Annotated in this window: 44 protein-coding genes (1 of these 44 running past the window's edge); 26 read left to right on the top strand and 18 right to left on the bottom strand. The window is 44.7% G+C overall.

Translation table 11 applies throughout. From position 1 onward, the window contains the following. Together EZE20_RS13650 and EZE20_RS13645 are read right to left on the bottom strand one after the other, a co-directional pair. A protein-coding gene (locus EZE20_RS13650; RefSeq protein ID WP_132118544.1) for a S41 family peptidase crosses the window boundary here: on the bottom strand, positions 1 to 1,011 show its 5' portion. It extends 453 nt beyond the left edge of the window; 1,011 of the gene's 1,464 nt are visible here — the first part of the coding sequence; its start codon is at positions 1,009 to 1,011; its stop codon lies off the left edge, out of view. A 31-nt stretch (positions 1,012 to 1,042) separates the two neighbouring features. Then, positions 1,043 to 1,498 carry a DoxX family protein gene (locus EZE20_RS13645; RefSeq protein ID WP_228713746.1) on the bottom strand — a complete coding sequence of 152 codons (456 nt, stop codon included), beginning with the start codon at positions 1,496 to 1,498 and terminating at the stop codon, positions 1,043 to 1,045. A 125-nt stretch (positions 1,499 to 1,623) separates the two neighbouring features. Here EZE20_RS13645 and EZE20_RS13640 point away from each other — a divergent pair, with 125 nt between their 5' ends. The 4 genes from EZE20_RS13640 (at position 1,624) to eutC (ending at position 6,706) form a co-directional block, all read left to right on the top strand. Next, entirely contained in the window at positions 1,624 to 3,891 is a 2,268-nt protein-coding gene (locus tag EZE20_RS13640) for a TonB-dependent receptor (RefSeq protein WP_132118542.1), read from the top strand. A gap of 135 nt (positions 3,892 to 4,026) precedes the next feature. Further along, positions 4,027 to 4,338: an isoamylase early set domain-containing protein gene (locus EZE20_RS13635; RefSeq protein WP_132118540.1), complete on the top strand. Its 312-nt coding sequence runs from the start codon at positions 4,027 to 4,029 to the stop codon at positions 4,336 to 4,338. Positions 4,339 to 4,540: 202 nt separating this feature from the next. Beyond that, the gene (locus tag EZE20_RS13630) at positions 4,541 to 5,923 is read left to right on the top strand and encodes an ethanolamine ammonia-lyase subunit EutB (protein ID WP_132118538.1); all 1,383 of its coding nucleotides are present in this window, start codon (positions 4,541 to 4,543) and stop codon (positions 5,921 to 5,923) included. A gap of 27 nt (positions 5,924 to 5,950) precedes the next feature. Beyond that, positions 5,951 to 6,706, top strand: coding sequence for an ethanolamine ammonia-lyase subunit EutC (gene eutC / locus EZE20_RS13625; RefSeq protein WP_132118536.1), 756 nt, complete (start codon positions 5,951 to 5,953; stop codon positions 6,704 to 6,706). 1 nt (position 6,707) lies between these two features. Here the strand turns inward: eutC and EZE20_RS13620 are convergent, their stop codons facing one another. Both EZE20_RS13620 and EZE20_RS13615 read right to left on the bottom strand, forming a co-directional pair. Beyond that, on the bottom strand, positions 6,708 to 7,331 hold the full coding sequence (locus EZE20_RS13620) for a DUF4230 domain-containing protein (protein WP_132118534.1): 624 nt from the start codon (positions 7,329 to 7,331) through the stop codon (positions 6,708 to 6,710). Between the two features lie 84 nt (positions 7,332 to 7,415). Continuing rightward, positions 7,416 to 8,429 (bottom strand): bile acid:sodium symporter family protein, encoded by a 1,014-nt coding sequence (locus EZE20_RS13615; protein WP_132118532.1) that lies wholly within the window; start codon positions 8,427 to 8,429, stop codon positions 7,416 to 7,418. 221 nt (positions 8,430 to 8,650) lie between these two features. On the opposite strand from EZE20_RS13615, the gene ileS reads away from it, so the two are divergent. Continuing rightward, entirely contained in the window at positions 8,651 to 12,148 is a 3,498-nt protein-coding gene (ileS, locus tag EZE20_RS13610; RefSeq protein WP_132118530.1) for an isoleucine--tRNA ligase, read from the top strand. Positions 12,149 to 12,210: 62 nt separating this feature from the next. On the opposite strand, the gene EZE20_RS13605 is transcribed toward ileS, so the two are convergent. Next, positions 12,211 to 12,981, bottom strand: coding sequence for a M23 family metallopeptidase (locus EZE20_RS13605; RefSeq protein WP_132118528.1), 771 nt, complete (start codon positions 12,979 to 12,981; stop codon positions 12,211 to 12,213). Positions 12,982 to 13,267: 286 nt separating this feature from the next. Between EZE20_RS13605 and EZE20_RS13600 the strand changes: the two genes are divergently transcribed. Further along, positions 13,268 to 14,239, top strand: a complete 972-nt coding sequence (locus EZE20_RS13600) for an aldo/keto reductase (RefSeq protein WP_132118526.1) — start codon at positions 13,268 to 13,270, stop codon at positions 14,237 to 14,239. A gap of 112 nt (positions 14,240 to 14,351) precedes the next feature. Beyond that, positions 14,352 to 14,771, top strand: coding sequence for a hypothetical protein (locus tag EZE20_RS13595; protein ID WP_132118524.1), 420 nt, complete (start codon positions 14,352 to 14,354; stop codon positions 14,769 to 14,771). A gap of 235 nt (positions 14,772 to 15,006) precedes the next feature. On the opposite strand, the gene EZE20_RS13590 is transcribed toward EZE20_RS13595, so the two are convergent. From EZE20_RS13590 to EZE20_RS13580, 3 genes are all read right to left on the bottom strand, one after another. After that, positions 15,007 to 15,537, bottom strand: coding sequence for a gluconate 2-dehydrogenase subunit 3 family protein (locus tag EZE20_RS13590; RefSeq protein ID WP_132118522.1), 531 nt, complete (start codon positions 15,535 to 15,537; stop codon positions 15,007 to 15,009). Between the two features lie 80 nt (positions 15,538 to 15,617). Further along, positions 15,618 to 16,355, bottom strand: a complete 738-nt coding sequence (locus tag EZE20_RS13585; RefSeq protein WP_132118520.1) for a LytR/AlgR family response regulator transcription factor — start codon at positions 16,353 to 16,355, stop codon at positions 15,618 to 15,620. Beyond that, positions 16,352 to 17,395 carry a sensor histidine kinase gene (locus EZE20_RS13580; RefSeq protein WP_132118518.1) on the bottom strand — a complete coding sequence of 348 codons (1,044 nt, stop codon included), beginning with the start codon at positions 17,393 to 17,395 and terminating at the stop codon, positions 16,352 to 16,354. Before EZE20_RS13580 ends, EZE20_RS13585 begins: the two co-directional genes overlap by 4 nt. A gap of 426 nt (positions 17,396 to 17,821) precedes the next feature. Between EZE20_RS13580 and EZE20_RS13575 the strand changes: the two genes are divergently transcribed. The 3 genes from EZE20_RS13575 to EZE20_RS13565 all read left to right on the top strand — a co-directional run bounded on the left by EZE20_RS13575 (position 17,822) and on the right by EZE20_RS13565 (position 24,353). Then, positions 17,822 to 20,350: a TonB-dependent receptor domain-containing protein gene (locus EZE20_RS13575; RefSeq protein ID WP_132118516.1), complete on the top strand. Its 2,529-nt coding sequence runs from the start codon at positions 17,822 to 17,824 to the stop codon at positions 20,348 to 20,350. Positions 20,351 to 20,456: 106 nt separating this feature from the next. Further along, entirely contained in the window at positions 20,457 to 21,152 is a 696-nt protein-coding gene (locus EZE20_RS13570; protein ID WP_132118514.1) for an NrtR DNA-binding winged helix domain-containing protein, read from the top strand. A gap of 255 nt (positions 21,153 to 21,407) precedes the next feature. After that, positions 21,408 to 24,353 carry a DEAD/DEAH box helicase gene (locus EZE20_RS13565; protein ID WP_132118512.1) on the top strand — a complete coding sequence of 982 codons (2,946 nt, stop codon included), beginning with the start codon at positions 21,408 to 21,410 and terminating at the stop codon, positions 24,351 to 24,353. Positions 24,354 to 24,399: 46 nt separating this feature from the next. On the opposite strand, the gene EZE20_RS13560 is transcribed toward EZE20_RS13565, so the two are convergent. The 4 genes from EZE20_RS13560 to EZE20_RS13545 form a co-directional block, all read right to left on the bottom strand. After that, a complete protein-coding gene (locus EZE20_RS13560) occupies positions 24,400 to 24,921 on the bottom strand; it encodes a phosphoribosyltransferase family protein (protein ID WP_132118510.1) in 522 nt (173 codons plus the stop codon). A 111-nt stretch (positions 24,922 to 25,032) separates the two neighbouring features. Continuing rightward, the gene (locus tag EZE20_RS13555; RefSeq protein ID WP_132118508.1) at positions 25,033 to 25,950 is read right to left on the bottom strand and encodes a hydroxypyruvate isomerase family protein; all 918 of its coding nucleotides are present in this window, start codon (positions 25,948 to 25,950) and stop codon (positions 25,033 to 25,035) included. A gap of 76 nt (positions 25,951 to 26,026) precedes the next feature. Then, entirely contained in the window at positions 26,027 to 28,783 is a 2,757-nt protein-coding gene (locus tag EZE20_RS13550) for a PVC-type heme-binding CxxCH protein (protein ID WP_228713744.1), read from the bottom strand. 130 nt (positions 28,784 to 28,913) lie between these two features. Then, entirely contained in the window at positions 28,914 to 31,997 is a 3,084-nt protein-coding gene (locus tag EZE20_RS13545) for a PVC-type heme-binding CxxCH protein (RefSeq protein WP_132118506.1), read from the bottom strand. 185 nt (positions 31,998 to 32,182) lie between these two features. Here EZE20_RS13545 and EZE20_RS13540 point away from each other — a divergent pair, with 185 nt between their 5' ends. Both EZE20_RS13540 and EZE20_RS13535 read left to right on the top strand, forming a co-directional pair. Then, a complete protein-coding gene (locus EZE20_RS13540) occupies positions 32,183 to 32,944 on the top strand; it encodes an SDR family oxidoreductase (protein WP_132118504.1) in 762 nt (253 codons plus the stop codon). 104 nt (positions 32,945 to 33,048) lie between these two features. Further along, the gene (locus EZE20_RS13535; RefSeq protein WP_132118502.1) at positions 33,049 to 33,642 is read left to right on the top strand and encodes a hypothetical protein; all 594 of its coding nucleotides are present in this window, start codon (positions 33,049 to 33,051) and stop codon (positions 33,640 to 33,642) included. A gap of 37 nt (positions 33,643 to 33,679) precedes the next feature. Here EZE20_RS13535 and EZE20_RS13530 read toward each other — a convergent pair whose 3' ends face one another. Then, the gene (locus tag EZE20_RS13530) at positions 33,680 to 35,227 is read right to left on the bottom strand and encodes a glycosyltransferase family 39 protein (RefSeq protein ID WP_132118500.1); all 1,548 of its coding nucleotides are present in this window, start codon (positions 35,225 to 35,227) and stop codon (positions 33,680 to 33,682) included. 71 nt (positions 35,228 to 35,298) lie between these two features. Then, positions 35,299 to 35,595 carry a putative quinol monooxygenase gene (locus EZE20_RS13525; protein ID WP_394345648.1) on the bottom strand — a complete coding sequence of 99 codons (297 nt, stop codon included), beginning with the start codon at positions 35,593 to 35,595 and terminating at the stop codon, positions 35,299 to 35,301. Between the two features lie 222 nt (positions 35,596 to 35,817). Here EZE20_RS13525 and EZE20_RS13520 point away from each other — a divergent pair, with 222 nt between their 5' ends. From EZE20_RS13520 to EZE20_RS24540, 10 genes are all read left to right on the top strand, one after another. Then, positions 35,818 to 36,438 carry a 2OG-Fe(II) oxygenase gene (locus EZE20_RS13520; protein ID WP_228713742.1) on the top strand — a complete coding sequence of 207 codons (621 nt, stop codon included), beginning with the start codon at positions 35,818 to 35,820 and terminating at the stop codon, positions 36,436 to 36,438. A 60-nt stretch (positions 36,439 to 36,498) separates the two neighbouring features. Beyond that, positions 36,499 to 37,413, top strand: a complete 915-nt coding sequence (locus EZE20_RS13515) for an alpha/beta hydrolase (RefSeq protein WP_132118498.1) — start codon at positions 36,499 to 36,501, stop codon at positions 37,411 to 37,413. Positions 37,414 to 37,476: 63 nt separating this feature from the next. Then, on the top strand, positions 37,477 to 39,192 hold the full coding sequence (locus EZE20_RS13510; protein ID WP_132118496.1) for a GMC oxidoreductase: 1,716 nt from the start codon (positions 37,477 to 37,479) through the stop codon (positions 39,190 to 39,192). 258 nt (positions 39,193 to 39,450) lie between these two features. Next, positions 39,451 to 40,650 carry a hypothetical protein gene (locus EZE20_RS13505; RefSeq protein ID WP_228713740.1) on the top strand — a complete coding sequence of 400 codons (1,200 nt, stop codon included), beginning with the start codon at positions 39,451 to 39,453 and terminating at the stop codon, positions 40,648 to 40,650. Positions 40,651 to 40,840: 190 nt separating this feature from the next. Then, positions 40,841 to 42,298, top strand: coding sequence for a Fic family protein (locus tag EZE20_RS13500; RefSeq protein WP_132118494.1), 1,458 nt, complete (start codon positions 40,841 to 40,843; stop codon positions 42,296 to 42,298). 154 nt (positions 42,299 to 42,452) lie between these two features. After that, positions 42,453 to 43,253: an AbiJ-NTD4 domain-containing protein gene (locus EZE20_RS13495; RefSeq protein ID WP_132118492.1), complete on the top strand. Its 801-nt coding sequence runs from the start codon at positions 42,453 to 42,455 to the stop codon at positions 43,251 to 43,253. Positions 43,254 to 43,260: 7 nt separating this feature from the next. After that, positions 43,261 to 43,437: a hypothetical protein gene (locus EZE20_RS24045; protein WP_165933473.1), complete on the top strand. Its 177-nt coding sequence runs from the start codon at positions 43,261 to 43,263 to the stop codon at positions 43,435 to 43,437. Then, a complete protein-coding gene (locus EZE20_RS13490; protein WP_132118491.1) occupies positions 43,431 to 44,063 on the top strand; it encodes a hypothetical protein in 633 nt (210 codons plus the stop codon). The genes EZE20_RS24045 and EZE20_RS13490 overlap by 7 nt, the downstream gene beginning before the upstream one ends. A 407-nt stretch (positions 44,064 to 44,470) precedes the next feature. Further along, the gene (locus EZE20_RS13485; protein WP_132118489.1) at positions 44,471 to 48,808 is read left to right on the top strand and encodes an NACHT domain-containing protein; all 4,338 of its coding nucleotides are present in this window, start codon (positions 44,471 to 44,473) and stop codon (positions 48,806 to 48,808) included. A gap of 306 nt (positions 48,809 to 49,114) precedes the next feature. Next, positions 49,115 to 49,249, top strand: a complete 135-nt coding sequence (locus tag EZE20_RS24540; protein WP_262709652.1) for a hypothetical protein — start codon at positions 49,115 to 49,117, stop codon at positions 49,247 to 49,249. 62 nt (positions 49,250 to 49,311) lie between these two features. On the opposite strand, the gene EZE20_RS13480 is transcribed toward EZE20_RS24540, so the two are convergent. Continuing rightward, positions 49,312 to 50,187 (bottom strand): SMP-30/gluconolactonase/LRE family protein, encoded by an 876-nt coding sequence (locus EZE20_RS13480; protein WP_228713737.1) that lies wholly within the window; start codon positions 50,185 to 50,187, stop codon positions 49,312 to 49,314. Positions 50,188 to 50,381: 194 nt separating this feature from the next. Beyond that, the gene (locus EZE20_RS13475; protein ID WP_132118487.1) at positions 50,382 to 51,602 is read right to left on the bottom strand and encodes a PQQ-dependent sugar dehydrogenase; all 1,221 of its coding nucleotides are present in this window, start codon (positions 51,600 to 51,602) and stop codon (positions 50,382 to 50,384) included. 380 nt (positions 51,603 to 51,982) lie between these two features. On the opposite strand from EZE20_RS13475, the gene EZE20_RS13470 reads away from it, so the two are divergent. The 3 genes from EZE20_RS13470 to EZE20_RS13460 are packed head-to-tail and all read left to right on the top strand — an operon-like array spanning position 51,983 to position 54,571. Continuing rightward, positions 51,983 to 53,200 (top strand): nucleoside permease, encoded by a 1,218-nt coding sequence (locus EZE20_RS13470; RefSeq protein ID WP_132118485.1) that lies wholly within the window; start codon positions 51,983 to 51,985, stop codon positions 53,198 to 53,200. Between the two features lie 13 nt (positions 53,201 to 53,213). Beyond that, positions 53,214 to 53,978: an exodeoxyribonuclease III gene (locus EZE20_RS13465; RefSeq protein WP_132118483.1), complete on the top strand. Its 765-nt coding sequence runs from the start codon at positions 53,214 to 53,216 to the stop codon at positions 53,976 to 53,978. A 5-nt stretch (positions 53,979 to 53,983) separates the two neighbouring features. Beyond that, the gene (locus EZE20_RS13460; protein WP_132118481.1) at positions 53,984 to 54,571 is read left to right on the top strand and encodes a pseudouridine synthase; all 588 of its coding nucleotides are present in this window, start codon (positions 53,984 to 53,986) and stop codon (positions 54,569 to 54,571) included. Between the two features lie 117 nt (positions 54,572 to 54,688). Here the strand turns inward: EZE20_RS13460 and EZE20_RS13455 are convergent, their stop codons facing one another. Beyond that, positions 54,689 to 55,195, bottom strand: a complete 507-nt coding sequence (locus EZE20_RS13455; protein WP_132118479.1) for a PAS domain-containing protein — start codon at positions 55,193 to 55,195, stop codon at positions 54,689 to 54,691. Between the two features lie 135 nt (positions 55,196 to 55,330). Next, on the bottom strand, positions 55,331 to 57,112 hold the full coding sequence (locus tag EZE20_RS24390) for an OmpA family protein (RefSeq protein WP_228713735.1): 1,782 nt from the start codon (positions 57,110 to 57,112) through the stop codon (positions 55,331 to 55,333). Positions 57,113 to 57,215: 103 nt separating this feature from the next. Here EZE20_RS24390 and EZE20_RS13445 point away from each other — a divergent pair, with 103 nt between their 5' ends. Then, positions 57,216 to 57,551, top strand: a complete 336-nt coding sequence (locus EZE20_RS13445) for a cupin domain-containing protein (RefSeq protein ID WP_132118477.1) — start codon at positions 57,216 to 57,218, stop codon at positions 57,549 to 57,551. Positions 57,552 to 57,671: the final 120 nt, after the last annotated feature.

Below are 57,671 nucleotides of genomic sequence, written 5' to 3'. Positions count from 1 at the left end.
AATGGGACTAATAGGGTTAATTGGCGAGGTAACGTAAGGAAAAACCGCCTTTGGTTTGAGGCTCGACGAGCGCATAACTGTAAAGGGTTCCGGCAAAATATAGCTCAACAATCGGCTGGAATTGGCCACCGCGCCACCGCCGTTGCTGCGTACGTCAAGCACGAGATGCTCGTATCCTTTTTCTTCGATCGTCTTAAAAGCCCGGCGAAGTTTTTTGTTAAATCGGTTACCCAATAGATTCCCTTTTTTAAAAGAAGAGAAAGTAGTAATATTCAGAATAGCCGCATTTTTTATACTATCAATTTCGGTCAATTGCAGGTTTTGGGTAGAGCGTAAATCCTTGGCGTACTTCTTTTTGAGGCGTGCATTGATCGTATCGAACGTCTCGCAGGCTACATACCGACTAAGCGTATCCTGACTGCCGGGCAAGATAAATTGAACATTCAGCGAATCTTTAACCCCAAACCAATTGGCATAGCTACCCGAAAAATTGACGAGTGTCCGAAAAAACCGCCCCGTCGGAATATCGCCATCTGCACCGGCCCGGTATTTATCCGCCAAAAGAGTATGAATTTCTTTAATGCCTTGATTTTCAATGCATAAAATTTCTGTTCCCTGGCAAATCGTCGTATCAGAAGCAGTTGTAAACGCCGTAAAATATTTTCCGTCTACGTCCCGAATCAGGAATGGAAATACCTTCGTGTGTTTGTCGGTGTACTTTTTCCGGTGAATCAAATTCAGGTGCCCATCTTTCTGAGCGCTGATGAGCGGGTTTATCGCCCGGTAAAAATTCAGGTAAGGTAAAGTTTCCGGTACATTCCTATATATGGAATCATACAGCGCCTGAAAATCTTTCTCCGGCAGGTAATAGCCAATTCCCGGATACCAGTTATCCAGCTTCTTTTTCAGGAATATCAAATCCTTCTGCATTTCCGCGCGTGTCAGTTCCTGCGCAGAGCCGCCAAGTGCCGGGAGAAAAAATAGAATAGCTAACCAGATTCTGAGGTTCATTTTGATAGAAGAGAATGTTTGAAATAATGCTTTAAAACAAACGCTGATCCAGCGAATATCGTCCGGGACCGGTGGCCAAAAGTGTAAGGTAGGTGATAAAAAAAATCAGGGCATGTTCCCGGTCGCCAAAAGGATCGTCGCCATGGACAATAAGAAAAACAACGGCCATTGTGAAGAGCAGCGGAATGAGAGCCAGTCGGGTGCCTAACCCTATAACTAACAATATTGAGCAAAAAAACTCAGAAAAAATCGTCAAATAGAGCGATACTTCTTCTCCCAGACCAATCGGATCAGCAAATCCCAAATCACCACTCAGCGCTCGTTGAAGTTTGGCGTAGCCGTGCAGCAGCATCAAAACTCCTACGCCGACTCTCAGCAGCAGGATTCCGGCAGCGGCAGAGGCTGGCAACGGAATCGGTTTCAAAAACTTTCGTAACATCACTTGTGCGTTTAGTTTCAGTGTAATCTGCCCAAGGCAGGATTTCAAACATACTTATTTTTCTTAGTATTTGTTAAATTTAGATTAATCTAAAAATTATATTTGAGTAATAACGTTTTATTTTTAATTTTGATAAAAAATTATTTGTGATAATTAAAAATAAAATAATAGATATGTCAAATAAAATACTCGTGGCGTGGATGCTGATGCTGTTGGGGAGTATTTCCGTACATGCACAGGCTACGCTGGAAGGCACCGTCCGGGCAAACGGCGAAGGGGTTAGTTTTGCCGCTATTGCCCTAAAAGATAATTCCTTAGGTACCATAGCCGACTCCGTTGGCAGTTTCAAAATGAGCGGCATACCCGTCGGAAAATACACGGTACTTATCTCAGCTGTTGGGTATCGGAGTCATCGGGAAGTTGTGCAGCTGGAAAACGGGAAGACATTTTCGATGAATGTTTCGCTGGAAGAAGAAGCCGGGCAACTTGACGAGGTAGTCGTTACGGGCACAATGAAAGAAGTTTCCAAGCTCGACAGCTCGGTTCCGGTGGATGTAATTACCCAAAAATTTCTTTACAAAAACCCCGTACCCAGCATTTTTGAATCACTTACGTACGTCAACGGCGTGCGTCCACAGCTCAACTGCAACGTATGCAATACGGGCGATATTCACATCAACGGGCTCGAAGGCCCCTACACAATGGTGCTGTTGGACGGCACGCCAATCGTCAGCGGTTTGTCAACGGTGTATGGTTTAGTGGGCATTCCAAATAGCCTCATCGAACGCGTAGAGATCGTGAAAGGCCCGGCATCGACGCTCTACGGTTCCGAAGCGGTAGGCGGTTTGATCAATATTATTACCAAAAGTGTTTCCCGTGCGCCAGCTTTTTCTGCGGATGTTTTTAGCAGCAATTGGCTTGATACTAATATCGATATAGGTGTAAAGCTATCTGCCGGCAACAAAACGTCTTCTCTGTTAGGCATTAACTATTTCAGTTACCAAAATCCAATGGATACCAATCAGGATGGATTTACGGACCTGACGCTGCAACACCGGATTTCGATCTTTAATAAATGGAGCGTACAGCGCCCTCAAAACAAACAGGCAACGCTGGCAGTGAGGTATTTTTATGAAGATCGCTGGGGCGGACAAATGCAGTGGACGCCCGCCAATCGGGGAGGAGATGAGGTGTATGGTGAAAGTATTTATACAAGCAGAGTGGAGGCTTTTGGCCGGTACGACTTGCCGGGAAACGAAAAATTGAGTGTTCAGTACTCCTTCAATTTACACGATCAGGATTCCTTTTATGGCAATGTACCCTATCAGGCGCGTCAGGCAATTGCTTTTGGACAATTGCTATGGGACAAGCAGCTTGGCAAGCATACCTTGCTGGCAGGCGCACCTTTGCGTTTTACCTATTATGATGACAATACGCCGGCTACGGCTACGGAACAGGGTCAAAATAAGCCCGATCGGATTACACTGCCGGGTTTGTTTTTGCAGGATGAAATTACGTTGGGCGCACACACCGTGTTGCTCGGCATGCGCTACGATTACAACTCGCGGCATGGCAGTATCCTAACGCCTCGTGCGGCCTACAAAATAAAATTAAACACGACCGACGCCATTCGTCTCAACATTGGCCGGGGCTACCGGGTTGTGAATTTATTCACCGAAGACCACGCCGCCCTTACCGGTGCGCGACAAGTGGTGGTAAAAGAAGCGCTCAAACCCGAACAAAGCTGGAATGCGAACCTGAATTTTGTCAAAAAAATTGTGGCTGGAAATTCCTTTATAGGCATCGACGCCTCACTTTTTTATACGCGGTTTAGCAACCGAATTTTGCCCGACTATGACACCAATCCCAATCAGATTATTTATGATAATTTGCGAGGCTATGCCGAGAGTAAAGGCCTGAGCCTGAATCTGGATGTGAACCTGTACGCACCCCTGAAACTCGTGGCGGGTGTTACAATTATGGACAATTTTCAGGTAACTGACGGACAACGTGTGCGGCCCGTTCTGACCGAACGATTTATGGGTACCTGGGCAGTGACATACACTTCACAACGGGCAGGCCTGACACTGGATTATACCGGGAATGTATATGGCCCAATGCGGCTGCCAATATTGAGTGAGTTTGATCCCCGAGCTGAATTTTCACCCGTTTGGTCGTTGCAAAACATTCAGCTTACCAAAAATATTGGGGAAAAACTGGAACTGTATGGAGGAATAAAAAACCTTTTGAACTTCCGTCCGCCGTCAAATTCCATCGCCCGGGCGCATGATCCGTTTGACAGGCACGTTATTTTTAATGAAAATGGAGAGGTAATCAGAACGCTTGAAAATCCGAATCAACTGACTTTTGACCCGAGCTATGTGTATGCGCCCAATCAGGGACTTCGCGGGTTTTTGGGGCTGAGATACACCTTGCGTTGAGCGGTAAAGCAACGTAGGAAAAAGTACTTTATAGGACTATTTCAAGTTAAAATATATACATCTTATTGATATTCATGGAATTAAAAAAAATATTATATACCTTTGTAAGGTCAACTTATTAACACCAACAACACTATGGCTTTGACAAAACAATATCTGAAAAGCAAACCTGTTTGCAAAGTAACGTTCTCTGTACCGGCTGAAGCCGCGACCGATTCAAAAGAAGTAGCTCTTGTGGGTGATTTCAACGAATGGAATACGAACGAAGCAACTTACTTAAAGAAGCAAAAAGATGGTTCATACAAGGCAATTCTTGAACTCGAACTCGGTAAGGAGTATCAGTTCCGGTATTTGCTGGATGGACAAAAATGGGAAAATGACTGGGCCGCTGATAAGTATGTATCAGCAGGTGTAGCCTCTGAGGAAAATTCAGTGGTTGTAGTATAACTTTTTCCAGAAAAGCGTTGTGAGCGGCGGGATTTTTCCTGCCGCTTTTTTTGTGCCTGAATGTTTTCAGAAAATGATTGAGTATAGAATTGCCCAAAAATTGGATCAAAATTCCTAGCTTTATACACGAGGCAAGGGGCCTACCGTGACCGCCGTGCAGTACTATATATCGTGATCACTTTCTTTTAACAGCGAATCTGCTATGCCTTTCAGCCACAGTGTTCGAGGAATTTCCTACACATTTGCCGACCTAAAAACCGTACTTGCAAAGGCTTCTCCGCTTCGCTCCGGTGATCAACTTGCCGGTGTGGCTGCCCAAAGTGCCGAAGAACGGGTTGCGGCTCAACTATGTCTGGCAGATTTGCCACTAACCATTTTTCTGCAAGAACCACTCATTCCTTACGAAAAAGACGAAGTTACCCGGCTGATTCTCGATACGCACAAGGCAGAGGCCTTTGCTCCGATTCGGTCCCTGACGGTGGGCGAATTCCGCGATTTCCTGCTCTCAGATCTGACCACAAGCAGTACGCTTACCCAACTGAGCCCCGGCCTGACGCCCGAAATGGTGGCAGCTGTAAGTAAGCTTATGCGTATTCAGGATCTGATTTCGGTCTCTTCCAAATGTCAGGTTACGACCCGATTTAGAAATACAATTGGCCTGCCCGGGCGGCTTTCTACGCGGCTGCAGCCCAATCACCCGTCCGACGACTACCGGGGCATTGCCGCATCGTTGATTGACGGACTATTGTACGGTAGCGGCGATGCCGTTATTGGCATCAATCCCGCCACCGATCATGTGCAAACCGTTGGCAAGCTCCTGGAAATGATTGATACCGTGCGGCAGCGCTTCGAGATTCCAACCCAAAGCTGCGTGCTTAGCCACGTTACCACCACCCTGCGGCTGATCGAACTGGGCGCACCGGTCGACCTTGTTTTTCAATCCATTGGTGGTACCGAAGCGCTCAATTCTTCTTTTGGAATAAATCTTTCCCTTCTTCAAGAGGCAAAAGAAGCAGCACTAAGCCTGAATCGGGGTACCGTTGGCAATCAACTCATGTATTTTGAAACCGGGCAGGGAGCGGCACTGTCGGCCAACGCACATCACGGACTTGACCTGCAAACCTGCGAAGCCCGGGCCTATGCCGTGGCACGGGCGTTTGATCCGTTGCTGGTCAATACCGTTGTTGGATTTATTGGTCCCGAATACCTTTACGATGGCAAACAAATTATCCGAGCGGGTCTTGAAGATATTTGTTGTGGAAAATTGCTGGGTTTGCCGATGGGAATTGACATTTGCTATACCAACCATGCCGAAGCCGATCAGGACGATATGGACAATATGCTGACGCTGATGGGTGTGGCCGGAGCCACGTTTATCATGGGCGTACCGGGCGCTGACGACATCATGCTGCATTACCAAAGTACCTCTTTTCACGATGCGCTGTATCTCCGAAAGGTGTTGGGAATGAGGCCGTCACCGGAGTTTGAAAGCTGGCTTTTGAACATGGGAATTATGGATGAGCAATTCCGCAGCCTGGCGTCCGAGTCAAGACAGCGACTTTTACAGTTGATTCCCAGGTCCTGACTTTTTTAGATACTAAAAATAGAACGTATGACTCAGCTCACGCAACCTGACGATTGGGAATATCTCCGGCAATTTACGCCCGCCCGGCTGGCTTTGGGCCGCAGCGGGCACAGCATTCCTACCCGTCAGCTTCTCGAATTTAATCTTGATCACGCCCGGGCACGCGATGCAGTGTACTCGATATTTGATCAGGAATGGATTAAATATCAAGTAAGTACTTTGGGGCTTTCAGCGCTTTTTCTGCAAAGTCAAGCAAGGGATAGGCGGGAGTTTTTACTTCGTCCCGACTTGGGCCGCCGCCTTAACGAGCCGTCCCGACAACATCTGAAAGAGCAAGTCATGCCACCAAATGAGCTTAGCATTGTGGTGGCCGATGGTCTGTCGGCAAGTGCCGTCAATGCGCATGCCCCGCAAATTATTGGTTTGCTGGTGCCACAAATGAAAGCCCTCGGCTGGCAGATGGCTCCCGTAGGCGTGGTGTCGCAGGCGCGGGTAGCGGTAGCGGATGAAATTGGGTTTTACCAACAATCCGAAATGGTGCTGATACTTATTGGCGAGCGTCCCGGCCTTACATCGCCTGATAGTATGGGTGCTTACCTGACATATCGCCCCAAACCGGGGCTGACCGACGAGAGCCGTAATTGTATTTCCAACATCCGGCCGGATGGCCTTTCGTACGAACGGGCAACGGAGAAAATTGTCTATTTATTAACCGAAATGAAGAAAAATCAACTGAGTGGCGTGGGATTAAAAGACGATTTCAACAGTCAGTTGAATGCCTGAATCAGCGTAGTTTTTCAAGTCGTGCCTGCATCGAAAAGCGGATGACAACCTTCCGACCTGAGGCTCGTTCGAGCATTGGGGTAAGGAGTTTGACAGCATTTTCTTTGGTCTGATCCAATATTCCCATATCCAGCGCCGATTGTTTGATTTGCTGCTCAGCTTTTTGGTAGCCTTCCTGTACCAGCTGCGCTTCTTCCATAAAAGCATATTCTGTGTTATAAACTTTGGAACGCTGATGGTCAATTTTGAATACACATAGCTCAGGCTCAGGCAAATGTACCACAAGTGTATCCTTCCCGGCTTCTATATCGGCAATGTCCATTTTGGTAAGATCCACGCAACCAACAGCTTCTCCCTGTACAATCAAGACGGCCTTTGCATTGGGCAGCCAATCTTTCACAATTTGCTGCTCCACTACATCCTTGAAATTGTACCGTACCAGTTCGAGCTTGCCCAGCGAAGTAATTTCCTGCAAAACCACAGTTTGGGTAGTTTCCGTTTTATTTTCCCTTGAAAACCAATCCGGTAGCCAACTTCCGGCCCGGTAATTTTCCCATAAAGAAATAATACCGACAATGAGAATAAAGAAGAGAGCTAACCTGAAAATGGTTTGTATGAAGCGCATAGGCTGGAAAATATTTTTATAGATATTGAGGACTAGGTAGTTCACCTTCACTTCATTAAACAAAGAATACTCCTGCTTACGTTCCTAAGGAGAATTACGGCTATATCGCTGAGCCAACGAGCTCACAATCAGTAGCTGAAAGGCATGATAAATCATGATGGGCAACAGGATCAGCCCGCTGCTGGCAAGTCCGGCAAACAAAATTTTGGACATAACCGCTCCCTGCACCAGCGATTTTTTTGACCCGCAAAACAACGCAGTGATGGTGTCTTCCCGTGAAAAAGATAGCGCACGACAGATAAAGAGAATGAGGCCATAAACCAAAAAGAACAGGGCGACGGTGCCGATACTAAGTAAAAAAAGGTCTTTCCATTCAATAGCGTCAAACATATTGGCTGCAAAAGATTCGCAAAAGGCCGTGTAGACAATCAGGATGATGATGCTTTGATCAAAATAGCGTAACTGAGTGCGGTATTTTTCAGCCCACGCACCCAACTTGCGGTGTAATAGCAAACCCAGAACCACAGGTAAAACCACCTGAATGATAAGCTTTATAATGACACCGGAAAGTTCAAAGTCAATGGCGGTTGTATCCATAACCAACCCAAACCAAAGGGGCGTGATGAAAACGCCGATGAGACTGGAAATACTGGCGTTGAAGATGGCCGCGGGCAAATTTCCTTTGGCCAGAGAAACCATCACCACCGACGAAGAAACGGTGGAAGGCAAGGCGGCCAGAAAGAAAAGTCCAAGCCAGAGCGTTTGATTGTCAGGACTTTGAAAAAAAGGTTTAATTCCCAAAATGAGAATTGGGAATAGAATAAATGTAGAAACGTGAATCAGCAGATGGAGACGAATGTTGCTCAGGCCGGTTCGGAGCTGTGCCGGATTTAATTTTAACCCATAGAAAAAAAAGATAATGGAGACGCCGTAATTCGCTAGTTTAGCCAACTGAAAAGGAGCCTCTGAGGAGCCGGGATAAGGCCATAAATACGCCAGAAACAAGGCACCGAACAAAGCCAAAAGAAAGCCATCAAGCCCGGCCCGACGAGCCCGGGCCCCGAACGAACCGAAAGAAAAATTGGATAAGGGTGTCACGTAAATGAAAATAATTTTAACAAAAAAAAGGAATTCAGCTCGTAAATGAAACCATGAAACTGCTAGTTTATTAAATCATTTAGATTAAAGCATTGAGAAAAATAGTGTGTTGTAATAGAAATCTGCTTAATTACCTGGGATGAAAGCCCATCATTCCTTCAAAACCACCTTCCGGAAAGTCAGAAAGTGAAAGAGCAGCGAATTTCCTCGCGGGACAAAAAATGCCTAAATTTGCATTTCAAAAATTTGCCAATATTTCCGTGAAATACAAAGAGTATAAAAATCTAAGCTATCCGAAGCTTGCCGATGAGGTGCTGGACTTCTGGAAAGAAAATACCATTTTTGAACAATCGGTACATGTTCGGGAAGGAAATCCTTCCTTTACTTTTTTTGAGGGGCCGCCTTCGGCCAATGGCGCGCCGGGGATTCACCACGTGATGGCCCGGACGATTAAAGATATTTTTTGCCGTTACAAAACGCTCCGCGGCTTTCAGGTGAAGCGCAAAGGCGGCTGGGATACCCACGGGCTGCCCATCGAATTACAGGTAGAAAAAGAGCTGGGAATTACAAAAGAAGATATTGGTACAAAAATCAGTATCGAAGAATACAACGCCAAATGCCGCCAAACGGTCATGAAATTTACGGATCAGTGGAATGATCTGACCGAAAAGATGGGCTATTGGGTAGACCTGGAAGATCCTTACATTACCTACGAAAACAACTACATCGAAAGTCTGTGGAGCTTACTCAAAAAGCTTTACGATAAAAATCTGCTTTACAAAGGATATACAATTCAGCCGTATTCCCCTGCCGCTGGTACCGGCCTTTCGTCGCACGAGCTCAACATGCCCGGCACCTATAAAGAGGTGAAGGACACGACGATTGTGGCGATGTTTAAGGTGAAAACGCCGGAAAATTATACGGTTTTTAAAGCTCTCGCTCAGGAAGATATTCGGATTCTGGCCTGGACCACCACGCCCTGGACCCTTCCGGCCAACTCTGCTTTGACCGTTGGCGCATCGATTGATTATGTAGTTGTCAAAACCTTCAATCCGTATACCTATGCACCCGTTCATGTGGTTTTGGCAAAGGTGCTTCTGGGTAAATATTTTTCTGAGAAAGGAAAAGACGGAGATTTTGAAGGATTTGCTGATAGTGATAAGAAAGTATTGCCGTGGCAAGTTGTAGCCGAGTGCAAAGGCCGTGACCTGGAAGGTGTTGAATATGAACAACTCATGCCTTACGTTCAGCCCAAAACTCCCGCTTTTCGGGTTATTCTGGGCGACTTTGTTACGACCGAAGACGGCACCGGCGTGGTGCATACATCGCCGACCTTTGGCGCGGACGACTTCCGGGTGGCGCAGGCCAACGGCATTCCGCCCATTATGGTGCAGGATGAAAACGGAAAAGATGTGCCAATTGTGGATCGTCAGGGTAGGTTTGTTGCCGAAATCGGTGAGTTTGGTGGACGGTACGTAAAACCGGAATACTACTCCGTCGAAGAACAGGCCGATCCGGCATTCAGGCCGACGGACGTGCTGATCGCCATTAAGCTCAAAGAAGAAGGGAAGGCGTTTAAAGTTGAAAAATACGAACACCCGTACCCGCATTGCTGGCGTACCGACAAACCCGTGCTGTACTATCCGCTCGACAGCTGGTTTATCCGGACCACTGCGATGAAGGAACGGCTCGTGGCGCTTAACAAAACCATTAACTGGCAACCCGAAAGTACCGGAACCGGACGTTTTGGAAACTGGCTCGAAAATCTGGTGGACTGGAACCTCAGCCGAAGCCGCTATTGGGGCACTCCGCTGCCGATTTGGCGCAGCGAATCGGGCGAGGAAGTTTGCATTGGCTCGGTCGCAGAATTGCAGGAAGCGTGCCGGACGGCAAATGAACAGTTTCAGGCAAAGATAGAAGCCGGAGAAATCGAGTGGCAGGAATATCTGTCCAAAAATGAGGTATTTCTACAAGCCTCGCAATCCGAAAAAATGGATTTGCACCGACCATTTGTGGATGAGATTTTCCTCATGTCGGCCAACGGAAATTTGCTGAAACGTGAAACCGACCTGATTGACGTGTGGTTTGACTCGGGCGCAATGCCCTACGCCCAATGGCACTATCCGTTTGAAAATCACGATATATTTAATCATAGCTACCCCGCCGATTTTATCAGCGAAGGCGTAGACCAAACCCGAGGATGGTTCTTTACGCTGCACGCCATTGCCGGTATGCTGTTTGACTCCGTGGCTTTCAAAAATGTAGTTTCTACCGGCCTGGTGCTGGACAAAAACGGCAACAAAATGTCCAAACGCCTGGGCAATGCCGTTGATCCTTTTCAAACCCTCGGTACTTACGGCCCCGATGCGACTCGCTGGTACATGATTACGAATGCCGAGCCCTGGGACAACCTTAAATTTAATCTCGAAGGAATTGGCGAAGTGCAGCGCAAATTTTTCGGAACGCTGTTTAATACCTACAATTTTTATGCCCTGTACGCCAACCTCGACGGGTTTACGCCCGACGCTACGGCCCGCATTCCGCACGACCAATTGTCGGAACTGGATCGGTGGATTTTGTCCAAGCTGAATACGTTGATTAAAGAAACGGGCGAACAGTACGAAAACTATAATCCCACAAAAGCCGGACGATTGATTCAGGATTTTGTGTGCGATCAGCTTTCCAACTGGCACGTGCGTTTGTCGCGTCGGCGCTTTTGGACAGGTAGTTCGGGAAGCGGCACATTGACTCCCGACAAGCAGGCTGCTTACGAAACGCTGCAACAGTGCTTGCTGGTAGTGAGTCAGTTAATGTCGCCAATTGCACCGTTCTTTGGCGAATGGCTCTATAAAAATCTGACCGATCATTCGCGTCAAATCCCGGTAGACGGAAGCCAGGCATACCCGCACGTGTCGGTGCATTTGACAGACTGGCATCAGGTAGAATACGAGCAGATTGATACTGACCTGGAAGAGTCCATGCAACTGGCGCAGGACATCAGTTCGTTGGTTCATTCGCTCCGCAAGGGCCACAAAATCAAGGTTCGGCAACCGTTATCCAAGATTTTGATTCCGGTTTTGAATCCAAAAACCCGCCGGCAGATTGAGCGCGTAGTTCCTATTGTTTTGTCCGAAGTCAATATTAAAACTGTTGAGTTTGTGCAGGATGACAGCGGAATTTTGAAAAAGAAAATTAAACCAAACTTCAAAGCGCTGGGGCCTAAGTTTGGCTCAAAAATGAAGCAGGTTGCGGCCGCTATTTCGGCTATGAATGAAGCCGATATTCAGGTACTGGAAACGACCAATGAGTTTGCTTTATCGCTGGCAGATTCTGAAAATCCGGCCTACATCACGCTGCACGAGGTAGAAATTCTGGCGGAGGATGTGCCCGGATGGCTCGTGGCAAGCGAAGGTGGTCTGACCGTTGCGCTCGACATGACTATTACGGACGAGTTGCGTCAGGAAGGTATTGCGCGGGATTTTGTTAACCGGATTCAAAATCTGCGAAAAGAAAGCGGATTTGACGTGACGGATAAAATTCAGATAAGTTTACAGGACGACGACGCCACGCTAACCGACGCAATCAACAGTCAGCTTGCCTATATTTGTCAGGAAGTGCAGGCCGTAGGTTTGGACCTTGTACCCGACATGAATGGCACCGCGGTGCAGATAGAAATGGATGAATTTTTACTTAAAGTGAAGGTAGAAGTAGTTGCCTGAATTTTTTGAAAAATACCCAAAAAAGCCACGGAAAGAACATCAAAACGTTCTATTTGTGGCTTTTACCATTCTCTGGTTTCAGCATTTCGGAGCCAGTCAATTGTATTTTCGGGTTCGGGTAAAAAATCAGCATCAAGGCGTAAAAACATCAGATGCAGGTGCGTAGGCGAACGCTCTTTGTAGGCATTGAAACCTGTGCGACCCACTTCGCCGATTTTCTCACCGGCTTTCACCCATTGTCCAGGCTCAACCACCACACGGCTGTTGTGGGCATAGTAAAACAGTCCGTTCAGACAAGGGTCATACACCCAAATAAAATTACCACCCCGCAGTTCGCTTTCGGGTTGCCAGTTGGTTTCGGTAGCAAGTACAATTCCGGAACTGATAGCAAGCAGGTCAACGGGCAGGCACATGCGGTCGTCGAGATTATCCTGATTGCCATCACGTATAAACAAATCATGGGCAGGGTGACCGCTCTTGACTTCCATATCGAAAAGGTTGAAGCCCTTGTTGTAGTAGCCGCGGCCTCCGCCACCAATAGAATATTTGGGTTGATAGCCGCGTAGCGGATACACAAATGCAGTCGATTGTTGTTCACTGCGGCACGAGTCCGGGTGAGTAAGTTGCTGCTGAATTTTCCGCATCACTTCCTGAAAAGCCCGTGCGGCCGAATCTGGCGAAACAGTTTGTTCGCGAACATCTACCTGAATTTTTTGGAACAACTGGCAGTAATTCAGCATTTGCTCCGAAGGCGTCTCCACTTTTTTCCAGCCCATCAGGGACATGATCAAAAAGAGGGAAGTCAAACGATAAAGCAAGCTTTTTACATCCATAAATTAAGGCAACTAAACAGGCCACAGCCTACGATTCAAAACGAATATACAAAATTTTTCTTACCACGTTAAGACCAATTCTGATACGGTAGTAACGATTTTTTGAGATTTTTGGGTATAGATTTTAAGCAATTGTACGTATCCACATGACTTTCAGTAATACTAGATAGTGCAGCACAAAGGGTAATCACGGAATGATTTTTGTTTCCTTGATTTTTTCGACAACTTGCCTTTCTTCAAATAGATCCTATTTTCAATTAACCTTTTACTTAATTTAAAAACTACGATGCAATACCGAAAATTTGGCCGTACGGGCTGGCAAGTTAGTGAAATTGGCTACGGCATGTGGGGCCTTGCCGGGTGGACGGGCTCTGATATTAAGGAAGTAGAGGCCTCTTTGGATTTGGCCGTTGAGCTGGGGTGTAATTTTTTTGATACGGCCTGGGGCTATGCAGAAGGCAAAAGCGAGCAGATTTTGGGTGAACTGATTCGCCGGAATCCTGATAAGAAACTCTATGCTGCTACCAAAATTCCTCCAAAAAACCGTACATGGCCCTCGCGCCCTGAATTCACTATCGACGAAGTTTTTCCGGCGGATTATATTGTAGAATACACAGAAAAAAGCCTTGCCAATCTGGGCATTGACTGTATTGATCTCATGCAGTTTCATGTGTGGGAAGATCAGTGGGCGGCGCGGGATGAATGGAAAGAAGCGATTCAAAAACTCACCGCTGCCGGGAAAGTGCAGGCCTGGGGAATTAGTGTCAATCGCTGGGAACCAGATAATTCTCTGGAAACCATAAAGACGGGCCTCGTGGATGCCGTGCAGGTAATCTACAATATTTTTGATCAAGCGCCGATTGATAATCTGTTTCCGCTCTGTCGTGAAAAAGACGTGGCCGTAATTGCCCGTGTGCCGTTTGATGAAGGTACGCTGACAGGTACTTTTACCAAAGAAACGGCCTTTCCGGCTGACGACTGGCGCTCAACCTACTTCGTTCCTCAAAACCTGAACAGCAGCGTGGAACATGCCGATGCGCTGAAACCGCTGATTCCTGAAGGGATGACGATGGCCGAAATGGCGCTGCGGTTCATTTTGGCCAATGACGACGTAGCCACTACGATTCCCGGCATGCGCAAGCTGCCACACGTGCGCACCAATGTCGCCACAAGTGACGGTGCGTTATTGCCAAAGGCTTTACTTGAAGAATTGAAAAAACACCGCTGGGATCGTACGCCCACAGAGTGGTCGCAGTAGGTAACGCCGTTCATCCTTTTTTTTGGCCGTTTAGGCACAGGCTCGTAACGCATGGGTTGGGACGGGTGTCTTTGGAGTGAAAGTTTACCTTAAACTCAAAACTTCAAAAGCCATGAAAAACCTAAAAAAAATGTGGGCTGTTGCCCTGTGCGGCGTGTTGATGAATGGAAGCGTGTGGGCCGAAACAACCCTAAAGCCGACCGTTCAGGAATGCAAAAATAATTCTTGTGAGTCATTTCAGGTCGGTATGTATCGCGTGAAGGATAGCCTGAGCATGAAGTTACTCCTCGAAAAACAGGCGGGTGAAAGGGTAGTAGTGCGCCTTCTGAATCAGAGTGGAGAGACGCTGCACGAAGAGTTTTTAGGTAAAAAAATGAAAAAGTACGCGCGCAGTTTTGACTTTTCGCAAATTAAGGATGGACGCTATACGCTCGAAATCAGTAATGGTGATGAGCGCATTCTGAAAGAAATTCGGTTATCCACGACCGATCTGATCGAAACCCCGGCCCGGACGCTCGTGGCGGTAAATTAACTGGACAAATTGAATGCAAAAAACCTCCCGCTACCGTTTGGTGGTGGGAGGTTTTTTTGTTTTGGAAAGTGAATTATTTTAAATCTAAAATACTCATCAAAATTAATTTGCCTGGATTTTATGAAGTATTTCGGTGATTTCTATTTCTAATGCTGGAAGATTATGCCCCAAACACCTCCCAAATCAGACAGCCTGATGGAAAGTGCTTTTTGTAGGTGTGCGTGTTCAGAATCTTTTACAACGCCCAGGCTTTTTGACCGGCTTTGTACGGAATACAGGCCTCAAACTTTCCGGGAACTTCTACGTATTCCAGTGCCTGCGTAGCGCCGATTTCAGAGGTGAAGTAACCAATTGTGGTTAGCTCTTTCATTCGTCTGAAAAATGGTTGATCCGAAACGGTTAGTTTCTTTACCAGTTCTTTTTTTTGCCCGTTTTCCAGGCTGCCAAAGCTTTTGCCATGTGCTGATCGGCTGTCTTTTTCAAGGTTGGCCAGTGATGCATAAAATTTTTCCTGATCGGCTATTGGGTAGCAGTCGCGCATCACCCGAACGATAAATTTCTCGGCACCGGCGGCCTTGGCTCCGGGCGTCGAGGTCGCGGGTATAATGACATCGGCAACTTCCGCCAATAAGGCTTCCTGTTCTGCCGATACTGCAAGGCTGTGCCCCATATTCGTTTTTTGCCCCAGAATTCCGGCCATTGCGGGCGCCGAAAGCGCTCCTCCCATGAGCAAACTGATTCTTTGAACGGCTTCTCTGCGATTCATTGGATGGTAATTTTGTGAACGTATGAAATGGATCTCCTGACTGTTTCTTTATTGAGTGGTAAGCCTTTTTTAGTAAAAATTTACCCGCCAACCTGATGTTTTTCGATAAACTCCCGAAACGACTTTCGGTAGGTATCGCTCACCGGCAAAAACGCTTTCCCGATTTGTACTTTTTCACGATCAATGGCGTCAATTGCCGCGAATGCTACTATAAATGAATTGTGGATGCGAATAAACTGACTTTCGGGAAGCTGCGTTTCCAGCGCCTTCATGGTTTGCAAAGTAACTATTTTTTTGTCGCGCGTGTAAATTCCTACATAATCTTTGAGGCCTTCAATGTACAGAATTTCACTGAGCAGAATTTTAACCAATCGGGTACCATCTTTTACAAAAATGTAGGGACCAGGCGGTTCCGTACGGGCGATGCTATCGGCCACAGGAACTTCTGCCGGAGCAGACTTACGCAGGCGATTCAAAACTTTTTCTACGGATTTAAGAAAGCGTTCCAGCGTGATGGGTTTCAGCAGATAATCGGCCACGTCCAGTTCGTAGCCTTCCAGGGCGTACTCCGAGTAAGCGGTTGTCAGGACCACAAGCGGTTTTTTTTGCAGGATTTTCAGTAAGCCAATTCCGGTAATATCAGGCATATTTATATCCAGAAAAAGAATGTCAACGACCTGCTCGCGGAGAACTTCAATGGCCGTCAATGGGCTTGAACACGTCTGTACAAGCCGTAATTCGGGAACCTTGGCCACATACTCTTCCATGAGTTTGCGGGCAAATGGCTCATCGTCGACAATGAGGCAGGTGTAGCTCATAGTAAATTCAGGATCAGTTGAATAGAATGTTTTTCCGGCTGCGAATCTACGTGTAGCGTATAGTGCCCGGGATAACTTAGTTCCAATCGGCGCTGTAAATTCTGCAACCCGATTCCGGATTTATTTTCAACGGGTGGTTTGGCAGGCAGGGCACTGTTTTGGACCGTATACACACAGCGGTTATTGCTCAGTTCGATTGTTATTTTTACCCACGACTCGGCAAAATTATTACTCACCCCGTGCTTGAAAGCATTTTCAAGAAACGTAATGAACAGGAACGGCTCAATCATAACCCGCTCGGGATTTCCTGTTACCGTAAACTCAATCGGAACCTGATTGTCGAGCCGCAGTTTTTCCAGGCTGATGTAATTTTCCATGTACTCGATTTCCTTACTAAGGGTCACTTTCGGATGGTTGGATTCATAAATCATGTACCGCATCATTTGCGACAAGTTATCAATCACAACTGTCGTATTGGGCGATTGCGTAAAAGCAAGGTAGTACAGATTATTGAGCGTGTTGAACAAAAAATGTGGATTAATCTGTGCTTTCAAAAACCGTAATTCAGCCGTAAGTTTCTCATTTTCAATTTCTTTTTTTCTGGCTTCCAGCAAAAACCACTCTTCTGCAAACCGTAGCATGGCAATAAAAATGACGATAAAAAACGTACTGAGCGTGTGCTGAATCAGGAACTTTTCGGAGTTCAGAAAGCCGGATTGATGATTCCCGATGTTTTCGTAAATCGCTCTTTTCAGAAAAATATGGAAGGTCACCGTGCAGATAAATGGCAAGGCGAGTTCGAGTACATAGCGACCGAAATTTTTGTGTTTGAGAAAGCGGGGTAAAAAGTAAAAATAGTTGAGGTACGAAATCCCGGCCATAATGAGCATGTGCGTAGACGCATCGAGCAAAGCGCGCGGTACGTTAACTTCCTCGCCACGGCGGGCATACGAAATCTGGTAAAAAAAGAACGAAAAATAGACGGTCCAAAACGATAGATGGAGTAGGAGTAGGCGAGTACGCGGGGCACGATATTCCATACGGAATGTGATTTTTTTAAACTCTATGATGAATAACTCGATTTTAGGACGATGGTGAGCATATGCGGATTTCCTCCTGCAAGCAATAATTCTAAGGTAGACTTCCTGGCAAATGCCCGGGCCCGCTGATGGCGGATCAAATGTTCAAAAGGTTTTTGAGACATAACAAGCATTTCCCCCATTACCTGCACCAAAACAACCCTCTTTTCGACGCTTCCCCCACATTTTACCGATCAACTAGCGGTCCGGCTCTATAAGTCAGGTTTTGGGACAAAAGAGCCCAAAAGACGAGGTTGGTCGAGTTTTCCTGTCAGCCAGTCTATTCCTGAAAATAAAATGAAATAGAACCGCTTGCTTTGTTCAGGAAATCAAAAACCTCACAACCTGTACCAAATCTATACATCAATACTACACAAGAAAAGGACCATGAAAAAGAACCTACTCGTACTCTTTACCCTGGCAATGATCAGCTTGACTGCTCAGGCTCAGTTTCCGGGCGGTAATCGCCCGAGTGGCGATGGCAACGGCCGTCCCCGCACCGACGCCCCGGCGCAGCCTTTGTTTGAAATGAACACTGCGAAAGGCAACTCCAAAATCAGTGGATTTGTCGTAGATTCCACGCTCACCAAAGCCGTTGAATATGCCACGGTTGCGCTGTTGGACAAAACCACCAAAAAGCCCGTAGACGGCACGGTGGCAGATGATAAAGGTAAATTTTCTCTTACCAAAATTGCCGAAGGAGAGTATTCGCTGCTGATTACATTCATTGGCTATACCAACAAAACCATTGACGGGATTGTCGTTGAAAAAGGGAAAGATCTTGATTTGGGGGTGATCAAACTCTCAGTAAATACCATCATGCTCGACGCCGTGAATATTACGGGCGAGAAGTCGCTGATTGAAGAAAAAGTGGATCGCCTGGTGTACAATGCTGAGAAAGACCTGACGTCCAAAGGCGGCGATGCCGCCGATATTTTACGGAAAGTACCAATGCTTTCGGTTGATTTTGACGGGAATGTAACGCTGCGAGGAACATCTAATCTTCGGGTTTTGATCAACAATAAACCTTCTACAATTATTGCCAGCAATATTGCGGATGCTCTCAAAATGATTCCGGCTGATTTGATTAAGTCTGTGGAAGTAATCACTTCGCCATCAGCAAAATATGATGCAGAAGGTTCGGGTGGAATTATCAATATTATCACCAAGAAATCTACGCTTGAAGGATTAACTCTCACCCTCGACACCGGCGCGGGCCTGCGCGGCTCCAACCTGGGGCTGAATGGCAGCTTGCGTACCGGAAAGCTCGGCGTAACATTGGGTGGCTTTGGTCGGGCCTTTTACAACAAAGCACTCGTAACGCTGGATCAAAGTACGATTCAGAACGGTGCGAGTGTGTTAACTCAGCAAAGTGCGGATGCACATGATTTTGGAATGTTTGGACGCTATAATCTTGGGTTTGATTATGACCTTGCCAAAAACCAGTCCATTACGGCGGGAGTGAATTTCGGAACTCGGAATTTTCTGCGGGATCAGGATTTTACCACTAAATTATTTACGGATAATATTCTTAATTCAACAAATTATCGCAACGTAGACGTTCGGGATTTGTCTAACTCGGTAGACATCAACGTAGACTATCTGCGGACGTTCAAACCCGGTCAGGAATGGTCAGTTTCTACGTTGTATAGTGTGAGCAATTTGACCAATAACTTTGACGCTGATTTGCTGAATGGCTCTCAGGAACTGACCGGACGCCAAAAAAACCTGAACAGCAATGTAAATAAAGAAATCACGCTGCAAACGGATTACGTAAATCCGATTGGTAAGAATCAGCAAATTGAAGTTGGAGTAAAAGGAATTTTCCGGGAAGTAAACAGCGATTTTCAATACCAAATTGCCGGAGCTTCCGGACTATTTGCAACCGATGTGCGCAACCCGGCCGGGATGCTCAACTACAACCAGAATATTGCCGCCGGGTATTTGTCGTATACCTTTGCCACGGCCAACAAATATACCTTCAAAATCGGCTCTCGTTTTGAACATACGATGATTGATGCGAAGGACCAAATCAGCGAAATCGATATTCCGTCGTATTCCAATCTAGTGCCGAGTATCAATATTTCAAAGGCGATTGGCAAAGCTTCTACGCTGAAACTGGCCTACAACAAAAGGATTCAACGGCCCGGCCTGCAACAGCTGAACCCGAACTTTAACCTGGCCAATACGCAAAATATCAGCATCGGAAATCCTTCGTTGAAGCCGGAACTGACCGATAACGTAGAGCTAAGCCTGAGTACATCTTTCAAGAAAACATACCTCAATCTCTCGCTTTTTGGCCGGACTACAAGCAACGGAATTACCCGAATCAGCACACCTTCGGATACATTGTTAGGCGCAGTTGTAACGACTTTTGAAAACATCGGCCACGAGCAAACCTTTGGTGCCAATGTATTTGGTAATGTGTATCTTACCCCAAAATGGACCCTGAACGGTGGCGTGGATCTGTACTATAACTACCTGGAAGGACAGCAAAATGGTTTGGACGGAACCTCGCAGTTGGTAAGTAATTCTGGCTTTGTGATTGGCGGTCGGGTCCAATCGCAGGTACAGCTGCCCAAAGGCTGGGGTATTCAGGCCTTCGGTGGTTTTCGGGGAAACAGAATTCAATTGCAAGGCGTACAAGGTGGCATGGGCATGTACTCGCTAGGATTGCGCAAAGAATTTGCTAACAAGAAAGGTAGCCTTGGACTGGCCGCAGACAATTTTTTTGGAGGCATGAAAATCAAGAGCACGCTTAACTCTCCACTGTTTAATCAGGTCAGTGTAAACAATATATACAACCAGAATATAAAGATTACATTCAGCTATAAAATTGGTAAAATGACGCTCGTGGAGAAGAAAAAAACCAAGTCGGTTCGGAATGATGACGTCATCGGAGGGGAGTCAAACTAGTTTTTATCGTCCTTACTATTACTGAGAGCTACTTTTCAGCAAATTTTCTGACTAGTAGCTCTCTGTTTTTTTCGCTTTTTAACTAATTACCTACTCCTAAATAGTTATGAACAGCCATTTTCTACCCGGCATTTCGATTGATTGTGTCGTCTTTGGATTTCATGGCAATCAGTTAAAATTCCTTGTCACCCGAATCATCAACTCGGATTTGTATGCCTTGCCGGGAGGTTTTTTGCATGAAGATGAAAACCTGTCGGATGCGGCTCAGCGGATACTTTTTGAGCGGACGAATTTGTCAAATATTTACCTTGAACAGTTTCATGTCTATGGCGATAAAAACCGTCGGTCGGAAGAAACTCAACGTCAAATTCTGGAAGGAATTCGCGCGAGTCCCGAGGCAGTAGCTTTTCTGTCGCAGCGGTTTATTTCTATTGGTTACTACGCTCTCATCGACTTCACCAAGGCCGAGCCCATTGCTGATTACTTATCGGCGAGCTCCGAATGGAGGGACCTCAGTGACATTCCGCCCCTGATTTTTGATCATAATCAAATGGTTCAAAAAGCCCTTGAAACCCTGCGAATTACGCTCGATCATCGCGATGTGGGCTACAATCTTTTGCCTCCTACGTTTACCATGAGTGAGCTACAGGCCTTACACGAAACCATTTTGGGCGAAAAGCTCGTCCGCTCAAACTTTCAGCGTAAAATGCTGAGTGGAGGCCTGTTGGAGCGCATCGAAAAAAAGATGACCGGTGCCGCTCACAAAGCTCCCTTTCTGTATCGGTTCCGGCATGATGAGTAAAAAGTAGCATGTGAGATAGTTTTAAAAGCAACACATAAAAAGTACACTGAGCCCAATACGGCTACATAAAGACCATCAGCCCGATGGTCTTTATTATTTGTTTTTGCCCTCTTTACCCGTATATTTGGTATTGTTTCGGCTGTAAAACGAAGCCATGCATTCTTTGAGGCTTTGGTTTGTTCTCTCCTTTCTTACTCGTGCAGGGTCTTCTGTTTACGCCAATCACCCAGTTCTTTTCTGAGATTTCACAAACCTATGAAGGTATCTACTGCCGAACCCTACCAAATAATTTACTCGCTTTTGCAGCACGAGTACCTGGGCTACCTATTTGAATCCTTTGTGGTACAAGTGGATAGCCGCGGACAACTGACCTTATTGAATCAGAACATTTCGGCCAAAAATGTGCAGGAGTTTTCTGCCGGGCTGGATGAAGTTGATTTTGAACTCGTCAGGATGATGGATGATATTCAGCAGGATGCTATTCTGCGGAAATTTAATCCCCGAAAACTCTCCGCTCTGGATTTTTTTCTGAAAGTGTATGATCCGCAAAAGGGCGATAAAGTCATGCAGGAAACCATTGCGGGTTACCTTGAAAATGCAAAAAGTGAAATCCTGAAAAAGCTTCCGGGCCGCCATTTGTACATCATGGGCAACGACGGCAATCCGGCCTGGAAACGGGTGGAGTGGATGCCGGAAAAAGCGAAAGTGCGGTTTTACTTTATGCGAAATGAAGAAAATACCCACTATTTCCCCACGATTTTATATGCAGGTCAAAAACTTTCGTTTCAATATCTGGACGGTATCGTGATTTGTGATGAGCCCGCGTGGCTCGTGGTCGATGGCAGAATTTACCAGTTTGAAGGAGAAGTGGACGGCAAGAAAATACGACCTTTTTTGAAGAAGAAGTTTATCGTTATTCCCCGAAACGTAGAGGATCAGTACTACCGCAAATTTGTGGTGCCGCTCATTGCTTCGTACGATGTAGTAGCCAAAGGCATCGAAATCAGACGCGAGACGGTAGCGGCAAAACCGCTGCTGACTCTTTCGGAAACCTATCTGAAAAGTGCTTCACAGGTTCCTGTTTTGTTTGGCGAGGATGATGGGCTGGAAGAAGCCCGGACCGATGAAAGTGAAGTGGTATTTGACCTTTCGTTTTTGTATGGACAGCATGCCTTTCGGTTCGATAACTTTGCGTATACGTCTAATGTTAGCCTTGAAAAAAAGGGTGATGAGTATATTTTTCATAAAGTAAAGCGGGATTTAACTTTTGAGAAAAACATTCTTCGTCAACTCAAAAGCCTGAACCTTGACATCCGCAACGGGCGAATCGTGATGCCCAAAGCTTCGGCATTTGAATGGGTTCAAAATCACCTGCCTCAGCTAACCGAGCTCGGAATTGACATTCAGCAAAACTCAGAAAATGGCAAACGGTATTTTCTGGGCTATTCGTCCCTGGAAGTGTCTATTACCGAAGGTCGCGACTGGTTTGATATTTATGCCCGCGTCCGTTTTGGCGAATTTGAAATACCTTTTATTAAGCTTCGGAATTTTATTCTTCAAAATAAAAAAGAATTTCCTCTGCCCAATGGCGAGTTTGCGGTAATTCCCGACTGGTGGTTTACCAAATATTCGGAGTTGTTTGCCTTCATTGAAACGCACGAAGAAGAAGATGGCCTGCGGCTTAAAAAACACCACATGATGCTGGTGCAGGAGTTGCAGCAGGAAAACCTGGCCGCTGCTGTGATTAGCCGCCGGCTCGAAAACCTGCGCGATTTTCAGGAAATAGAATCGTATGAGCCACCGAAGTTTTTTGAGGGAGAACTCCGTCGCTACCAAAAAGCGGGCTACGATTGGCTGCGATTTCTAAATCAGTATCGCTTTGGCGGATGCCTGGCCGACGACATGGGCCTGGGCAAGACGGTTCAGACGCTGGCGCTGCTGCAATCCGAAAAAGAAGCGGGCGTGCAGGCACCTTCGCTGCTGGTAATGCCCACATCGCTGCTCTATAACTGGGCGCTGGAAGCAAAACGATTTACGCCGGAACTGAAAATATTGCAATATACGGGGACGTACCGGGAAAAAAATACGGAGCAATTTGAGGCCTATGACCTGATTCTAACCTCCTACGGCATCGTGCGGCTGGACGTAGATATGCTCAAAACGTTTCGATTTAACTATGTGATTCTGGACGAGTCGCAGGCGATCAAAAACCCAGCATCCAATATTACCAAGGCCGTTATGAAGCTGCATTCGGCGCATCGACTGATTCTGACCGGAACGCCGCTGGAAAACAGTACGCTGGATTTGTGGTCGCAGATGACGTTTATTAACCCCGGTTTGCTGGGCGGTCAAACATTTTTCCGAAAAGAATATTTACTTCCGATTGAGAAAAAGAATGATGAAGAAAAAATTCAGCGGCTTTTTCATCACATCAAACCGTTCATTTTACGCCGTCACAAGTCGCAGGTTGCTACCGAACTACCCGAAAAAGTAGAGAGCGTTCACTATTGCGACATGAGCGAAGATCAGGAAAAAACCTACGAAGAAGCCAAGTCGTACTACCGAAACATGATCCTGCAACACATTGAAGATCAGGGAATGTCTCGCTCGCAAATGGTAGTTTTGCAGGGACTAACGCGCCTTCGGCAGTTGGCCAATCACCCGCGTATGGTGGATGAAGAGTACCTGGGCGAATCGGGGAAATTTAAGGATGTGATGCACAAACTGGAAACGGTAATAAGTGAAAATCATAAGATTTTGATTTTTAGTCAATACGTCAAACATCTCGAACTTTTCCGCCAATACCTCAACCAAAAGGACATTCCCTACGCCTACCTTGATGGGTCTACCCGCGACCGGCAAAAGGAAGTAGAGAGCTTTCAGAACGACGAATCAATCAGGCTTTTTCTTATTTCGCTTAAAGCCGGTGGCGTAGGCCTGAACCTCACCGCAGCCGATTATGTGTTTATTCTGGATCCGTGGTGGAACCCCGCCATAGAAGCGCAGGCGATTGACCGGGCGCACCGAATCGGTCAAAACCGGACAGTTTTTATTTATAAATTTATCAGTAAAAATACGGTTGAAGAAAAAATCCTGGCGTTGCAGCATACCAAAAAACAGCTGGCTAATTCGCTCATTTCCAGTGAGGAAGGGTTTCTAAAATCGCTGAGCCGGGAAGATATTCTGGCGCTGCTGGATTAATGGAAATCCAGACAATGCCATGAATTTTTGTTTAAGTTGCAGCTACTTATTTCAGATACACGCCTTCTTCGCCTTGCTGATTTAGCACCACTTCTACGTGTTCGTTGAACGTGGTACTCAGGGCGTAGCCGACATAATCTGCCGAAACAGGAAACAGCCGGTGGTTTCGATCCACGATGACGGCTACCTGCAACTTTTTGAGGCGGTGTTGCAAAAAAGGTTGCAGGGCAAACGCGAGCGTCCGGCCCGTGTTAAGGACGTCGTCGGCGACAATGACGACTTTGCCGTCGGTCAGCGTAACCGAATCCCGAAACGTAATCTGACTTTTATGCGGCGTTTCTTTATCAAAAATCATTTCTGCCAGCACGGTGTGCAGGGGTGAAATACTTTGCAAAATTTCGGAAAGTCGACGGGCAAACTCAAAGCCCTGCCCGGCAATTCCGGCCAGGATTACTTCTTCTTCCTCAAAATTACGTTCGTAAATTTCAAAGGCAATCCGACGGATTTTTTGTTGCGTTTGCTCCCATGTCAAAATCTGTTGACGGGTTGGCGTGATGATTTCGGTCATAGTTTTATGAGGGCTAAATCCTACGATAAGGTAAGGACAATTAGCGTGTGTCCAAAAATAGAAAGGAACCCAGCCAAAAGGCGGGTTCCTGATTTGTGACAAAATGGATTGCTACACAGCAAAGCTATCACTTTCGACATAGGCCTTGATCAGCGAGGTTTCGCCATCTTTTCCGGGATAAAAATTCCCGTGCTCCATGCCCATAATAAATTCTTTCCCTTCTTTTTTGCTACGGTCGTAGATGTATTTAAAGATATTTTTATAATTAATTTCTCCGGTTGTTGGCTCCTTACGTCCGGGGTTATCGCCAATCTGAAAATAGGCAATCTCGCTCCACGTCCAGTCAATATGCGGGATAATATGGCCTTCGTTTTTCTGCATGTGGTAAATATCAAACAGGATTTTACAGGCAGGACTGTTGACGCCCCGGCAGATTTCGTAGGTTTGGTCAGAGGTACGCAAAAACAGGTTAGGCGTGTCGCTGAGAGGTTCCAGCACCATGGTCAGGCCGTGTGGTTCGAGGATTTCGGAACCACGGCGCAGGGCGTCAATTACATGGCCGGTTTGCACACCAATCGGCAGTCTGCGTTCAAAATCACCCGGCACTACGGTCATCCATTTAGCATTGACGCGTTTGGCTACTTCGACGGCTTTCTTGCAACCATTCAGGAAAATATCGATGTATTCCTGCTTGCCTGCTGCCAGCGAATTAGCGCCGTTTCCGCCTTTGTCTACCACAAAAACGCCCATTTGAATACCCAGCCGATCCATTTCTTTGGCTAGTTTCTCCTGTACATCCACGGGGCGGCCCATCATGCCATTGTCTTCAAGGGCCGTAAAGCCCTGATCTGCCATAAATTTCAGCTGATCAACAAGATCGTCACCGGCGGTGTTTTTGAACATCCCGAAGTGGGGTGCGTATTTTAGCTTGAATGTATTTTTGGCCGGGCTACCCGTAGCGGCACTGCCTGCGGCCAATGTAGCACCCGCAAGTCCAAGGGTTGATTTGACGAAATTTCTCCGAAGCATCTTTTTTATGTTAAGGTTTTAGAAAGAAAGGCGGTTTATTGACAAATATACCATCGAACCACCTGTTTTCAAGGGATTATTCAAAGACCTTTGACGTGGGGTTATTTCCAGAAAAATCGAGGTACTGATCGGCTTTATCGCGAATTTCCTTCCGGTAGGCCTGACTAATACCATCCACGGCAGCGGCTCTTACTTCCCCCCAAAGTCGATTTTCTTTGAGTAAAGACAGTACAAAATCTTCTCCTTCCCAGCTTCCACCCAAACTTCGGGCTGCACGTATCCGTACATGCATCGGGAAAGTTGTGCCTGCGGCAATACTCGCCAGAATCGTCAGCGATTTTTGGCTACCAACGGCTTTGATCGCACTCACAAGAGCCAGTTGTACATCGTCGTTACTTTTGCCTAGTTTGTCCCACACAAAAGAATTAGGAGCCTGCCGCAGCAGTTGTCGCCCGGCGTCGCGGCCAAGGTCGGTGTTGGGTTGGTCAGTGGCGAGTTTGAACAAACGATCATTCTCAAAAACGGGGGTATACCGCGCTACGAGTTCGAGGTAATCCTGCGTGCCGTAGGTGTCGTCCAGCAGTTTGACCAGCGCAATTTTCCCCCAATACGAATCCCGGATAAAATCTTTACCCAAATGATACAAAGCGAGTTTGCTCACTTCTATGCGGTCGGGTAATGGTTTTTGAGAAATGCCCAGCAACGCCATAGAGCGGTCGTAACCCTGCGGTGCAAAGTCAAATCCACGAAAATAGCGCAACCGCTCCTGCAAGGGTACCTGCGGTTGTGAGGCAAGCTCTGCCAAATGTGGAATGGACAGGCGGGTGCGGGCGCGCCACACAATGTCGCGGTAGGCGGGTTTGGCAAGTGGGTCGTTTACTCGTTCGAGCCATGCTTTATAGACCCGGTTCCACTGACCTTCGGCACCAATGCCCAGCGCTTCCAGATACCAGCGGTCATTTCCCTCGTACTGTTGTGCCAGTTGCAGCCATACGTCCAGGGCTTCGTAGGTATGGTTTCTGTAAATCGCCAGGGCACATTCCCGGCGCACCTGCGGGTCAGGGTCAGCCGTCAGGCGTTTGATATATTCGGTAGGATCGCTGTTGCGCTGCCGTACGGCCCGCAGGGCTGTAATCCGTAAATTTGGATTCATGTTGCGGAATGAATTTTCGAGGTGCATAGCGCTTGCGCCTTCAATATTGTTTAGTACCCACAGTGCCCGTGCCCGCATGCGCGGGTCAGCGTTGTATTGGTGCAGGAGCTTACTTAATGCAGGTTCGGCCTTAAAACTCATGCGAACCAGGGCATTCCAGGCCAGGTAACGCATGGAAAGATTTGGACTTTGTAACGCCAAAACTGCTTCTTCGGGAGAAGTCAGGTCAAAGGTTGGTGTTTTATAGGGGGTTTTTGGTGGAGCGATCCGATAAATTCTCCCCCGATTTTGATCCGTAAGTTCCAGTTCTCCTTCTCCCGGATCATACCAATCCGATACAATCAGCGAGCCGTCGGGTGCCACACATACATCGGAGGGCCTGAACCAGCTGTCTTTTCCAGCCTCCATGAGCGGCAGCATCGACGCTTTGTAGCCAGCGCCGTCGTTCTGAATCGGATAGGCCCGCACCACACCCGGCCCGGCGTCGCAGTGAATGATCTGATCCCAAAATTTTCTGGGTAAAAGTCGTCCTTCGTAAACCACCATACCGGCCGGAGCACCGGAGCCGGTATGCAGCAAGTCAGGTACCACGCCGGGGTCGTTTTGGTGCCAATGCCGGCTTGCAATGTCTTCTTCCAGATTGGTCCGGTTGACGCGCCAGCTTGTACCGTCCATTTCGTCGGTATAGCCAAAATTCCCGTTTTCCATCACGTAGTTGATCCGTACGCCTTCGTTGCCGTCTTCGTCGTGATCCGACTGCCACACCGTGCCGTAGCTATCCACGGCTACTTCCAGACCATTTCTGAAATTGTCGCCAAGTACTTCCAGGTTCTGAAAGTTTTGATCGCAGCGAAACACCATGCCGTTGCGGTAGTTACGGAAATTGATGGGCTGATCAAATTTGTCGTAAAAGCCTCTTCCACGGGCATCAAGAAGTTGTTTTCCTTCACTGCCAAAATTGAAATAGAACTTTCCGTCGGGCCCAAACACAAAGGAGTGTACGCCGTGGTCGTGGCTTGCGCCGCTGATTCCCCGAAAAATAATTTCTTTTCGGTCTGCTTTGTCATCGCCGTCGTCGTCAGTAAACAACCATACGTAAGGACTTTGCGACACAATCGCTTTATTACCCATGACCCAAATCCCCAGGGGGGCGTCCAGCTCGGGACCTTCGTAAAAAACCTTGGTGAGATCGGCCACGCCATCGCCATCGGTATCTTCCAAAATCAGGATTCGGTCGCCCGTTAGCCGATCTTTTTTGGTTCGGGTTTGGCTGTATCCGTGAATCGTGGGTCTGAATTTATATGCATCGCACACCCACACACGCCCCCGATGATCAACGTCAATCGTAGTCGGGTTCGAGATTGTCGGTTCAGACGCAAAGAGCGTTGCTTCCAGACCTTCGGCCAACTGAACCCCGCTCAGGGCGTGTGATGGAAATCTTTTCTCTTTTTCGGACAAAGAATCGTAGATCAGGGAGTCTTTTACTGGCAGGCTGTCCGATAAATATAAGCCGGAAATCGGGGGGATTCGATGCGCGCTGCTACTCAAAAATACGCCACATGCACAACCAAACGCTACACTTAAAAATTTATAAAGAGTTGATTTATACTTCATACTAAAATTATCCCGAATCATCTTCACTATCAATTTGGGTTGAAAATTACGGGTTCTTTTTGGCATAAGGAAATAGGAGTAAGCTATTTTCCTATACATGAATTTGTGCTTTTTCACCAAACTGACGAGGTTAAAGACGAAAAATCCCCCCTGAGGCTATCTCAGGGGGGAAAGTCAACTACGAGATTTGTACCATTTACTTTCTTTTCAGGGAAGCAAGATATTCTACCAAACTTGTAAGTTCTTCGGTACTCATGGCTTCGTGCAGCCCAGCCGACATCATGGATTCGTCGAGTTGTTTCATTGATTTTACCTGCGACATTTTGTACTCCTGTGTACTTCCTCCCGGAAATTTCATAATCAAATCCGTTTCGGTTTTGCTTGAAACAATACCCACCGCCGTAGAGCCATCTTTGAATTTTACCTCATACCCTTCGTAGCCAAAGCTAATGCCTGCGCTAGGATAAAAAATAGCCAGGTATTGTCCTTCCTTGGGTAGTTTACTGCCAATTTCCGAAAGTTTTGGTCCAAAATCCATGCCTTCTCCATTGACCTGATGACACACAGCGCAGTACATTGTAAACACGGTTTTTCCTTTGGCGATATCTCCTTTCCTTTGAATTAATTCTGTGACAGCCGGATGTTTTTGGGCCGCGGCCGTTGTGCCACCATCCAGAAACGTAGCGGCTTCGGTGCGAACGGCCTTGCGCCAGGCCCCGCTCACACCCTGTACAGCAGCGGCTTTGAGCTCACCGCTAAGCTTTCCTGCCCGCAAAAGTTCCAGGATGTTGTCTTCGCCGTTCATGCTGCCGCCCAGCGAGCGCACGGCTTCCCGACGAATGCTGAGGGGTTGTTTGGCATCCAGGGCCACAGTGCGCAGGATTTCCAATGACTCTTTGGTGCCCACTGACCGAATCGACGCCAAAGCAGCCGTAGCTTTTGCGGCGTCAGTACCTTTTAGGGTAGCACGAATCAGCGGTGCGCCATCTTGCGAAAGTAAAATTCGACCAGCATCCCGACCCATGCCTTCATAGGGTTTTTGAATGGCAAGAGCCAGCAGTCGCTTGTTTTCAGACGGTACGCCATAGCGGCCTACTAATTCAATATAGTCGGCAGTGCCGTAGGACGAATCCAGCAGTTTTTGCAGTGCGCTCATCGCACGTGGCGTTTGTTTTACATACGTGGGGTCAAGGTGGCGAAGGGCCAGCTGATTGATTTCGGCCTGATTAGAAGCGGTGCCTTCCATGATTTTTAGTAATGCTTCTGATTTTTCCTTGCCTCCGGGATTGAAATCGAACGCCCGGAAATAGCGTAGACGTTCCTTTAAATCAACCGAAGCATCGCCGGCCAAAGATGCCAGCAAGGGCACCGATTCTTTGGTCCGTGCCCGCCACACGATGTCTTTTCCGGCGGCTGTCTGCAACGAATTTTGTCCGGCAACTTTCAGCCAGGCCGAAAAGAAACGATCCCATTGTCCTTCTGCCCCGATGCCTAGCGCTTCCAGATACCAGCGATCTTTGCCGTCGTGCTGCTGCGCCAGTTTGGCCCAGACATCAGCTGCACCTTCGGTAGTTAAACCCCGTAAAGCCAGGGCACACTCGCGGCGTACCTGCGGGTCGGCGTCGGAAGACAGGCGGCTGATGTAAGGCGTGGCGTCCACGGGTAGTTGAAGAATCGCCCGTAAAGCGGTGATGCGTAAATTGGGGTTGTAATCGGTAAGTGCTTTGCTCAGACTGGGCGACGAAGCGCCTTCCAGCTTGCTAAGTACCCACAAGGCACGAGCCCGCATGCGCGGGTTGGCCGATTCGTCGTTCCAGAGTTTGGTAAGTTGTGCGACAGATTTTGAACCCATCCCTACGAGCGAATTCCAGGCCATGTAGCGTACCGACATATTCGGATTTTGCAGCGCTTCGATTGCGCCTTCGGGGCTCATGACGTCTACCTTAGGAATCCGGTAAGGCGTGTTGGCCGGGGCTACACGAAAGATCCGCCCACGGTTAAGGTCGCCTGCCTGATGTCCGCCTACGCCGGGATCGTACCAGTCAGACACGATCAGCGAACCATCGGGCGCCACGCACACATCCGACGGCCTGAACCATTGGTCACGAGTGCCTTCGAGCACGTTGGCGATGGTAGCCTTGTAGCCGGCGCCATCGTTCTGTACCGGATACGACCGCACCACGTTGGGACCCGCATCACAGTGAATCATTTGATCCTGAAACGTTTTGGGGAGCATTCGGCCTTCGTAGACCACCATACCCGTAGGAGAGCCTGCACCCGTTTGCAGCAGGTTGGGTACCACGCCGGGGTCGTTCAGGTGCCAATGACGAAGAGGAATTTCGGCTTCGATATTGGTACGATTGGCGCGCCAGCCTGCGCCGGTGAGTTCATCGGTGTAGCCATAGTTTCCGTAGGGCATTACATAATTTATACGCACTCCCTTGTTACCATCGTCGTCGTTGTCCGACTGCCACATCGTGCCGTAGCTATCCACCGCAACCTCGTAGTTGTTCCGGAAATTATTGCCCAGAATTTCAATATTGGTAAAATCAGGATCGCAACGGAACACGATTCCCATGCGATTTTTCTTAAAATCCAGCGGTTTCCCATCTTTCCCAACCACTGGTTTTCCCTGTCCGTCCAGAAGTTGTCCGCCTTCATTTCCAAAGTTAAAATAAAGTTTTCCATCAGGCCCAAAGACAAAAGCGTGCATGCCGTGGTCGTGCTGCTCGCCTGTGATTCCCTGAAAAATTACCTCTTTTTTGTCGGCTTTATCATCGCCGTCTTCATCCGTAAACAGCCACACGTAGGGGCTTTGCGAAACCAGAACTTTATTTCCCAAAACCAAAATACCCAACGGTGCATTTAACTCGGCTCCTTGATAAAACACTTTTTCGGTATCCGTTTTCCCATCTCCGTCGGTATCTTCCAGAATCAAAATCCGGTCGCCTTTGGGTTGGGTTGGATTTCCGGTAATAGCCGGGCGATAGTTGTAAGCCTCACACACCCACACGCGTCCACGATGGTCTACGTCGATGTTGGTAGGATTGGTAAGCGTCGGTTCGGCGGCAAAAAGCGTTGCTTCCAACCCTTCGGCTACGGACAGGCCCGCCACTGCAAACTCCGGGGAGCGTTTTTCTTCCTCAGAAAGTTTTGCATATAGAGAATCAAGGCCCGAGCCGCCTCTTTGGCTGGGATTGGTGGTCGTGTAGGAGGCGGTGAGTAGCCCCGCAAGGGCGGCACTTCCCAGCAGTAAGTAAATGGATTTTGTCAAACGCATTTTTTTTATTTGTTAATTTAAAATCGTAATTCAGGGTTGTAAAAATCAAACATTCTGTTGGATTCAGTATATAAAGATCAAAGGAGTGTGCATATTTACCTTTTGGCTAAAATAATTTTCAGTTCAGGTAAATTGTTTGGAGCCGTTACATAAAACATGATCATCTATTTTCATAAAATTAACCTATGATTTCCTGGAATTTAAAAGGTAAAAAAGCCCTCATAACGGGTGGCACCAAAGGGATTGGTGAAGCAACTACCTGGCTTTTTGCGGAAGCCGGCGCAGAAGTAATGATCGTTGCCCGTGATGCTGAGGCAATCGACCAAATGGCGCGCAAAGCTGCGCAAAAAGACTTGTCCATCGTCGGACGCGCCTTTGACATGACAGCGCCGGGAGCTGCTGCCCAAATTGCAGAGTATGTAAAAGACTATTGGGGAAGTTTGGATATATTGGTCAATAATGCCGGGATGAATATCCGAAAACCCACGATTCAGTACAGCGGCGAAGAATTTGACCGAATCATGCAGATTAACCTGCGGTCCGTTTTTGAACTGGCGCAGTCGACCTACGAGTTGCTCAAAAGTAGCAAAGGCTGCATCGTGAATGTTGGCTCCGTTTCGGCGCTTACGCACATCAGTAGCGGTTCTATTTATGGAATGTCCAAAGCGGCGGTAACCCAACTGACCCGAAATTTGGCCGTTGAATGGGCCCCCGATGGCATCCGTGTAAACGCAGTGGCGCCCTGGTACATCCGCACGCCACTCGCCAAACCAGTCCTGAATGATCCCGAAAAGCTAGCGAATATTCTGGCGCGAACACCCATGAAGCGCGTTGGAACGGCGGAAGAAGTGGCGTCCGCAATTCTGTTTTTGAGCCTTCCCGCTGCAAGCTATGTAACGGGCCAATGCCTGAGTGTTGACGGTGGGTTTATGGTCAATGGGTATTGATTATCAATAAAGTAGTTTAACCACTTAGCTGTGCTTTTTGATAAAAACAATGTATATTTTGTACGAAAATTCAAATTTACACCGTACTTAAACCAACGATTCTGATGAAAAAAATATGGATTACCGTCCTTTCCGGACTTTTGGGAGGCACTGCGGCTTTTGCCCAAACAACTCCCGTTCCTACGGCTGAAATACAGATTAAATCGGCGGTATTGGCCGCTCCCACCGACAAGCGTGAAGGCGCTCGTGTGTATGGGTTTGCTACCGATGGGCAATTTAAAATTCTCCGGGAAGGCACAAACGACTGGGTGTGCCTCGCCGACGATCCTGCGCAAAAAGGCATTAATGTATCGTGCTACCACAACCTGCTCGAACCGTTCATGGCGCGTGGCCGAGAACTGAAAACGGAGAAAAAGTCACCAAAGGAGATTTTTGATATTCGGGAAGCCGAGGTAAAATCAGGTAAATTGAAAATGCCTGAGCAACCTTCCACGCTTTTTGTGTTGTCGGGAACAGACGAAAATTTTGACCCGGCAACGGGAGATTTAAAAGACAGCTACCTCCGCTACGTTGTGTACATTCCGTTCGCAACTGCCGAAAGCACGGGGCTCCCGCTCAAACCCGAAGGCCCGGCGATGCCCTGGATCATGGATCCCGGCACGCACCGCGCGCACATTATGATTAATCCGCCAAAATAATCAGTATGTTCAGGAGCTCTATAAGTTTTATTGAACCTTATAGAGCTCTTTTGGATGAATTCATCCATGTTTTTTTGCGGTCGGCTTCTTCTTTAATTCGCCGATTTATATCCACTTTTGCTCCCCGCAATACATAAATTGAGATTTCAGGTTCTCTGGCGAACGAATTTATTCGTTTTGTTGCCAGATAAACCGTATCAAAAAGCGCAACTTCTTTCGTTCTGGCCTTGTCGTCATCGTCTCCTTCTTTGACCAATACAACATCTACAATTTCTTTATCATAGCGCAGCCAATTGATATAATCTGCGTTAAAAGAAGAAGCGACTATGTTTTTATTTGTTGTATAATAATTGATAGCACCTGCCTGCCCATAATTATCGCAAAGAATTAATGTTTTGTCTAAATTTGGTAATGTAGCACAAACGCTATCGACTTTGGCAGCCAATTCTTTCCAACCCAGCATGTCGGCAAAATCCTGCGGTAAAGTATGATCTTTTCCGTCTTCCCAGCGCAGCAATCCGAGCGCTTTGTATGGGGCCGGATTTTGAATAATATATTCCGGTGAAACGTTTGGAAAAGCAACTTTAAATAAAGGAATAAACATCAATAGCGGCAGTGCTACTGCGACAGGTTGTAGCTGCTTTTTCCATCCTCCCTGCAAAACTTCTCCCAGAAAAGTTGCTCCAAAAGCGATATAAATTGGGTATAAACCAATGACATAATAATCTTTTGCCTGGAAATATAGAAAGGCCAGAAACGTAAATATGAAAGCAAAAAAGAAAAAGCGATACGGTCTAAATTCTTTATAGAAAAGTAACGCGTAAAAAGCTGATAGAATGACCAGGATGGCACCGGGATAAAACAAAAGTTGAGTTTTTAAGAAGGCAATTTGATCTACATGAATAAGCTGTGTTTCAGTGAGTTCTTTCATGTGGTGAATCACCGGAAAGCGGTTGGTATATTGCCAGATAAGATTGGGAAGTATAAGCAGCAACCCAAGTCCGGCAGCCATGTACAGACGTATTTGAGTAAATATAGTTCGATGTTCAGACAGCGCAAGAGCCGGGGCAAGTCCAATCACAAGAAAGGCAATATTGTATTTATTCAAAAAACCGAAGGCAAAACAAATCGCACTTAAATAAAGCCATTTTGAATGATTAGTTTTAATAAATTTTATTATAAAAAAATAAAGAGTTGTCCAACTTAAAACATCCAAAGAATTGGGTTGATATAACGTATTCAAACGTAAAAGTGCTGAAAACAAGACACAGGATGCTCCCAAAATCAGAGCGAAGAGCGTACCGTTTAGCGTTTCAATTGTTTTCCAGACTACCAAAATTGTTAATGCGCCAAAAAGGGCAGGAAAAAACTTTATCCAGAAAACAGTATTGCCTAAAACAAAAATCAGGTATGAAATCCAGGACGTAACGGGCGGAACTGACAAATAGCCCCACGCCAGGTGATGCGCCTGATCTAGGTGCAAAAATTCATCGCGCTGTAAGTCATAGTCTGAACTTATCAATGAATATTGCAGGATGAATTTGACGGCGATAAATCCTAGCAGAAGTATGTTTTTGTTGGCCATTACCTAAAAGTTCATAGCGTTGAAACGTAGAGTATAATCAATAGAGTTTTTAATACCATCAAAGTTTAACTTTACACTTTTTCTGCCGAAAAAACCAACGGTTTTTCTGTGAAAAGTACCTTCGTTTTTTGCCAGGTAGTTCGGAAAAGTTCTGAGTTGCGGTAGGCATTCAGGTGCTCTTCCGACTGCCAATGACTGTGGGTAACAAATACGTTTCGCTGGTGTATGTCCTGCCATAGTTCCAGGTGCAGACATCCTTCCTGATTTCTGATTTGCTCTTTCGAGGCTTCAAAAATTCTTTGGAACTCTTCCATTTTTTCGGGCTGAAACGTCATGCGGACAATTCGGATGAGTATGGGAGTAGGCATAGCTTTGTACAATAATTGAGGGGAGTCTTCCAGGGTATTAAGTTGCTTTACAAATGTTTTTGGGCCAAAAAGACGAATGTAGAGATTATTTAAAAAAATACACAAAAGTAACTTTTGTCGCAGCCTTATAAATCAAGGTTTTATGCTTTATTTTACATGGGCTTCATGTACCTGATATCTTCTGTCAGGAATGAAAACTGAAATTTTTCTTTTTCTACTAGCATGATTCCATTCAACACCGTTTCACTGGAAAGTGAGTTTGAAAAAATTATTGACGGAATCCTCACGCAGGGGTACGGTTTTTCGGATGCCATCGTAACGCCTGATGACGTCCTTGCGCTGAATGAAGCCTTTGATTTTCGAAAAAGTACCGGACAGTTTGCTTCGGCTGCCGTGGGACAGCAGGCGGGCAAGCAGGTGCTGACCGAGATTCGCGGCGATCAGATTTGCTGGTTGCCCGAAGAAGGTATTTTTCCGGGCGAAGCGCTGTATGTGTCTAAAATTCAGGCGTTGATTGAATACTTCAACCGGACGTGTTTTCTGGGTTTGCAGGATGCCGAGCTGCATTATGCCGAATATCCGGTAGGAGCATTTTACAAGCGCCACCTAGACCGTTTCCGAACGGATTCACGCCGAAAGTTGTCCGTGATTTGCTATCTCAATCAGCAGTGGGAACCTACCGATGGCGGACAACTTATCCTTTTCCCAAATCCCGCGCGCATCGAATCAATTCTGCCTTTGGGTGGCCGGTTGGTCTGTTTTGAGAGCGATGTGCTCGAACATGAGGTGTTGCAGGCGCAGCGCCCGCGCCGGAGTCTGACGGGTTGGCTGCGGACCCGTTAAAAAATGGGTATTTCAGAAGAAAATCATTCTTTTGTAGCTTTTACCCATTTGAATCTATGTATGAAAAAAATCTTCTGTATTGCTACAATGACTGCGCTTTCGTTTTCGGCCATGTCCCAAACTGAAATAGTAGCCCTTTGGCCCGAAGGACAGGTGCCCAATGCCATTCCCAATACGCTTGTAGAAAAGTCTGAAACCACGGGCGGCATCATGCGCATCAGTCAGGTGACGGTGCCAACACTTACGGCCTACCTGCCCGCAGCCGGCAAGGTAACCGGAGCGGGCGTGATGATTTGTCCGGGCGGAGGCTATTCAATTTTGGCCGCTCAGCACGAAGGGAGCGAGCTTGCCGAGTGGTTTACGGAGCGGGGCATCGCCGCTTTTGTGCTTAAATATCGCTTGCCCAACGAAAAAGCAATGACCCGGCAGCACGAAGTGCCCCTGATGGATGCGATGCAGGGAATGAAGATCATTCGGCAACATGCTACCAAGTGGGGCGTCAATCCGTCGATGTTGGGCGTGATGGGCTTTTCGGCGGGTGGGCATTTGGCCGCTACGCTCTCGACGCACTTTGACAGGCCGCCAAATGGCAGCGAACTTGCCAAACCTAATTTTGCCCTTTTACTCTATCCGGTGATTACTTTTCAAACACCTTATGCGCACGGTGGCTCGCGTGACAAACTACTTGGGCCGGACAAGTCGGAAAATCTGATTTTGTATTATTCCAATGAAACACAGGTAACTTCATCTACGCCGCCGACGTTTCTGGTGCATGCCGAGGACGACAAAGCCGTTCCGATTGAAAACAGCATCAACTATTATCTGGCTTTGAAGAAAAATGAAGTCCCTTCTGAGTTGCATATTTATCCGGCAGGAGGGCATGGATTTGCCCTGCGAACTACCGGAAAAGGCTCCGTCGAAAATTGGCCGCAGGCTATGGAAGGCTGGCTCAAAAGTCACAAGTTTATGAAATAAATCAGGATTTTTTTAATCCCTGAATCTCATTATTATTTTTTCACTACTCATTTTTATACGTACATGTCTTACCTAAACCTGAATGCCGCCAAGGAAATGGACTACGACGCCATCGTGATTGGTTCGGGCGTTTCGGGCGGCTGGGCCGCCAAAGAATTGACCGAGAAAGGTCTGAAAGTGCTCATGCTCGAACGAGGCAAACAACTCGAACACGTTACGGGCTATGAAAACGCTACCAAAGCTCCCTGGGAAAGCCAATACAATGGCCGCCTGACGGAAGAGCAAAAGCGGACGCACCCCAAACTGGCCCGCGATTATCCGTATAATGAGTTGACGGAAAAGTACTGGATGAACGATTCGGATTCGCTGTATAAAGAGGAAAAACGCTTTGACTGGTATCGACCCAATATAGTAGGAGGCAAGTCCATTATGTGGGGGCGGCAGTGCTACCGGTTGTCAGATATTGATTTTGAAGCCAATGCCAAAGAAGGAATCGCGGTAGACTGGCCGATTCGCTACAAGGATATTGCGCCCTGGTATTCGTATGTAGAGAAACATGCCGGAATTTCGGGTGAAAAACTGGGTCTGCCTCAGTTGCCCGACAGCGATTTTTTGCCGCCAATGGATATGTTTTGTGTGGAAAAAGAAGTCCGCGCGCGCATTGAGAAAAACTTTCCGGGCCGCACCATGACAATTGGTCGGGTGGCCAACCTGTCGGAAGCACGCAAAGAACAGCTGGGCGTAGGGCGGGCTCCGTGTCAATATCGCAACAAATGTGCGCTGGGCTGTCCGTACGGCGCCTATTTCAGTACGCAGTCGTGTACGCTTCCTCCGGCTGCAAAAACGGGGAATCTGACGCTTCGGCCTGATTCTATGGTCACCAATGTGTTGTATGATGAAAATAAAAAACGTGCAACTGGCGTGCGGGTAGTTGATGCCGTTACGCTGGAAGAGCGGATGTATACGGCAAAAATCATTTTTGTATGCGGCAGTACGCTGGGTTCCACGGCCATCATGCTCAATTCGATTTCCAATCGTTTCCCCAACGGCATGGGCAACGACTCCGGGCAGCTGGGCCACAATCTGATGGATCACCACTTCCGCACCGGCGCAAGCGGCGAATGGGAGGGCGATCTGGACAAGTACTATTCAGGACGGCGGGCCAATGGAATTTATGTGCCACGCTACCGCAACATCGGCAACGACAAGCGCGATTATCTCCGGGGTTTTGGGTATCAGGGACGAGGCAGCCGCGAAGACTGGAAACGGGGAATTGCGGAGCTGAGCTTTGGTGAGGAATTTAAAGAAGAAATGACGCAACCCGGGCCGTGGCAAATGGGCCTTGGTGCGTTTGGAGAAACCTTACCTTACTACGAAAACAAGATGTACCTGCACCCCACTGAAAAAGATAAATGGGGTATGCCGTTGGCTGTTTTTGATGCAGAATTAAAGGAAAATGAGCTAAAAATGCGCATTGACATGAAAAACGATGCCGCCGAAATGCTCGAAAAAGCGGGGCTTAAAAATGTAAAAACCAACGACCGCGGTTCGTACCTGGGTATGGCGATTCACGAAATGGGAACTGCCCGCATGGGCCGCGACCCTAAAACTTCGGTGGTAAATGGCAACAATCAGGTGCATGCAGTACCCAATGTGTTCATGACCGATGGCGCGTGTATGACTTCTGCTTCCTGCGTCAATCCTTCGCTCACGTACATGGCCCTGACGGCCCGTGCCGCAGATTTTGCGGTGAAAGAATTGAAAAAGAAAAATTTATAATGATTTGATTAAGAGTCACTTGTTGGGTATGTGTTTGCCTATAAGTGACTCTTTTATCGAGTTTGTTCCTTAGTTGGTGGAAACACCATCTGCGGGTGTACTGCTGTACATTATCAATAGTGAAAATATTTTTGAAATAAAAATTACATGAAAAATTCTGCCAGATTCATCATTATTTATTGTTTTTGGATAGTGATAATTGCCAGTGGATGTGAGTCAAAAAAGGCTGAAACCACTGCTGAACCCTCATTTACCCTGATGCCTACCGATACCTTTCGGTTCAACCATTTTGTGGATTGCAATATGGCTAGTGCCTGGGTGGGGGATACATTTCGGATTTTCCCTGGAAAATACGGGGAAGATCCGGTTTGGGGCCATGCACTCGATTTAAAGTATGCGGAAGGAGTTAGCCCCGATGAAGTATTTAGTACGCCTACCAGTCAGTATAAAGCTCCCAAAATGCCCCTTAATGCACCCACAGGCGAGCCGGGACTTCATGGAGCTGTTTGGTTTGAATCTGTGTATCAAGATTCAAATGATCCTTCTGGAAAAACCCTTTATGCATTGTATCATAATGAAAATTATCCGGAAACTCTTCCATTTAATCCTAAAACAGGTGAAGGATATATAGATAAAAACTGGCCATTAGGCTTAACGGATCGCATTACGCCAGCCGCAGTTCCGCGTATCGGAATCATGAAATCACGAGATGGAGGAAAGTCCTGGGAAAATAGAGGTATCATCTTGGAGGACCTTCAGGACCGTATGATTCTCAAACCGTTTAATACTTCCAAAACATTTGCCGGTGGGGTTGGAGATCCTTCTGCGGTAGCCTCCGGCGATTACTTGTATATATTTTATGGAGAATATGGATATCCTGGAAAGTTTGACGAAAAAAAATATGATCCACAAAAAGAATGGGCTGGCCAATGCATTAGCGTGGCACGTATTGCCTTAAAAGATTTGGATGCTCCGTATGGTAAAGTATCAAGATGGAACGGGACCGATTTTTCCGCTTCTTGGAACGGTATAGGGCAGCCTATTTCTGCACTTCAAATCTCCAAAGACCAAGGGGGAGGCCCGGCCTCTTCTCCAAAAGGAGGTTTTCATTGGGGACCTTCGGTAAGTTGGAACACTTATCTGAATGCCTGGGTCATGCTCATGGGACATGTGCAGGGACAGTCGTGGGTGGGTGATAAAGTGTATATTTCATTTAACACAGAACTCAATTTGGCAAATGCAACAAACAAATGGACAAAACCTCGTCTTTTGGTCCATAAGCCAGGTAGAACCCTTTGGTACCCTTCTTTGCAGCCACTTAACGACAAACAGCAAATTCAGGAGCGCTATACGAGTATGAAGTTGGGAAAAGTCGCCCGGCTATTTTACAAATTTGCGGACGAAGGCAGGTATTTAAGTGAGTATACGATCCAATTTGATTTAACGATTACCAAATAAGTAATTGGTAATCTATTGTGCCATTTATGCCGTTGTTGGTTTTTTTACCAACAATATCTCATGGAATCATTTTGCAACTACATTACCAATCTACTTATTCAATTGCGGTTATATCTCAAATTTGAGATATAACCGCAATTGGGTTTCGTATATATTCTCGTTAGCTGATATTTAAACAAAAACAAACAAGATGACAGTACATAGACTTTGGAATTATATTTCGTTTTCTGATAATTGGAAAACTTGTGATACATCTTTATTAGATGAAATTGCACCATCTTGGTTTGCACGCAGAGAAGTTTTACAAGCCAATTCAGAGGAATACAAAGAATTTATCAACAGACTAAAAAGGAGGCACGCCATTGAAACAGGTATTGTTGAAAGAATGTATGATATTGACAAAGGTGTTACAGAAACTTTAATCAAGGAAGGTTTTATATCTTCATTAGTAAGTCACGGAGATACCAATGTTTCCAAACAGACACTATTTAATCATTTGCAAGATCATTTAGATGCAGTTGATTTTATATTTGACATCGTTAGAGAAAATAGACCTCTTACAAAAGGATTTATTTGTGAGTTACATCAACTAACAACAAGACATCAAGAATTTGCCGAAGGCAGAGACCAATTTGGAAACAAAACCAAAATTCCACTCATCAAAGGTAGATTTAAGGAACGTGAAAATAATCCCACACGAGAAGATGGTACGACTGTGTTGTATTGTTCTCCTGAACACGTAGAAGCCGAAATGGATAGGCTAATTGAGATTTACAATGAACTTTCTGAACAAAATGTAAATCCGCTTATCATTGCAACTTGGGTACATCACGCATTTACAACCATTCACCCATTTCAAGACGGAAACGGTAGAGTTGTACGACTTATTGCAAGTCTAATTTTGATAAAAAATAATTTTTTCCCAATCACAGTTTTAAGAGAAGAAGCCAAAGTAAAATACATTCAAGCATTAGAAGAAGCAGACAATGGCAATCCTCAAAAATTAATCACTTACTTTGCTGAAATTCAAAAACGTAACATTGAAGAAGCACTCAATATCAAAGAAGTAAGTAATACATCTTTGAATGAAGTAACCAATATATTCAAACAAAAAATTCTTAGAAAGCAACAAGAAAAGCAACAGCAATATGAAAGGACACTTGCTGAAAATAGATTGCAAGTTTTTAATTATTGTAGTTTGTTTCTTAATGAGTATAAGCACAAATTTGAAACAGAATTTGATGATAGCATTTCTTTGTATATTGGAAGTGGCAGACCTGATGATGTGTCAAAGCAACATTATTATCACGAGCAAATAGTTGGTTATGCAAATAAACATAATTACTATTTCAACAGATTATTACCAAAATCATATTTCAAATTTGGAATTAAGTTTGAAGGTAAAAAATATGAATTAGGAATTACTTTACACCATTTTGGTTATGATGATAGTGTTATTGCTATTGGTGCATTTTTAGAGTATAAAGGAGTTTTATCAAATGAAGATATCAATACAATAATACCACTTGATATTAAACCTTATGTAATTTCAATTAGAGATGAGGTTACATCAAAGGAGAAAAACATTCGCCTACATCTTGAAAACATATTAACTGTAGCAATAGCACAAATAGCGAGTGAAATATAAACATCAGCCAACATGGGCTTGGCGAAAGCGGGGCTAAGGTGCTAAATTGAACTTTTGTGCTACTATGAAACATTAGAATAAAATTCGGCTTTTGTGCTAAAAATCCGCCCGAACGCAAAGCCCCAAACCGTTGTGTGTCATATAGCAAAACCCTATGTTAAATAAACCATTTTCCAAAAGACAAGGACTAAATACGCAAGAAAAAGAAATAACTGTTCGACAAGATGCACCAATTGGACTTCGAGAATATATCGTTCAGACTGTTGAAAGTCTTGGTTGCGGACCTCAATTTTCTCGACAAATTATTTGTCGTGTATTACGTAAAGTTCCTGATAGAGACAATTGGACAGCATATCCCAATATTTATAATGAAGTTGTGGATTTGATAACTCAATGTGAATGGTTTTATGTTTACGACATTATTGAAGGACTTTACAACGGACTTAAACAAAATCAAAAATCAATTTTTGAAAATGAAATAAACGATTATTTTGTATTAAACGGAATAGGATGGAAACTAACAAACGGAGAGATTGAATTTAGAGGCGATGAAAATTTTGAAATAGAATTAAGCAATGCGGTTACGATTTTGGAAAAAGCTAATCTTGGTACAGCAAAAACTGAAATAAGAGAAGCATTAAATGATTTATCAAGAAGACCAAATGCTGATATAACAGGAGCCATTCAACATTCATTAGCTTCTTTGGAATGCGTGGCAAGGCAAATTGCAGGAAATACCAAAATGACACTCGGAGAGCTAATAAAAAAGTATCCTGACATTGTACCAAAACCGCTTGATGAAGCAATTTCAAAGATTTGGGGATTTACTTCAGAACAAGGCAGACACTTGCGAGAAGGCGGACAACCAACTTATGTAGAAGCAGAGTTAATTGTTGGCTTATCCGCAGTTTTGACAACATATTTAGGTAAGAAAATTACAAATAACGAATATTGAACAATATATGGCACACAACATCGGTTGGGCAATATGGCGGCTGAAGTTCTTCTATCAAACATTTGTGCAAGATTCAACAGCAGTAATTCTATTGAACTTTTGTGCTAAAAATCCGCCACATCTCCAAGCCGAAAACCGTTATGCGGTAATTTTAGAAAACGATACACAGAAACAAAAATGGTAAACTTTGACAATATAAAAACTTATTCAACTGAATTCCCAAAGACTTGGAGTTTTTTATGGTCGCCAGAAGAAGCAAGTCAAATACCACAGGAACATAAAGACCAAATTTTCTTTTTAGACAAAGAAGCAAGTGAATTTGTCCAAAACTATATAAGCAGTTCAAAAATGGTAACAGGTCCATTATGGAAACCATTTAATGAAAGATACTTTAAGACAATTGAAGAATTTGAAGTGACGGAAAACTGTGAAAGCGAAATTAAAAAATGGCTTTACTCAAAACCCATTCCGTTTGACAAATTTGTATTTATTGACAGCGAAAGAAGTGGACAATCTGTAACACTAACCTGGAAGATGGTAATTAAATATTGGGAAGGACTTTTCTTTGCTGACGATTTGATAATATTTGACGAGACATTAAATTGGGGACTTTTTTATTTTCACGAAGACAGACTTTATTTTGGAATAGACAAAATCTACGACAAAGAATTTGAGTATGAAAAGACAAAAGAACTTAACGAGTTGAAAGAGAAGTATTTTAATAAAGACAATTTGAACTTCAACAATGAAGACAAGAAAAAAACAGTTAGAGACTTTAAAGAGAAATATAAAACGGACAGAATTGAATAAAAAATATCGCTAACAGCGGTTTTGCAATATAGTGGCTAAAGTGCTTCTATGAAACATTTGAGCAAGGTTCAACAGCAGGAATTCTATTGAACTTTTGTGCTAAAAATCCGCCACATCGCCAAGCCGAAAAACGTTACCAGCAAGCGTAGAGAACGACACGGACACGAGAAAACGACATAAACTGAAAAAAGTAAACCATTTTGACAGGTGAACACAGACATACAAACCATATTAAAATCGGACAACGAGTTACCCTTCTGTATCTTTTATTTTCCCTACCACACATTTTTTTAATTCAATTTTATTACCACCGCACAAATGGCACATTGTGTTTTGCCACACCCAATAGCCAACACGCAACAAAACCCAAAAAGCCATTTATTGCCAACGCTTAACATTTTAGTATTATGGTTACAATTGACAAGGTAGATTTCACGAAACTTAAACCATATGACGGCAAAACGACCAAATGTTTTGAACAATTTTGTTACCAAATAGCGCAAAAAGAATTTGGACACCTTGGAACATTCACACCAATAGATGGAAGTGGCGGTGATGGTGGAGTTGAATTTTATTTAAAACTTCATAATGGAGAAAAATGGGGTTGGCAATGCAAATTTTTTGGAGATACAGGACGACTTAATGTAGGTTCAAGAGATTCGGCAATTGAGGGTTCATTTGAAACAGCAATTCGAAATCATAATGACTTAACTAAATGGTTTCTTTGCTTAAAAACAGATTTAACAGCAGATAGCTTATCAAGCAAAGGAAAGTTTAGTAAAGGAGAAAGAAATTGGTTTGAAAACGAATTAACTAAAATAATTCCCTCGGGAAAAATAATCGCACTGGAACATTGGGGAGAAACTTCATTTGTTAATTTTCTAAAAGATTCAAAACATATTGGGATTCGTAGTTTCTTTTTTGGGGAATTGGAATTTAACCAAGACTGGTTCAAGAAAATATTTTATGAGAATTTTGAAAAAGTGATAGATAAATATGATTCTGACCTACATACTATTGACAGATATACTCAATCTAAAATTGACTTTCTATTAATTGATTCAAACTACACAAAACTAACTGGAGAACTGAAAAAAGAATTACTCGAAAAATCAAATGCAATTGAAACAGCTTTATATGACTTTCGAGATGAAAGAATGCTTTCATCGAAAGAACACATTCAAAGGGGAAATTTTTTCTTGATCTGCCAAGAATTCAAAAATCATATTAGCTATGTTTTTGAAAAAATTGATTTTGTTGAATCTTGTTTTATAAACTGCACACCAGAACTTCTTCCAAAGTTTGATTTAGAAGAATTAAATAAAAACTTTTTTGAATATTTTAATAAAATAGATTACAGAGCTTTTGAAGAAAAATCACGAGCTTTCAAAGATGCCTCAAGTATTTCATACTTAATTTCTGATTTTGGAGAAAGTTATAATAGTTTTTTTAGAAACTATTTTCATAAAAAACAAAGAGTAATTCATTTTATAGCTGATGCAGCAAAAGGAAAAACACATATCTCTTGTGATATAGCCTATCGAAAAATAGCAGACTCGAAACCTGCAATTTTTATTACAGGAGATAAATTTACTGACGAAACAAGTATAGTTGAAGCATTAAGAAGAATCCTTGACATTCCTCAAGAATTTACCTTTGATGATTTTCTGCAAGCCCTTGATGTTTATGCTTCAATTCTAAACACCCAACTTCCATTAGTAATAGACGGATTAAATGAAACTATTTCAAGTCGCTTGTTTTCACCAATTTGGAAGAACCATTTATCTGCATTTATTTCAAAAGTATTGCAGACAAAAAACCTAATAGTAATTACCACTTGTAGAAAATCATATGTTAACAGGATTTGGGATAAGGCTAGAACAAATGAATTTCATTATTTATATGGTTTTGATGACTATGAAACAATACACGAAGCAGTAAGAAAGTATTTTTCTAAATATAAATTGAAGACCGATTTGTTTTTCGCACCACTTGAAAAATTTAGAGACCCAATATTTCTAAAAATATTTTGCGAAATCAAAAATCCAAATTGGAAAACTTCGGGTGAGGTCGCTGTTAATATTGAGGAAGAATCATCTTATGATGTGTTTCGTGAATACTTAAGTCAAGTCAACAATAGAGTAACAAACAACAATCCAATTTTAAAGGCTAATGAACAATTCATAGCAGAAACACTAAATAAGCTATCGCTATTCTTATGGAATAACAACACAAGAGAAATCCCAGTAAATGAATTCTACAATTTGATTGATGGAAAATCTGATTATGAAAAGGACAAATCGCGGGCTGATATATTGATTAATGAAGGCTTAGTTGTAACCCGTGATATGCGTGATAAAAGCGAGTATGTTAGTTTTACTTACGATATCCTTGCAGGTTTTATGGTTGGAGAATACTTAATCCAAAAGCATCCTGATATCTCATATTTTATAAGTAAAAAGTTTATTCAAAAAATTATAGTTGATAGTAAACAACATCCATTCTTTGAGGATGTGATTTCTGCATTATGTTTGCTTCTACCACAACTAAAGCAAGCCTCATTTCACGAATTGAGTGAAAAAGATAAATTATTGAAGTTTACAAAATCTACGTCTTTTAAGTATTTGCCAAAATTCATCAAGAATTGCTTTACCGACCGAATTAACTTTTCAAGCTATACATTCAGCAAGTCTGTTGCTTCGCTTTTTGTTTTGCCAGCAAAAGCTGTAAAAGGCAGGGATACTAATTTGGTTGCTGAATTATTTTTAGGAGCAGATGAAAACAAAGAAACTTTCTATAATCTTTTCTTTAAAACGCTTGGTGATGTAAAGCATCCATTGAATGCAGTTTTCTTTTCAAAATTGTTGGCTTATCTAAAAATGAATGAACGAGATATTTCTTGGACTGAATACTTTAGAAAGAAAAGTTACGATCTTGAAGAGTATATCTTAGAATTTGAAGCGAAATGTCGGTCAAATGAAAGCGAATCCAAGCTTGTTTCTGAAAAGCAACATATTGTATCAAGAGTTATCGTTTGGTTTCTTACAAGCACTAATAGGAATTTAAGAGATAAGGCAACAAAAGCACTTTACTTTTATGGAAGAAAGTTTCCAAAGGAATTTTCAACATTGGTTTATGATTCGCTAAAATTTAACGACCCATATGTTTGGGAAAGAACATTGGCTTCTTTGTATGGTGTTGTTATGGCAGAACACAATTCAACTTCATCTGATAATTTTAGAATTCATATTCTACCCGAAATATCAAAAACGATTTTCGACTTGATTTTTAAAGAAAATGCACCACATTCAACAACACATATTTTAGCAAGAGATTATTCAAGACGAATTATTGAAATTGGTTTAGTTCATAACCCAAGTCTATTTACTGAAAAAGAAATTAAAAACATAAGACCACCTTATACTTTTGGAGGTGTTAGAAATTTGGGTGAGTTTGATTATGGAGACCGAGATTATGGTTATGACGGACCAATCCATATGGATTTTAGCAATTATACTATTGGGCGAATTGTAAAAGATGGAGGCTCTTATTCCAACCCACTAGAGAAGCAAAAAGTTAGACGACAAATCTATTGGAGAATTTATGATTTAGGGTGGAATGAAGAGCTATTCAAAGAAGCAGAAAAAGCACTTGGAAACGCTAATTATTATAGTGGTGGAAGAACAGAGCAAGCGATAGTTGAACGCTATGGAAAAAAATATTCGTGGATTGCATATTACGAAAATGCAGGACTAAGAGATGATTTAGGTTTGTTAGATAAAGATTGGGATAGGTTTAGATTATCAGATGCAGATATTGATCCGAGTTTTCCTGAAAAGCAAAAAAGCGAAGTGTTTTTTACTCATAACTTATTAGGCGATACTAAGACACCGCTTGTTGATTGGTATGAAGATGGCGGAATGCCTTTCGTTGAAGAATATTTGAAAGTAAAAGATTTGAAAGGTAATAATGGAGATTGGATTTGTTTAGATTCATTCATTGTTCAGGAAGATATGCTAATAGAACGAAATTGTTTTGCATTTATCCGTGGATTTATCATTGCAAATGACGATTATGAAGAAGCAATTAAATTATTTCGAACTAAAAATTTGAAATGGGAACGCTTGCCCGAAAAAAGACATAATCATTACACTTTTTCAGGCGAATTATATTATTGCCAAGAAGCAACCTACGACAACGAAGATGTTTTAGAGTTTGAAATCGAAAAAAAGAAAGTAAAAATAAAAAAAGGAGAACCAGGTTATTTTCCAGCAGTCTTTTGGGATAGTGATACTATAAAAAATGATTTCCCAGAAGAAATTGAACAGGAAGTTTCATCTTTCAAAGAATTTGAAACACTAATGCCTGTAATGGAATATAATTGGGAAGGTTATCATAGTTCTACCAATAACGCAGGACAAACTACAATAGTTGGAAAAGAGATTGCGAATCATTTGAATTTAATAAACCAACCTCAAACATTTGATTTGCTTGACGACAAAGGAAACCTATCTTCAAAGAATATTGAATTTCACGCAGATTATAACAACAATCATAGTTTCGTTTACATACGAAAAGATTTGTTTGACAAATATCTTGCGGAAACAAACTCTAAGTTTATTTGGGTTATTTGGGGTGAACGAGATGTTAGGTTTAAAACAGAGGAAAGGAGACAAGAATATTTTAAAGCAAATCCGTTCAAAGAACATCAAGTTTTCAGAAAAGTTATTGAATATGAAAAATAGCCAATACACAGGTGTAAGCACATTTGCAAGCAGCACAAGCTCACGCACAAACCAAAGCTTGCAAAAGAGCTTCCACCTTTTCCACCCTGACAAAATTGAATTAAAAAAAATCCCACCCTTCTGAAAATAAAAAATACGCAACCACACAGACCAACACGACAAAGACAGTGAAACTCAATAACGACAATGGTTTACAGACACGGACGACAGAACGCCAGCTGGTAGCAGCGGTTTTGCAAAAGTGGCGGTGCAGTGCTTCGTTTGACAGTTTAGTGGGTAATCAAAATTTAGTGCTTCGATTGAAGTTTGGTGCTGGAAATCGCCACCTTCGCAAAGCCGCAAACCGTTGTGCGTCATTATACCATTGTTGATATTTTCACCAACAATATTCCCCTGCCCTTTCTGCTGTTTGTATTTGGTGAAAACACCAACTACGGCTGAATAATTTAATTAAGGATCACTTATAGGTTTTACACTTACCTATAAGTGATTCTTTACACAAATTACTTTACCTGATATGCGACCACGCTATTCTTAAAAAACGTAGGTACATACACGATCTTTTTGTCGGCATCATAGCCAATATCAGCTGTGTTGCTTTTGGCGTCTTTTGTATCCAATAGTTTGGTAGTAGTTCCATCGGGCTTTACGTGGTACACTTCACCCGCCCAGCACGAAACAATGTATTCACCGGGACTAACCTCCGCAATGCCATCGGTACTGTTATGCATCCCTTCGGCAAGTTTGGTGACGTTTTTCTGCGTGTCGATTTTCATCAATTTTCCACTTTCCGTATACAACAAACCATCGCTTACAGCCAATACACCGTTTGGATTGTCGATTCCTTCGTGGTACGTAGCCACTTGTCCATCTTTGTAGGTATGGATTTTACCGGTGTTTTTGTCGGAAAAATAAATTACTCCGTCTGCTGCAACCGTTACATCGTTTAACCCGGCTGCTCCATCAACCGTAATTTTCTGATCAATTTTTCCACTTGCGACATCCACAATCACTAATTCCGTGAGGTCGGTTACGTACAGTTTGCCATTGGAAATACCCATGCCTTTCGGCGCGCTCAGTCCTGTTATCCAGGTTGCATTCATGATCTTGCCATCGGTACCAACCTTGGCAATACCGCCTTTGCCGTCTTTTTCACCGCCTTGCCCGTCAATAAGCGACACATACAGGAGGTTATTTGGGGCATCTACTAAAACCGATTCAGGGGTTTGAAGCGTGGTGTCTGTACTCCAAAGCTGCTCCATCGAAACCTCAGCCACGTCCGTGGAGTCGGTGTTTTCATTGGCCGAATCGCCGTCTTTGGATGAACAGGCGGCAAAAAGTGCCAGGGAGGCAATCAACATGAAAGGTCTGATAGTCATAGGATTAGTTATAAAGTTGAACATGGTTTTGGATGATGATTCATGTCCAAAAGAGTCCAGCACTGATTTTCTAACCTAAATAGTTGTATCTCAGAGTTTCTTTGTGTTGCCTGTACATGAACAAAGGTTGAAACACACAAAAAAACGGAGACTCTATATCAAGCCTCCGTTTCTTATCAAAAAAATCTTTCAAACTATTTTTTACCAATCCGGTACAATCGTCCCTGATCAGTAACTGCGTACAACGCGCCGTCTTTGCCCATCGTTACATCCCGAAACCGCTGATTCTGATCAGCCAGCAAACGTTCCTCGCCAACTACGCGGTTGTTTTTATCAATTACCAGCCGGGCAATGTGCATGCCGCTCAGCGCACCGACAAAAAGATTATTTTGCCACTCAGGAATTGCATTTCCAGAGTAGAACGTAATGCCGCTCGGCGATACCGACGGGTCCCAATAGTAGACAGGTTGCTGCATACCGTCTTTTTCCTGAATCACATCACCCACTTTTTTGCCGCTGTACTCAATTCCAAACGTAATGATTGGCCAGCCATAATTTTTACCAGCTTCTACCCGGTTCACTTCGTCGCCGCCACGTGGTCCAAATTCTGTTTCCCATAAATCGCCCGTAACCGGGTGAATCGCCAGGCCCTGTACGTTGCGGTGTCCATACGAATACAATTCAGGCCGGGCGTTGCCTTTGCCCGCGAAGGGGTTTCCCTTGACAGGTTTTCCGTCGGTAGTAATCCGAATTACTTTGCCAAGCCCTGATTCTAGTGACTGTGCCTGCGGGCGGGTGACGATGTCGGAGCGCTCGCCGGTACTCAAAATCAGATTGCCTTTTTTATCAAACAACACGCGACCGCCGTAGTGCAAATTGCCATTAAAGGCAGGTGTTGCACGGTAAATGACGGTTGCACTTTCAATTTTGGTTTCGTCAGCCGATAGTTTTCCTTTGGCAACCGCCGTCAGATTTCCGTCGGTTTGAGGTTCAGAAAAAGCCCAGTAAACCATTCGGTTTTTGGCAAAATCAGGATCCAGGGTAATTCCCAATAACCCACCTTGACCTTTGTTATGCACCGCCGGAAGGCCCGTAATGGGCTCGCTCAACTTGCCATCTTTGGCCACAATGCGCAGATGACCCGCTTTTTCGGTCAGAATAAGCCGTCCGTCCGGCAGGCTCGTGATGCCCCAGGGCGATTTTAGTCCTTCACTCAGTACTTTGACCTCGTATTCGGTCGTAGTTTTTACACCCGCCACGCGCGTTTGACCCGCAAAGGCAGGCTTGTACTCCGGAGAATTAGGGGCTTTGGTTTCAACCGGTGGTAAATTGCCACTTGTCTGAGACAGAGCGCCGGTACTTACTCCCAACGTCAGCGCGGTGGCGGACAGCAATAGAGAAATAGGTTTTATCATGGTAGATTGTGTAGGTAACTTCATTAATAAGCTGCAAAGATATTTACTTCCTGCCAAAGGAGTTTGTTTGAGCGAGAATTCCGCTGAAAAAGTAAAAAACCGCTCCATTGGTGATTTATACTTTTCAGTAGGAAAGAAAACATCAGTTGTGACCAGTTGTTTAGAATAAATTCAGTGCTGTGACCTTTCTTGCCTCCGAACGAGAAATTTTAATTACAAAGATTTACCTAAATCGTTCCCTTGCCACTTTCCCCAAAAGCGGGTTAAAAGGATTAGCAGGTATAAAAAAATTAAATTGTTTGGTTTACATTTGAAGAAAACTGTCGGGTAGTTCTCCGGCGTCTCAATCCTAAACTTTACTTATTTTCTTTTCTATCTGTATGAAGAGCACCGTTCGATTTCAGCTGATGGCCATGATGTTCCTGCAATTTTTTGTGTGGGGTGCGTGGTATGGTCAAATGAGTAAATACCTCTTTACCCAACTTAACGCTACGGGCGATCAGGTCGGAAATGCCTACACGGCTTTTTCACTCGCCATGATTATTGCGCCTTTTTTTGTGGGCATGATCGCCGACCGCTTTTTCCCTGCCCAAAAAGTACTGGGTGTTCTCAACCTGATTGGCGCGGGCATTTTATTTTATATTACGCAGGTTCAGGACGCTGATTTGTTCTTCTGGATCATGCTTGCTTACTGTATATCGTTTGCGCCAACGATTGCACTTACTACGTCCATTGCGATGCGGCAAATGGCTGATCCGGGAAAAGATTTTCCGGCCATTCGCGTCATGGGAACTGTCGCCTGGATTGTTGTAACAAATCTCGTTGGATTCTGGAATGTGGGCGATCAGGCCATGATATTTCAGATTGCCATGGTTGCAGCGGCTGTGCTCGGCCTTTTTTCCTTTGTTTTGCCCGATACTCCACCAACAGCTACCGGCAAAGCAAGTTTTGCACAAATTCTGGGCGCTGATTCATTTGTACTTTTCAAAAATCGCTCTTTTCTTATATTCTTCCTTTCTTCTATTCTGATATGCATTCCGCTGTCGTTCTACTACGCTATGGCCAACCCGTCACTGACCGACTCGGGTATGACCAACGTAGAAAACAAGATGTCGCTGGGACAGGCATCGGAGTTTGTCTTTATGTTACTAATTCCGTTGGCTTTCAGTAGATTAGGAGTAAAATGGATGCTTGCTTCCGGGCTTGTTGCCTGGATCGTCCGCTTTATTTTCTTTGGCTACGGCGATGGCGGCTCGGGCGAATGGATGCTCTATGCGGCCATTATTTTGCACGGCATTTGCTACGATTTCTTTTTCGTAACGGGTCAGATTTATACCGATATGAAAGCCGGTGAGCGCATCAAATCGCAGGCGCAGGGGCTCATTACGCTGGCTACCTATGGCATCGGAATGGGCATTGGCTCCAAACTCGCTGGAATTGTGACCGATATGTATACGGTAGACGGAGTAAAAAACTGGACGGCAATCTGGATGGTTCCGGCCGGAATTGCAGCGGTGGTGCTGGTGCTTTTCCTGATTTTCTTCAATGATAAAAAAGCCGAAGCCGCCGTTGCCAAAGGTGAAGTCGTGCTGAGTTAATCTATAAATTCTGATGCAAATTCTTTCATACAACGTAAACGGTATTCGGGCGGCGATAAAAAATGGTTTGCTAGACTGGATCGCTACTCAATCCTTTGATATTCTATGTTTTCAGGAAGTAAAAGCCCTGCGCGATCAGGTAGATTTGTCGGGCTTTGAGGCCCTTGGCTATGAAGTAATTGGCTGGCATGCTGCCGAAAAAAAGGGGTATAGCGGGGTGGCAATTTTGTCGCGCATTCGCCCGGATCAGGTGGTAGACGGCTGTGGACTGTCGATCTATGATTGCGAAGGCCGAATCCTGCGGGCAGATTTTGGCGAGCTCACTCTTTTGAATTGTTATTTTCCTTCCGGTACAAGCGGCGAATTGCGGCAGGGGGTAAAAATGCAGTTTCTCAGTGACTTTCACGAATACGTAAAGGAACTGCAACAGCAGCGCCCCAACCTCATTATTTGCGGAGATTATAACATTGCGCATACCGAAAACGATATTCATGATCCGATTCGGAATAAAAACTCCACCGGATTTTTGCCCGAAGAGCGCGCCTGGATGACGCAGTGGTTTAACAGCGGCTTTACGGATTCCTTTCGCTACCTGAATCCTGAGCTGATTGAGTATAGCTGGTGGAGCTACCGGGCCGGTGCGCGAGGCAATAACAAAGGTTGGCGCATCGACTATCATTCGGTATCTAACTCTCTCCAAAACCGATTGATTTCCTGTCGACACATCACGGAGGCTGTTCACTCCGACCACTGCGGGGTTGTATTGGAATTAAATTAAAGCAAATGCCACAGTACTACGCCATTTATAAGCCTTTCGGAATGCTGTCGCAGTTTAGTCGGGAGGGCGACCAACCGACGCTTGCTGACCTTCCGTTTGCTTTTCCAAAAGATGTATACCCGGTCGGTCGGCTGGACGCTGACAGTGAAGGATTGTTGCTGCTGACAAATGATAATATATTTAAAACCAGACTTTTAGATCCGGCGAAACGACACGAACGTACGTATTGGGTACAGGTTGAAGGTGAAATTACGCAAGAAGCCTGTGCGCAATTGGCAGCCGGAGTCACAATTTCGATTAACGGCAAGAAACATAACACCCTGCCCGCAAAAGCACAAGTGCTAAATACGCCCAATGTTCCTGTACGAAACCCGCCCATTCGTTTTCGTAAAAATGTTCCTGATTCATGGCTGTCGCTGACGCTTCATGAAGGAAAAAACCGACAGGTTCGCCGGATGACGGCCGCTGTCGGTTTTCCCACGCTTCGTTTGATTCGGTGGTCTATCGGGACTTTTTCGGTAGAAGGTTTTGAGCCCGGTGAAGTTCGGGTACTGGCACCTGAACACCTGCGGCAAGCCCTTCAAAAATTCTGAGGAACGTAATGATGCAGAATTAGAATATTTTAAATCACACAAAAAAAATTCATTAAAATATTGAAAATCAATGAAATATGAAAACTAATGGCTAAAAACCTATGAGCTAGTGGCTTCTTAATCTACTTCTTCTTCCAGAGCGATAAAATTAACAAGCTCTTTTTCTTGATTAAATATAGGCATGATGGTCACCTTACAGGCGTACATTTCACCAGATTTTCTATAGTTCAGAATTGTTCCGTCAAAAACGGAATTCGTGTTCAGGCAGCTGCGAATCTCCTCCCGCGTACTTTGGAGCGTAGCGGGTCCTTGCAAAAACGAAGGTTTGCGGTGGTAGGCCTCACAAAAAGAATACCCCGTCATGCGAACAAACCCCCGGCTCGTCCATTGAATATGCTGCAAAGGGTCGGTCACGACAACGGCTCGTTTTTTTCCTACCAGGTACTTTTGAACTCGATCCAGGTCAAACGACCAGTTTGATTGTTGATGAATGATCCTTATTTCATCAAAATCGCTTCCCCGGTCGGGGTAACGGGTGGAAAACTCCATCCCAAGCAGGAGCGGCATGTCCAGCTGAGCCTGAACATAGGTGTTAGAAAATGGTTTTGCGGAGAAAATAGACATACTTCTGGTACTTTAAATTGTGCTGGGGCTTACATCAAATAGTCTGGAACTTGTCAGGCTTATTTGTTCTTATTCTAAGTTAACCCGTAGTTCGTCCAATTGTTTTTTATTTGGGAAGCTGAAAAAAATTTTTAATCACTTTTTAAGAATTTTATATTCTACCCGACGGTTTTTGGCCTTGTTTTCCTCCGTATCGTTGGGTGCAATTGGCTGAGAACCGCCAAATCCCTTCCAGGAAACCCGGTTTTCCTCAACACCATGATTAATCAAATACGAATGCAAAACCTTGGCTCGATGCTCAGACAGATACTGATTGAGTCGTGGGTCGCCTGTGTTGTCCGTGTGTCCTTCCAACTGAATACGCAGCGTTGAATTGGTTCGGAGCGTCCGTACCAAAGCATTCAGCTCCGGTAAAAGTTCCGGGCGAATGATATAGCTGCTTTGATCAAAAAATACAGTTCGAAGCACAACTTTATCACCAACATTCAGACCGGGTAATAGACTGTCAGCGGGTGAAGTTTCTTCCAAAGCAGAAGTCGTTTTTGGAACAGATTTGGCAGAAACGGGCGCCACAGCAGAAGGTTTAGGCCTTGGAGGTGCCTTTCCAAGAAGTATCGTTTTTTGTACGTCTTTTGGAGAAACAGGTTTCTCAATAACGAGTGCCCGGTCAAAACGTTCGTAGCCATCTTTGCCTGCGATTACCTCATAATTGGTGTCAGGAGCCAGCAACACGTGCCACATGCCGCCTGCTTGTCGCACGTTCAATGATTTTCCTTTTTCAGTAATTTTAAATTCTGACGGCTGAACCTTCTCCATCGTTGCTGCGTCCAATACCTTGAAGCTGATTTCGTAGCGAAGCGGTACCATTCTGATTTTCAGTGGCTCTACGTGGTTTGGCAGGGAGCGATTCCATTGAACAGCTTCCAGATGAGCCGCATAGCCGTCTGCCGAAACTTCCAATTGGTAGTTTTCCTTAATTTTAAGCTCCGTGCCAAACTCCGGATGTGCAGCCGTGGTGATCGTAGCTGAGGTGGTGCTACCGGCAGCCATTAGCCTGAACCGCGCCGCAATGGATTTGTCTGTCCAGTCATCCAAAGCTACAAAAGTTACGGTTTGGGTTTGGGCAATCGGGCGGCGTTTTAGCCCAACGGAAATAATCTTGCCCGCCGACGGTTCTATTTTTCCTTTTTCGGGAAAATAGTCCGGCGCTTCTACCTCGTAGCGGAAGGCACCCGAAGTTGGTAGCGCAACTGCATAACGACCTGCCGTAGCCTGTACCTGCAAGCCCTGATCGGAGGCATCGAAAACGGTGATCTTGGCTGTTGGTACTACTGAGTGCTGTTCTTTATCTGTTACCACAAATGTATATTCTTTCACATTTGCTTTGGTAGCTTCTGCCGGAAGCTGTACGCTTAGTTCCCGACTTACGGGCACTCTATCCATGTATTTTCGGTAAGGCGTATAGCCCGGCGCGTCAATCGCAACGGTATAGCGATGGTCAGGTTCAACACGCACAGTTGCGGTCATGTTGGCAGAATCGTAGTTCAGAGGTTGACTATTACCCGTGGTTTCGTCCTGAAGCACGACACTCAGGCCCGGCACCGGGCGGTCAATTCCGGCCTCTGCAATCCTGATCGTAAGGGTTGGTTTTTCCTGCTGAAACCCAAAAGTTAATGAAAAGGTATTGATTATCAGGAGAATAAACAGCGTATTTGCTGCTTTCATATAGCTTTTCCAGTCAGAATATGTATGTCCATTCACGAACCGTCCGTTCTTCATTTTTATATGCACTGAATTTTTTACAAGATAGTTAGAATGCGAGGTAAAGGTAAAACATGAAATAAATACTACTTGCTCAAAACACACGCCCCGGCGACCGCCTGTGGTAAAGCGGTTCATACGTATGATAACGATCATATATACGATTTCCTGAAAAACGTACCTTTGAAATGTTACAATCGTTTACATAATACATTCGGGGAAATCATTTTGCAGATTTACCTGCTAAACAAAAAACTTCATGAAAATAGCTTCTCTTGAAAAGAACCTGGTTTATAACGAAATTAAACCAGCGATCACTGTACTGCTGGAAAGCGATTTTACGAAGGAAATCAGAATTGTTTTTAGAAATAATCAACAAATGAAAGAGCATCAGACGCCTTTCCCGATTATAGTTGAGATTTTTGAAGGAGCAATTGATTTTGGGGTAAACGGAGAAATACTAGCCCTTCAAAAAGGAGATTTGATTAGCCTTTCAGGAGGAGTTCCGCATGATTTACTGGCGAAGGCAGACAGTATCGTGCGACTAACGCTTTCCAAACTGGATCACTCGCAGCGTGTGAAAGAAGTTGACTAGTCCTAAAATAGAGATACAGATTTAAGATTAGTTTAATTTAGATTGTTTAGGCCGTTGCAACATTATTTTTGCAGCGGCTTTCTTTTTTATAAGTGCGTATTTTTATTTCACTCTGCTGAT

Source organism: Arundinibacter roseus (assembly GCF_004348825.1).
GTDB classification, from domain to species: domain Bacteria; phylum Bacteroidota; class Bacteroidia; order Cytophagales; family Spirosomataceae; genus Arundinibacter; species Arundinibacter roseus.
The sequence above is the reverse complement of the archived record's forward strand: the minus strand, read 5'-3'. Positions and strand labels throughout refer to the sequence as shown.

What these genes read in the sequence shown, in the direction of transcription:
- EZE20_RS13640 (WP_132118542.1), top strand. Translation starts at nt 1,624, where the DNA reads ATGTCAAATAAAATACTCGTGGCGTGGATGCTGATGCTGTTGGGGAGT.
- EZE20_RS13635 (WP_132118540.1), top strand. Translation starts at nt 4,027, where the DNA reads ATGGCTTTGACAAAACAATATCTGAAAAGCAAACCTGTTTGCAAAGTA.
- EZE20_RS13630 (WP_132118538.1), top strand. Translation starts at nt 4,541, where the DNA reads ATGCCTTTCAGCCACAGTGTTCGAGGAATTTCCTACACATTTGCCGAC.
- eutC (WP_132118536.1), top strand. Translation starts at nt 5,951, where the DNA reads ATGACTCAGCTCACGCAACCTGACGATTGGGAATATCTCCGGCAATTT.
- EZE20_RS13620 (WP_132118534.1), bottom strand. Translation starts at nt 7,331, where the DNA reads ATGCGCTTCATACAAACCATTTTCAGGTTAGCTCTCTTCTTTATTCTC.
- ileS (WP_132118530.1), top strand. Translation starts at nt 8,651, where the DNA reads ATGCCTAAATTTGCATTTCAAAAATTTGCCAATATTTCCGTGAAATAC.
- EZE20_RS13605 (WP_132118528.1), bottom strand. Translation starts at nt 12,981, where the DNA reads ATGGATGTAAAAAGCTTGCTTTATCGTTTGACTTCCCTCTTTTTGATC.
- EZE20_RS13600 (WP_132118526.1), top strand. Translation starts at nt 13,268, where the DNA reads ATGCAATACCGAAAATTTGGCCGTACGGGCTGGCAAGTTAGTGAAATT.
- EZE20_RS13595 (WP_132118524.1), top strand. Translation starts at nt 14,352, where the DNA reads ATGAAAAACCTAAAAAAAATGTGGGCTGTTGCCCTGTGCGGCGTGTTG.
- EZE20_RS13590 (WP_132118522.1), bottom strand. Translation starts at nt 15,537, where the DNA reads ATGAATCGCAGAGAAGCCGTTCAAAGAATCAGTTTGCTCATGGGAGGA.
- EZE20_RS13585 (WP_132118520.1), bottom strand. Translation starts at nt 16,355, where the DNA reads ATGAGCTACACCTGCCTCATTGTCGACGATGAGCCATTTGCCCGCAAA.
- EZE20_RS13580 (WP_132118518.1), bottom strand. Translation starts at nt 17,395, where the DNA reads ATGGAATATCGTGCCCCGCGTACTCGCCTACTCCTACTCCATCTATCG.
- EZE20_RS13575 (WP_132118516.1), top strand. Translation starts at nt 17,822, where the DNA reads ATGAAAAAGAACCTACTCGTACTCTTTACCCTGGCAATGATCAGCTTG.
- EZE20_RS13570 (WP_132118514.1), top strand. Translation starts at nt 20,457, where the DNA reads ATGAACAGCCATTTTCTACCCGGCATTTCGATTGATTGTGTCGTCTTT.
- EZE20_RS13565 (WP_132118512.1), top strand. Translation starts at nt 21,408, where the DNA reads ATGAAGGTATCTACTGCCGAACCCTACCAAATAATTTACTCGCTTTTG.
- EZE20_RS13560 (WP_132118510.1), bottom strand. Translation starts at nt 24,921, where the DNA reads ATGACCGAAATCATCACGCCAACCCGTCAACAGATTTTGACATGGGAG.
- EZE20_RS13555 (WP_132118508.1), bottom strand. Translation starts at nt 25,950, where the DNA reads ATGCTTCGGAGAAATTTCGTCAAATCAACCCTTGGACTTGCGGGTGCT.
- EZE20_RS13550 (WP_228713744.1), bottom strand. Translation starts at nt 28,783, where the DNA reads ATGCCAAAAAGAACCCGTAATTTTCAACCCAAATTGATAGTGAAGATG.
- EZE20_RS13545 (WP_132118506.1), bottom strand. Translation starts at nt 31,997, where the DNA reads ATGCGTTTGACAAAATCCATTTACTTACTGCTGGGAAGTGCCGCCCTT.
- EZE20_RS13540 (WP_132118504.1), top strand. Translation starts at nt 32,183, where the DNA reads ATGATTTCCTGGAATTTAAAAGGTAAAAAAGCCCTCATAACGGGTGGC.
- EZE20_RS13535 (WP_132118502.1), top strand. Translation starts at nt 33,049, where the DNA reads ATGAAAAAAATATGGATTACCGTCCTTTCCGGACTTTTGGGAGGCACT.
- EZE20_RS13530 (WP_132118500.1), bottom strand. Translation starts at nt 35,227, where the DNA reads ATGGCCAACAAAAACATACTTCTGCTAGGATTTATCGCCGTCAAATTC.
- EZE20_RS13525 (WP_394345648.1), bottom strand. Translation starts at nt 35,595, where the DNA reads ATGCCTACTCCCATACTCATCCGAATTGTCCGCATGACGTTTCAGCCC.
- EZE20_RS13520 (WP_228713742.1), top strand. Translation starts at nt 35,818, where the DNA reads ATGATTCCATTCAACACCGTTTCACTGGAAAGTGAGTTTGAAAAAATT.
- EZE20_RS13515 (WP_132118498.1), top strand. Translation starts at nt 36,499, where the DNA reads ATGAAAAAAATCTTCTGTATTGCTACAATGACTGCGCTTTCGTTTTCG.
- EZE20_RS13510 (WP_132118496.1), top strand. Translation starts at nt 37,477, where the DNA reads ATGTCTTACCTAAACCTGAATGCCGCCAAGGAAATGGACTACGACGCC.
- EZE20_RS13505 (WP_228713740.1), top strand. Translation starts at nt 39,451, where the DNA reads ATGCCTACCGATACCTTTCGGTTCAACCATTTTGTGGATTGCAATATG.
- EZE20_RS13500 (WP_132118494.1), top strand. Translation starts at nt 40,841, where the DNA reads ATGACAGTACATAGACTTTGGAATTATATTTCGTTTTCTGATAATTGG.
- EZE20_RS13495 (WP_132118492.1), top strand. Translation starts at nt 42,453, where the DNA reads ATGTTAAATAAACCATTTTCCAAAAGACAAGGACTAAATACGCAAGAA.
- EZE20_RS24045 (WP_165933473.1), top strand. Translation starts at nt 43,261, where the DNA reads ATGGCACACAACATCGGTTGGGCAATATGGCGGCTGAAGTTCTTCTAT.
- EZE20_RS13490 (WP_132118491.1), top strand. Translation starts at nt 43,431, where the DNA reads ATGGTAAACTTTGACAATATAAAAACTTATTCAACTGAATTCCCAAAG.
- EZE20_RS13485 (WP_132118489.1), top strand. Translation starts at nt 44,471, where the DNA reads ATGGTTACAATTGACAAGGTAGATTTCACGAAACTTAAACCATATGAC.
- EZE20_RS13480 (WP_228713737.1), bottom strand. Translation starts at nt 50,187, where the DNA reads ATGACTATCAGACCTTTCATGTTGATTGCCTCCCTGGCACTTTTTGCC.
- EZE20_RS13475 (WP_132118487.1), bottom strand. Translation starts at nt 51,602, where the DNA reads ATGATAAAACCTATTTCTCTATTGCTGTCCGCCACCGCGCTGACGTTG.
- EZE20_RS13470 (WP_132118485.1), top strand. Translation starts at nt 51,983, where the DNA reads ATGAAGAGCACCGTTCGATTTCAGCTGATGGCCATGATGTTCCTGCAA.
- EZE20_RS13465 (WP_132118483.1), top strand. Translation starts at nt 53,214, where the DNA reads ATGCAAATTCTTTCATACAACGTAAACGGTATTCGGGCGGCGATAAAA.
- EZE20_RS13460 (WP_132118481.1), top strand. Translation starts at nt 53,984, where the DNA reads ATGCCACAGTACTACGCCATTTATAAGCCTTTCGGAATGCTGTCGCAG.
- EZE20_RS13455 (WP_132118479.1), bottom strand. Translation starts at nt 55,195, where the DNA reads ATGTCTATTTTCTCCGCAAAACCATTTTCTAACACCTATGTTCAGGCT.
- EZE20_RS24390 (WP_228713735.1), bottom strand. Translation starts at nt 57,112, where the DNA reads ATGATCGTTATCATACGTATGAACCGCTTTACCACAGGCGGTCGCCGG.
- EZE20_RS13445 (WP_132118477.1), top strand. Translation starts at nt 57,216, where the DNA reads ATGAAAATAGCTTCTCTTGAAAAGAACCTGGTTTATAACGAAATTAAA.